The 56,619-nt window shown below is 43.9% G+C and carries 61 protein-coding genes and 1 riboswitch (2 of these 62 running past the window's edge); of the genes, 37 read left to right on the top strand and 24 right to left on the bottom strand.

What is annotated here, in order from left to right:
- Positions 1-279, top strand: partial view of a DUF2061 domain-containing protein gene (locus tag OCW38_RS01920; RefSeq protein WP_010435010.1) — the 3' portion only. Its footprint begins 126 nt before the window's first position; only the last 279 of its 405 coding nucleotides appear in the window; its start codon lies off the left edge, out of view; the stop codon is at positions 277-279.
- Between the two features lie 49 nt (positions 280-328).
- Positions 329-823 (top strand): GNAT family N-acetyltransferase, encoded by a 495-nt coding sequence (locus tag OCW38_RS01915; protein ID WP_010435013.1) that lies wholly within the window; start codon positions 329-331, stop codon positions 821-823.
- Positions 824-848: 25 nt separating this feature from the next.
- Here OCW38_RS01915 and OCW38_RS01910 read toward each other — a convergent pair whose 3' ends face one another.
- Positions 849-1,643 (bottom strand): glycosyl hydrolase 2 galactose-binding domain-containing protein, encoded by a 795-nt coding sequence (locus OCW38_RS01910; protein WP_010435015.1) that lies wholly within the window; start codon positions 1,641-1,643, stop codon positions 849-851.
- Positions 1,644-1,767: 124 nt separating this feature from the next.
- A complete protein-coding gene (rraB, locus tag OCW38_RS01905) occupies positions 1,768-2,184 on the bottom strand; it encodes a ribonuclease E inhibitor RraB (RefSeq protein WP_010435017.1) in 417 nt (138 codons plus the stop codon).
- 577 nt (positions 2,185-2,761) lie between these two features.
- Here rraB and arcA point away from each other — a divergent pair.
- From arcA to OCW38_RS01880, 5 genes are all read left to right on the top strand, one after another.
- Positions 2,762-3,982 carry an arginine deiminase gene (arcA, locus tag OCW38_RS01900; RefSeq protein ID WP_010435019.1) on the top strand — a complete coding sequence of 407 codons (1,221 nt, stop codon included), beginning with the start codon at positions 2,762-2,764 and terminating at the stop codon, positions 3,980-3,982.
- Between the two features lie 155 nt (positions 3,983-4,137).
- Positions 4,138-5,142 (top strand): ornithine carbamoyltransferase, encoded by a 1,005-nt coding sequence (locus OCW38_RS01895; RefSeq protein WP_016768633.1) that lies wholly within the window; start codon positions 4,138-4,140, stop codon positions 5,140-5,142.
- Positions 5,143-5,450: 308 nt separating this feature from the next.
- Positions 5,451-6,380, top strand: coding sequence for an aspartate carbamoyltransferase (pyrB, locus tag OCW38_RS01890; protein ID WP_004735321.1), 930 nt, complete (start codon positions 5,451-5,453; stop codon positions 6,378-6,380).
- A 12-nt stretch (positions 6,381-6,392) separates the two neighbouring features.
- Positions 6,393-6,854: an aspartate carbamoyltransferase regulatory subunit gene (gene pyrI / locus OCW38_RS01885; RefSeq protein ID WP_010435025.1), complete on the top strand. Its 462-nt coding sequence runs from the start codon at positions 6,393-6,395 to the stop codon at positions 6,852-6,854.
- A 136-nt stretch (positions 6,855-6,990) separates the two neighbouring features.
- Positions 6,991-7,380 (top strand): RidA family protein, encoded by a 390-nt coding sequence (locus OCW38_RS01880; protein WP_004735319.1) that lies wholly within the window; start codon positions 6,991-6,993, stop codon positions 7,378-7,380.
- A gap of 126 nt (positions 7,381-7,506) precedes the next feature.
- On the opposite strand, the gene OCW38_RS01875 is transcribed toward OCW38_RS01880, so the two are convergent.
- The 8 genes from OCW38_RS01875 to mlaF form a co-directional block, all read right to left on the bottom strand.
- The gene (locus OCW38_RS01875; protein ID WP_010435026.1) at positions 7,507-8,232 is read right to left on the bottom strand and encodes a 1-acylglycerol-3-phosphate O-acyltransferase; all 726 of its coding nucleotides are present in this window, start codon (positions 8,230-8,232) and stop codon (positions 7,507-7,509) included.
- 149 nt (positions 8,233-8,381) lie between these two features.
- On the bottom strand, positions 8,382-9,647 hold the full coding sequence (gene murA / locus OCW38_RS01870; protein WP_016768634.1) for a UDP-N-acetylglucosamine 1-carboxyvinyltransferase: 1,266 nt from the start codon (positions 9,645-9,647) through the stop codon (positions 8,382-8,384).
- A gap of 8 nt (positions 9,648-9,655) precedes the next feature.
- Positions 9,656-9,910: a BolA family iron metabolism protein IbaG gene (gene ibaG, locus OCW38_RS01865; protein WP_010435028.1), complete on the bottom strand. Its 255-nt coding sequence runs from the start codon at positions 9,908-9,910 to the stop codon at positions 9,656-9,658.
- Between the two features lie 13 nt (positions 9,911-9,923).
- Complete coding sequence (locus OCW38_RS01860; protein WP_261894905.1) at positions 9,924-10,232, bottom strand: STAS domain-containing protein; 309 nt, start codon at positions 10,230-10,232, stop codon at positions 9,924-9,926.
- Entirely contained in the window at positions 10,232-10,855 is a 624-nt protein-coding gene (locus OCW38_RS01855) for an ABC transporter substrate-binding protein (protein WP_391852434.1), read from the bottom strand. The genes OCW38_RS01860 and OCW38_RS01855 overlap by 1 nt, the downstream gene beginning before the upstream one ends.
- Before the next feature lie 58 nt (positions 10,856-10,913).
- Complete coding sequence (gene mlaD, locus OCW38_RS01850) at positions 10,914-11,405, bottom strand: outer membrane lipid asymmetry maintenance protein MlaD (RefSeq protein ID WP_016791197.1); 492 nt, start codon at positions 11,403-11,405, stop codon at positions 10,914-10,916.
- A 2-nt stretch (positions 11,406-11,407) separates the two neighbouring features.
- Entirely contained in the window at positions 11,408-12,187 is a 780-nt protein-coding gene (mlaE, locus tag OCW38_RS01845) for a lipid asymmetry maintenance ABC transporter permease subunit MlaE (RefSeq protein ID WP_010435033.1), read from the bottom strand.
- A 1-nt stretch (position 12,188) separates the two neighbouring features.
- Positions 12,189-12,983, bottom strand: a complete 795-nt coding sequence (mlaF, locus tag OCW38_RS01840; RefSeq protein WP_029189574.1) for a phospholipid ABC transporter ATP-binding protein MlaF — start codon at positions 12,981-12,983, stop codon at positions 12,189-12,191.
- A gap of 264 nt (positions 12,984-13,247) precedes the next feature.
- On the opposite strand from mlaF, the gene OCW38_RS01835 reads away from it, so the two are divergent.
- The 12 genes from OCW38_RS01835 (at position 13,248) to mgtE (ending at position 22,517) form a co-directional block, all read left to right on the top strand.
- Positions 13,248-14,213, top strand: a complete 966-nt coding sequence (locus OCW38_RS01835) for a calcium/sodium antiporter (RefSeq protein WP_010435036.1) — start codon at positions 13,248-13,250, stop codon at positions 14,211-14,213.
- Positions 14,214-14,247: 34 nt separating this feature from the next.
- Positions 14,248-15,219 carry an arabinose-5-phosphate isomerase KdsD gene (gene kdsD / locus OCW38_RS01830; protein ID WP_016795272.1) on the top strand — a complete coding sequence of 324 codons (972 nt, stop codon included), beginning with the start codon at positions 14,248-14,250 and terminating at the stop codon, positions 15,217-15,219.
- A complete protein-coding gene (gene kdsC, locus OCW38_RS01825) occupies positions 15,219-15,776 on the top strand; it encodes a 3-deoxy-manno-octulosonate-8-phosphatase KdsC (RefSeq protein ID WP_016768636.1) in 558 nt (185 codons plus the stop codon). The genes kdsD and kdsC overlap by 1 nt, the downstream gene beginning before the upstream one ends.
- On the top strand, positions 15,773-16,336 hold the full coding sequence (gene lptC, locus OCW38_RS01820) for an LPS export ABC transporter periplasmic protein LptC (protein ID WP_010435041.1): 564 nt from the start codon (positions 15,773-15,775) through the stop codon (positions 16,334-16,336). The genes kdsC and lptC overlap by 4 nt, the downstream gene beginning before the upstream one ends.
- Positions 16,317-16,811, top strand: a complete 495-nt coding sequence (gene lptA / locus OCW38_RS01815; RefSeq protein WP_010435043.1) for a lipopolysaccharide transport periplasmic protein LptA — start codon at positions 16,317-16,319, stop codon at positions 16,809-16,811. Before lptC ends, lptA begins: the two co-directional genes overlap by 20 nt.
- Before the next feature lie 2 nt (positions 16,812-16,813).
- Positions 16,814-17,539 (top strand): LPS export ABC transporter ATP-binding protein, encoded by a 726-nt coding sequence (gene lptB / locus OCW38_RS01810; RefSeq protein ID WP_004735304.1) that lies wholly within the window; start codon positions 16,814-16,816, stop codon positions 17,537-17,539.
- A gap of 54 nt (positions 17,540-17,593) precedes the next feature.
- Positions 17,594-19,054: an RNA polymerase factor sigma-54 gene (locus OCW38_RS01805; RefSeq protein ID WP_010435046.1), complete on the top strand. Its 1,461-nt coding sequence runs from the start codon at positions 17,594-17,596 to the stop codon at positions 19,052-19,054.
- Positions 19,055-19,114: 60 nt separating this feature from the next.
- The gene (hpf, locus tag OCW38_RS01800) at positions 19,115-19,402 is read left to right on the top strand and encodes a ribosome hibernation promoting factor (protein WP_010435048.1); all 288 of its coding nucleotides are present in this window, start codon (positions 19,115-19,117) and stop codon (positions 19,400-19,402) included.
- A 1-nt stretch (position 19,403) separates the two neighbouring features.
- A complete protein-coding gene (gene ptsN, locus OCW38_RS01795; protein WP_004738707.1) occupies positions 19,404-19,865 on the top strand; it encodes a PTS IIA-like nitrogen regulatory protein PtsN in 462 nt (153 codons plus the stop codon).
- Between the two features lies 1 nt (position 19,866).
- A complete protein-coding gene (rapZ, locus tag OCW38_RS01790; RefSeq protein WP_261894899.1) occupies positions 19,867-20,736 on the top strand; it encodes an RNase adapter RapZ in 870 nt (289 codons plus the stop codon).
- Between the two features lie 2 nt (positions 20,737-20,738).
- Positions 20,739-21,014, top strand: a complete 276-nt coding sequence (locus OCW38_RS01785) for an HPr family phosphocarrier protein (RefSeq protein WP_010435056.1) — start codon at positions 20,739-20,741, stop codon at positions 21,012-21,014.
- Positions 21,015-21,161: 147 nt separating this feature from the next.
- Positions 21,162-22,517: a magnesium transporter gene (mgtE, locus tag OCW38_RS01780; RefSeq protein WP_010435057.1), complete on the top strand. Its 1,356-nt coding sequence runs from the start codon at positions 21,162-21,164 to the stop codon at positions 22,515-22,517.
- Between the two features lie 114 nt (positions 22,518-22,631).
- On the opposite strand, the gene pmbA is transcribed toward mgtE, so the two are convergent.
- Positions 22,632-23,975, bottom strand: coding sequence for a metalloprotease PmbA (gene pmbA / locus OCW38_RS01775; protein ID WP_016791417.1), 1,344 nt, complete (start codon positions 23,973-23,975; stop codon positions 22,632-22,634).
- A gap of 118 nt (positions 23,976-24,093) precedes the next feature.
- On the opposite strand from pmbA, the gene yjgA reads away from it, so the two are divergent.
- Complete coding sequence (yjgA, locus tag OCW38_RS01770) at positions 24,094-24,618, top strand: ribosome biogenesis factor YjgA (protein WP_016795276.1); 525 nt, start codon at positions 24,094-24,096, stop codon at positions 24,616-24,618.
- Positions 24,619-24,731: 113 nt separating this feature from the next.
- Here the strand turns inward: yjgA and thiQ are convergent, their stop codons facing one another.
- From thiQ to mpl, 5 genes are all read right to left on the bottom strand, one after another.
- Positions 24,732-25,436: a thiamine ABC transporter ATP-binding protein gene (thiQ, locus tag OCW38_RS01765; RefSeq protein ID WP_010435064.1), complete on the bottom strand. Its 705-nt coding sequence runs from the start codon at positions 25,434-25,436 to the stop codon at positions 24,732-24,734.
- A gap of 10 nt (positions 25,437-25,446) precedes the next feature.
- Positions 25,447-27,042, bottom strand: a complete 1,596-nt coding sequence (gene thiP / locus OCW38_RS01760; protein ID WP_261894894.1) for a thiamine/thiamine pyrophosphate ABC transporter permease ThiP — start codon at positions 27,040-27,042, stop codon at positions 25,447-25,449.
- A gap of 85 nt (positions 27,043-27,127) precedes the next feature.
- Positions 27,128-28,120 (bottom strand): thiamine ABC transporter substrate binding subunit, encoded by a 993-nt coding sequence (gene thiB, locus OCW38_RS01755; RefSeq protein WP_016787845.1) that lies wholly within the window; start codon positions 28,118-28,120, stop codon positions 27,128-27,130.
- Positions 28,121-28,173: 53 nt separating this feature from the next.
- Positions 28,174-28,293, bottom strand: a riboswitch (TPP riboswitch).
- Positions 28,294-28,336: 43 nt separating this feature from the next.
- Positions 28,337-28,960: a flavin prenyltransferase UbiX gene (locus tag OCW38_RS01750; protein WP_016787846.1), complete on the bottom strand. Its 624-nt coding sequence runs from the start codon at positions 28,958-28,960 to the stop codon at positions 28,337-28,339.
- 38 nt (positions 28,961-28,998) lie between these two features.
- Entirely contained in the window at positions 28,999-30,357 is a 1,359-nt protein-coding gene (gene mpl, locus OCW38_RS01745; RefSeq protein WP_261894891.1) for a UDP-N-acetylmuramate:L-alanyl-gamma-D-glutamyl-meso-diaminopimelate ligase, read from the bottom strand.
- A gap of 270 nt (positions 30,358-30,627) precedes the next feature.
- On the opposite strand from mpl, the gene fbp reads away from it, so the two are divergent.
- A complete protein-coding gene (gene fbp / locus OCW38_RS01740) occupies positions 30,628-31,638 on the top strand; it encodes a class 1 fructose-bisphosphatase (RefSeq protein WP_010435070.1) in 1,011 nt (336 codons plus the stop codon).
- 87 nt (positions 31,639-31,725) lie between these two features.
- Here fbp and OCW38_RS01735 read toward each other — a convergent pair whose 3' ends face one another.
- The 3 genes from OCW38_RS01735 to tamA form a co-directional block, all read right to left on the bottom strand.
- Positions 31,726-32,079 (bottom strand): gamma-glutamylcyclotransferase family protein, encoded by a 354-nt coding sequence (locus OCW38_RS01735; RefSeq protein ID WP_261894889.1) that lies wholly within the window; start codon positions 32,077-32,079, stop codon positions 31,726-31,728.
- A 73-nt stretch (positions 32,080-32,152) separates the two neighbouring features.
- Positions 32,153-35,905, bottom strand: a complete 3,753-nt coding sequence (gene tamB, locus OCW38_RS01730; RefSeq protein WP_261894887.1) for an autotransporter assembly complex protein TamB — start codon at positions 35,903-35,905, stop codon at positions 32,153-32,155.
- The gene (gene tamA / locus OCW38_RS01725) at positions 35,902-37,614 is read right to left on the bottom strand and encodes an autotransporter assembly complex protein TamA (RefSeq protein WP_261894885.1); all 1,713 of its coding nucleotides are present in this window, start codon (positions 37,612-37,614) and stop codon (positions 35,902-35,904) included. The genes tamB and tamA overlap by 4 nt, the downstream gene beginning before the upstream one ends.
- 213 nt (positions 37,615-37,827) lie before the next feature.
- Between tamA and msrA the strand changes: the two genes are divergently transcribed.
- Positions 37,828-38,457, top strand: a complete 630-nt coding sequence (gene msrA / locus OCW38_RS01720) for a peptide-methionine (S)-S-oxide reductase MsrA (RefSeq protein ID WP_010435076.1) — start codon at positions 37,828-37,830, stop codon at positions 38,455-38,457.
- Positions 38,458-38,565: 108 nt separating this feature from the next.
- Here msrA and OCW38_RS01715 read toward each other — a convergent pair whose 3' ends face one another.
- Entirely contained in the window at positions 38,566-38,766 is a 201-nt protein-coding gene (locus tag OCW38_RS01715; RefSeq protein WP_010435077.1) for a DUF1107 family protein, read from the bottom strand.
- 252 nt (positions 38,767-39,018) lie between these two features.
- On the opposite strand from OCW38_RS01715, the gene OCW38_RS01710 reads away from it, so the two are divergent.
- From OCW38_RS01710 to OCW38_RS01680, 7 genes are all read left to right on the top strand, one after another.
- A complete protein-coding gene (locus OCW38_RS01710; RefSeq protein WP_010435079.1) occupies positions 39,019-39,570 on the top strand; it encodes a YtfJ family protein in 552 nt (183 codons plus the stop codon).
- 90 nt (positions 39,571-39,660) lie between these two features.
- Positions 39,661-39,951, top strand: a complete 291-nt coding sequence (locus OCW38_RS01705) for a DUF2607 family protein (RefSeq protein ID WP_010435081.1) — start codon at positions 39,661-39,663, stop codon at positions 39,949-39,951.
- A gap of 41 nt (positions 39,952-39,992) precedes the next feature.
- Positions 39,993-40,778 (top strand): zinc uptake protein ZrgA, encoded by a 786-nt coding sequence (gene zrgA / locus OCW38_RS01700; RefSeq protein WP_261894882.1) that lies wholly within the window; start codon positions 39,993-39,995, stop codon positions 40,776-40,778.
- 138 nt (positions 40,779-40,916) lie between these two features.
- The gene (locus OCW38_RS01695) at positions 40,917-41,633 is read left to right on the top strand and encodes an ABC transporter ATP-binding protein (protein WP_016783717.1); all 717 of its coding nucleotides are present in this window, start codon (positions 40,917-40,919) and stop codon (positions 41,631-41,633) included.
- Positions 41,630-42,889, top strand: a complete 1,260-nt coding sequence (locus OCW38_RS01690; protein ID WP_016783716.1) for an ABC transporter permease — start codon at positions 41,630-41,632, stop codon at positions 42,887-42,889. The genes OCW38_RS01695 and OCW38_RS01690 overlap by 4 nt, the downstream gene beginning before the upstream one ends.
- A gap of 14 nt (positions 42,890-42,903) precedes the next feature.
- Positions 42,904-43,419, top strand: a complete 516-nt coding sequence (locus OCW38_RS01685) for a DUF3299 domain-containing protein (protein ID WP_261894879.1) — start codon at positions 42,904-42,906, stop codon at positions 43,417-43,419.
- Positions 43,420-43,770: 351 nt separating this feature from the next.
- Complete coding sequence (locus OCW38_RS01680; protein WP_016793888.1) at positions 43,771-44,679, top strand: TIGR03899 family protein; 909 nt, start codon at positions 43,771-43,773, stop codon at positions 44,677-44,679.
- Positions 44,680-44,843: 164 nt separating this feature from the next.
- Here OCW38_RS01680 and cysC read toward each other — a convergent pair whose 3' ends face one another.
- The 4 genes from cysC to cysD form a co-directional block, all read right to left on the bottom strand.
- On the bottom strand, positions 44,844-45,464 hold the full coding sequence (gene cysC / locus OCW38_RS01675) for an adenylyl-sulfate kinase (RefSeq protein ID WP_010435090.1): 621 nt from the start codon (positions 45,462-45,464) through the stop codon (positions 44,844-44,846).
- Between the two features lie 24 nt (positions 45,465-45,488).
- On the bottom strand, positions 45,489-47,213 hold the full coding sequence (locus OCW38_RS01670) for an SLC13 family permease (protein WP_010435091.1): 1,725 nt from the start codon (positions 47,211-47,213) through the stop codon (positions 45,489-45,491).
- Between the two features lie 73 nt (positions 47,214-47,286).
- On the bottom strand, positions 47,287-48,717 hold the full coding sequence (cysN, locus tag OCW38_RS01665) for a sulfate adenylyltransferase subunit CysN (RefSeq protein ID WP_016768648.1): 1,431 nt from the start codon (positions 48,715-48,717) through the stop codon (positions 47,287-47,289).
- A gap of 18 nt (positions 48,718-48,735) precedes the next feature.
- The gene (cysD, locus tag OCW38_RS01660) at positions 48,736-49,644 is read right to left on the bottom strand and encodes a sulfate adenylyltransferase subunit CysD (protein ID WP_004735271.1); all 909 of its coding nucleotides are present in this window, start codon (positions 49,642-49,644) and stop codon (positions 48,736-48,738) included.
- 447 nt (positions 49,645-50,091) lie between these two features.
- Between cysD and OCW38_RS01655 the strand changes: the two genes are divergently transcribed.
- The 8 genes from OCW38_RS01655 to OCW38_RS01620 form a co-directional block, all read left to right on the top strand.
- Entirely contained in the window at positions 50,092-52,068 is a 1,977-nt protein-coding gene (locus OCW38_RS01655; protein ID WP_010435096.1) for a bifunctional 2',3'-cyclic-nucleotide 2'-phosphodiesterase/3'-nucleotidase, read from the top strand.
- A gap of 327 nt (positions 52,069-52,395) precedes the next feature.
- A complete protein-coding gene (locus OCW38_RS01650) occupies positions 52,396-52,983 on the top strand; it encodes a DedA family protein (RefSeq protein WP_010435098.1) in 588 nt (195 codons plus the stop codon).
- The gene (locus tag OCW38_RS01645; RefSeq protein WP_261894874.1) at positions 52,980-54,113 is read left to right on the top strand and encodes an ATP-grasp domain-containing protein; all 1,134 of its coding nucleotides are present in this window, start codon (positions 52,980-52,982) and stop codon (positions 54,111-54,113) included. Before OCW38_RS01650 ends, OCW38_RS01645 begins: the two co-directional genes overlap by 4 nt.
- Positions 54,114-54,132: 19 nt before the next feature.
- Positions 54,133-54,675, top strand: a complete 543-nt coding sequence (locus OCW38_RS01640; protein ID WP_016768652.1) for a DinB family protein — start codon at positions 54,133-54,135, stop codon at positions 54,673-54,675.
- 1 nt (position 54,676) lies between these two features.
- Positions 54,677-55,426 (top strand): NRDE family protein, encoded by a 750-nt coding sequence (locus tag OCW38_RS01635; RefSeq protein WP_016788484.1) that lies wholly within the window; start codon positions 54,677-54,679, stop codon positions 55,424-55,426.
- Positions 55,427-55,438: 12 nt separating this feature from the next.
- Positions 55,439-55,876: a YHS domain-containing (seleno)protein gene (locus OCW38_RS01630; RefSeq protein ID WP_016768653.1), complete on the top strand. Its 438-nt coding sequence runs from the start codon at positions 55,439-55,441 to the stop codon at positions 55,874-55,876.
- A 10-nt stretch (positions 55,877-55,886) separates the two neighbouring features.
- Positions 55,887-56,330: a hypothetical protein gene (locus tag OCW38_RS01625; protein WP_010435109.1), complete on the top strand. Its 444-nt coding sequence runs from the start codon at positions 55,887-55,889 to the stop codon at positions 56,328-56,330.
- Positions 56,331-56,342: 12 nt separating this feature from the next.
- Positions 56,343-56,619: the 5' end (the start) of a lysophospholipid acyltransferase family protein gene (locus OCW38_RS01620; protein ID WP_016768654.1), read on the top strand. Its footprint extends 1,478 nt past the window's final position; only the first 277 of its 1,755 coding nucleotides appear in the window; the start codon lies at positions 56,343-56,345; its stop codon lies beyond the right edge, outside the window.

The following is a 56,619-nucleotide window of genomic DNA, read 5'->3' as shown; positions in this document are numbered from 1 at the left end:
GCTTTTTATTTTCATGAAAAGGCTTGGGCTCAAATTCCAGCACTTAAAGCTCGCCAATTTATGACTAAACTAAAAACAGCAAGCTTTGCCACTATCCATTTTAGTGTTGCCTTTGCCGTTGTCTATTTATTAACTGGTGATGCCTTTATTGGCGGTGTGATGGCCACGCTAGAGCCAGCTTTAAATACAATCGCTTACTATTTCCACGAAAAAGTTTGGTTACGAAAAACAGAAAGCCAAACAACACAATTACAGTTTTGTTTGCACCAACATGCTTAATCACAATATATTGGGCTTCTGATGAGTAACCCATTTTTATAGGCAGAACATGGAACAGATTGCTAACCTCACTATTCGCTCAATTGAATTAGAAGATAATCCAAGCATTGCTAACGTAATTCGCCAAGTTTCTTATGAGAACGGACTGACAGAAGACAAAGGCTATGGCGTAGCAGATCCAACATTAGAAGACATGTTCAGTGTTTATAACAATGAAAGATCGCAATATTGGGTGATTGAGCTTAATGGAAAGGTCGTCGGTGGCGGTGGATTTGCGCCGTTAGCAGGAATGCCCGAAGTATGCGAACTACAAAAGATGTACTTCTTACCAGTAACTAGAGGTAAAGGCTTAGCTAAGAAGTTGGTCAATATGTCGATGGACCGGGCTAAAGGTTTAGGTTATCAACATATGTACTTAGAAACGACAGAATGCCTTAATGCAGCGGTGAAACTTTATGAAAAGCTAGGCTTTGAACACCTGGATTCAGCATGGGGAGAAACTGGCCATGATGCTTGTGAAGTTGTCATGGCCAGATCGTTGTAAAAAGAGTAACTAAGAAATAACTCTTCTAACGCAGGAAGTTACTCACGCAAGAAGCTGGATTCAAGGCCACAAAAGAGCTTTCTTTTTGCCCATCGAGTTCAACTTCTAACGGATACAAATGCTTAGGATTGGGGTTCTCAAGATCAAAACAGATCGGAGCCTCAACCTGGAACACTACGCCAGTATGTTCGGCTCGCACATCTATCGGCATAACTAATGTCATACCATTAAATTTAATAGAAGCCGACACCAACCCTGCTTTTAGTGTCTGATAAATAACATCCACTTTAAACTCACAGCCGCCACCGTGATGCCAAATTTGCTCGGTGACAACTTGCTCTAGCTTGACGTTACGAACAAATTGCAAGTACGGTGCGTGCCAAACCCCGATACGCGAATCAGATTTAGCGACAATTGCTGAAGAGGCTGACTCATCCATGTCCTCTTCAAGCAACAAGCTCTCCTCTTCCTCTAAGAAAAGAATCTCAAAACGATTTCGACCAAGCTGCATATAAGGGCGAATGTCTTTACGGTATTCAGATTCGCTGCCATCACAGTCAAACACAGCAACGCCATTAAGCCGTACTTCTGCAAAGTAATCGACGCCTGCAACCACTAGCTCAACAAACGGGCATGCCAACATGGCATCATCCACTTCAATGTCGTGCATCAAGTGCCATTCTTGCTTTGCAATATCGTCTTCACTCAAGCTATCAGGGAGCTTTGAACTTAACGGAGCAGGAAAGGCAATGTCATCTTGTGGAATAGAAAGATCCGTCAGTGGCGAAATTTGCCAAAGACCATCGAGAGGTAGCCGCATGTCATTCCTTGAGCTAGATCAATTTTGAACGCATTATAAAGAATGAATGCATATAAAGACATTTATTTTTCTGAGGACAAAAAAATGCCAGCTCGAAGCTGGCATTCTTTAAAACTGGGAGAGATTACTCTTCGCCTTCATCATCTTCATCTGGGTAGATAGCATCTTCACCTTCGTAGTAAGTGCCCCACCCGTCATAGATAATGTCAAACTTCTCTGCAAGATTCACAAGCTTCTCAACTTGCTCATCAATCGCTTCTGCATTCAGAGTACACTGCATCGTCGCATCACAACAAAGTAGCTTATTGCCATCTTCGTCTTCTGTCTCTTCAGCTTCAAGAACTTCAAAGCCCATTTTGAAGGCTTCAACAACCGCTTTCTCAAGTACACCGAAATCTTCAGCAAATAGGTGATGCTCGATATCGTATAGAGCTTCAGGATCGCTACCATCTTCAATTAACGCTGTAATGATGTCGCGAGTCTCTTCCTTTTGAAATTCAATTAATTCCGCTACTGATAGATATTCATCTTCGTGAGACATGTGTCTGCTCCAGAGTGTTGACTATGAAAAGATCAAATTTGATTGCCACGAAATATGTCATGGATCGTCCAGAAAAGCCACCTAGATCAGGCTTATAAAGGTAAGTTTCTCGCCGGATAACAAAGGAAATACCAATAAAAAAGTGAAATCAAAATCACAGAAACAAATTTTCAACATATTATTAACCCATGCGTGTTTTAGCATTTCATTTTTATTGCGCTCTTTGCCGAAAGTGAATAAAAACTGCGTGCTTAGTCACACAAAATGCATACTCCTGACAACTTTAGAGTTGCATAAAATCTCGACCTGAAATCAAAAAATGAATAATAGTGAATAAAAAATCACTATTATCAGACAAAAGTCGACTCCAAACTCACAAGGTTTTGAGCATAGATCGTCAAAAAGGTTGTTGGGGAATTACATCTGTTATTTGGGTTAAAATATAAATAAATAGAATATATATGGGATTTAACACTAAATATTCTAGAAACACCTCGTATTAACACAAGCTTTAAAACTTGCATATTACGATCAAGCTTGTCATAAATAGACGCTGGATTAATAGTAAGGATGCAAAATGAGTAAGCTGTACGTTGGCTCCGAAGTCGGTCAATTAAGACGAGTTCTCCTAAATCGACCTGAAAGGGCACTCACCCACCTCACCCCTTCTAACTGTCATGAGTTACTCTTTGATGATGTACTTGCAGTAGAAGCCGCAGGTGAAGAACACGATGCCTTTGCGACAACACTTCGTAACCAAGACGTTGAAGTGTTATTACTGCATGACCTACTGGTTGAGACACTTGCTGTTGCTCCAGCTCGTGAATGGTTGCTTAATACTCAAATATCTGATTTTCGTTATGGTCCAACATTTGCGCGTGATTTGAGAGAATATCTTGCTCAAATGGACAATGAGCATTTGGCTACCATCCTACTTGGTGGTTTAGCTTACTCTGAGCTTCCTATCAAATCATCTTCAATGCTACCGAAGATGCATCGCCCACTCGATTTCGTTATCGAACCGCTCCCTAACCATCTATTTACACGAGATACCTCATGTTGGGTTTATGGAGGCGTCTCTCTTAACCCGATGATGATGCCTGCTCGTCAACGAGAAACAAATCACTTACGAGCAATATACCGCTGGCATCCTGTCTTCGCTGGCCAAGATTTTATTAAGTATTTCGGTGATGAGGATCTTCACTACGATAACGCAAATATTGAAGGCGGCGATGTCCTAGTTATTGGTAAAGGCGCCGTGCTTATCGGTATCTCAGAGCGAACTAAACCACAGGGTGTCGAAAACCTAGCAGCGAGTTTATTCAAATCGGGTCAAGCAAAAGAAGTCATTGCAATTGATTTACCAAAGCACCGCTCTTGCATGCACCTTGATACGGTTATGACTCATATGGATATCGACACGTTCTCAGTCTACCCAGAAATTGTTCGCAAAGACTTAGACACCTGGCGCTTAACGCCAAAAGAAAATGGCGAGATGCGTGTAGAAAAGGCTGACAACTACCTTTCTGCTATTGAAGGTGCATTAGGACTCGATCAACTGAAGATTATAACCACAGGTGGTGACAACTACGAAGCTGAACGTGAACAGTGGAATGACGCAAACAACGTACTTACCGTGAAACCAGGTACGGTTATCGGTTATGAGCGTAATGTTTACACCAATGAGAAATACGACAAAGCAGGAATCGAAGTACTGACGATTCCGGGCAACGAACTAGGTCGTGGTCGTGGTGGCGCACGCTGTATGAGCTGCCCTATTGAAAGAGACGGGATTTAACTCAAGTCGTTCAGTAAAGCGAACAGATAACTTATCTAGGCCAGTACCACTGTACAGGCCTTTTTTATCAAATTAATAAAATAAATATTCACAAATATAGCATTTTTATGTTTAACTAAGTTCTTCATTGATTCTATATACCCAAGGAGCGAGAGATGGCCTTTAATCTTCGCAATCGTAACTTTCTAAAACTTCTCGACTTTACTCCTAAAGAGATTCAGTTTTTACTCGACTTGTCTGCTGACCTTAAAAAAGCTAAGTATGCAGGTACAGAGCAAAAAAAGCTTAACGGTAAAAACATCGCTTTGATCTTTGAAAAAGCATCAACTCGAACTCGATGTGCCTTTGAGGTAGCTGCTTTTGATCAAGGAGCTCAAGTCTCTTATTTAGGCCCTTCTGGTTCTCAGATTGGTCAAAAAGAATCAATGAAAGATACGGCGCGTGTATTAGGTCGTATGTACGATGGTATTGAATATCGTGGTTTTGGCCAGAGTATTGTCGAAGATCTTGGCGCTTATGCGGGTGTGCCGGTTTGGAACGGTCTAACCGATGAGTTCCATCCAACTCAGATCTTGGCTGATTTCCTCACCATGATCGAACATGGTCGCGGTAAACGTCTGCATCAAATCAGTTTTGCTTACCTAGGAGATGCACGTAACAACATGGGTAATTCTCTGTTAGTAGGTGCAGCTAAAATGGGGATGGATATTCGCCTTATTGCACCTAAAGCGTTCTGGCCAGAAGAACAGCTCGTTGAAGAGTGCCACGCTATCGCGCAAAATACAGGTGCAAAAATCACGCTGACAGAAGACGTTGCCGAAGGCGTGAAAGATTGTGATTTCCTCTACACCGATGTTTGGGTTTCTATGGGTGAAGCGCCCGAAGCTTGGGACGAACGCGTGGCTGTAATGACACCTTACCAAGTGAATATGGATGTCATAAAGCTCACAGGTAACCCTCAAGTAAAGTTCATGCATTGCCTACCCGCTTTCCACAACAATGAAACCGTGATCGGCCAGCAAGTCGCAGACAAATATGGAATGAACGGCTTGGAAGTGACCGATGAAGTGTTTGAATCTGACTACTCTATTGTGTTTGATGAAGCAGAGAATCGCATGCACACCATCAAGGCCGTAATGGTGGCGACCTTAGGTCAATAACTAAGAATGAAAGTAAACAAAAGCTTGATGTAATCGCTTGCGCTCACAATTTGAAAGCGTATAATTCTCGGCAATTTGTCTGAGAGTAGTGAAAATGACGCCAAGCAATGTTGTGATAAAACATAATGATATTGTGAAAACACATAATAATATTGTGAAAACACATAATAATATTGTGAAAACACCAAATATTGCTCGTAAGCTAAGATGCTTACCAGGTCGTCTATTCTGCTTTTCAGCACTTTTTTAAAGCCTCCCATTATGGGGGGCTTTTTTATGGCCAATACATTATTGTGGGGAAGAAGATCATGGCGAATTCGCTTTATCAAAAGCACATCATCTCAATTCCAGAGCTTTCTCGTGAAGAGCTAGAATTAATTGTTCAAACAGCTGGTCAACTCAAAGCTGAACCGAACCCAGAACTCATCAAGAACAAAGTTGTGGCAAGCTGCTTCTTCGAACCTTCAACGCGAACTCGTCTCTCTTTTGAAACTGCGATTCAACGCATCGGTGGTGATGTGATTGGTTTCGACAGTGGTGGTAACACTTCCTTGGCGAAGAAAGGCGAAACGCTAGCGGACTCTGTACAGGTTATTTCTTCTTATGTTGATGCTTACGTAATGCGTCACCCTCAAGAAGGTGCTGCGCGTCTGGCCTCTGAGTTTTCTAACGGTGTACCTGTTATTAACGCAGGTGACGGTGCAAACCAACACCCAACTCAAACACTGTTAGATCTATTCTCTATCGCTGAGACACAGGGCCGCTTAGATAACCTCAATGTTGCATTTGTCGGTGACCTTAAGTACGGACGTACGGTTCACTCGCTGACTCAAGCACTAGCTAAATTCGACAACATCTGTTTTTACTTCGTTGCTCCAGAAGCACTAGCGATGCCTGACTACATTTGTGAAGAGCTTGATGAAGCGGGTATCAAATACCAACTACTGACAGACATGGAAGATGTCATTCCTGAACTTGATGTTCTTTACATGACTCGAGTTCAAAAAGAACGTTTTGATGAATCGGAATACGCGCACATCAAATCGGCGTACATCCTGACCGCTCCGATGTTGGAAAATGCACGTGATAACCTAAAGGTTCTTCACCCTCTTCCTCGTGTTGATGAAATTACTGTCGATGTCGATAAAACACCTTACGCTTACTACTTCCAGCAAGCAGAGAACGGTGTTTACGCACGTGAAGCATTACTAGCCCTTGTTCTTAACGAAACGCTGTAGAGGAGAGATATCATGTCTAAAGAGACTCAATTAAAAGTTGAAGCAATCAAGAACGGAACGGTTATCGACCATATCCCAGCAAACATCGGGATCAAAGTGCTAAAACTGTTCGACATGCATAACTCTCATCAACGTGTGACGATTGGCCTAAATCTACCTTCATCTGCGCTCGGAGGCAAAGACCTACTCAAGATTGAGAATGTGTTTATCACTGAAGAACAAGCAAGCAAACTGGCACTATATGCACCTCACGCTACGGTTAACCAAATCGAAGATTACGAAGTAGTTAAGAAATTAGCATTAGAGCTTCCAGAGCAAATCAACGATGTGTTTGAGTGTCCAAACACCAACTGTATTACTCACAATGAACCAGTTGAAAGCAGCTTTAAGATCTTTGAAAAGAAAGAAGATATTCGATTGAAGTGTAAGTACTGCGAAAAAGTTTTCTCTCGCGAAATCGTGACAGAAAGATAACGCCATACGGCAATATTGACCGAACCTATAAACTATCAAATACCTCGCCTATGCGGGGTATTTTGCTCTTTACCTATCGAAAGTTTGTAGGCACACTGAAAATTGCTTTTTATCTAATAACTGATGGAATAAACCAATGACTAAAGTACTTCACACAGAATCAGCTCCAGCTGCAATCGGCCCATACGTACAAGGTGTTGACCTTGGCAACATGGTACTGACTTCTGGTCAAATCCCAGTAAACCCAGCAACTGGTGAAGTATCTGCAGATATCGCAGAACAAGCTCGCCAATCTCTAGATAACGTTCAAGCCGTAGTTGAAGCTTCAGGCCTGACTGTAAAAGACATCGTAAAACTAACGGTATTCGTTAAAGATCTAAACGACTTCGGTACAGTAAACGAAGTTTACGGTAAATTCTTTGATGAACACGGCGTTGCAAACTACCCAGCACGTTCATGTGTTGAAGTAGCGCGTCTACCAAAAGATGTAGGTATCGAGATCGAAGCGATTGCAGTTCGCAAATAGATTTTAATATCTAGAATAAACGGTTTCTAGTAAACAAGTTGGCATAAAGCTGAATGTTTATCAGAGACAAAAAAGGTTGCCCTATTGGCAACCTTTTTTATTATTCATCGTTTCGCTTAGCTTAAATTACTTCTTATTAAGCTCAACCACTTCTTTGTCTAACTCTTCAAGCTTAGCGGCCATTTGCTCTCGGGCTAGGTTAGCAAGTTGACGAACGTTCGACTTGTCGTAACCTTCAGTGCTGATAGGCGGCAACATTTCAACTATCACGTGACCATTGTTCCAACGGTTTAGCTTCACGCCACCTGTTGAGCTACACACGATAGGGATAATAGGCAAGCCAGCGCCAATTGCGGCATGGAAAGCACCCGTTTTGAATGGCAACAGACCACGACCACGAGAACGAGTCCCTTCAGGGAACATCCATACTGAAACATCGCTCTCTTTTAAGCTCGTCACTACTTGGTCGATCGTACCTACCGCTTTGCTGCGATTGGCACGGTCAATTAGGATATTACCCGTCAGCCAGTAAAGCTGACCAAATAGAGGCATCCACACTAAGCTTTTCTTACCAACCGTCACTACCTTAGGTGTCACTGCTGATGAGATAGTGAATAGATCCCAGCTGTTTTGGTGGTTCGCCACATAAACATGTTGGCCACGAGAGTAAGCATCTTCCGGGATACGAAGTTCTAACTTCATGCCGAATATTTTAGACATACGACCGAAGTAACGACCAAAGGTAAATACGTGTTTCGGGTTACGTGGGCTTAGTAAACAGTAACCACACCCAAATACAAACATAAGAATCGCAAATATCGCCACTGCGAAAATACGTAATATTGCTATCATTTTGTTCCTCTCAACCGTCAAGTTTTTCACCTATTCGCACAAAATTGGCATCAGATTCACTTGCGGTAAATACAACTATAAAAAAGCCGAAACCAAGGTTCCGACTTTTATGCTTTCATGTCACTAATTCAAGAACCCACTAACCGAAGTTAGTTCGAATCACTAAATCGTGTAATGTTTGCGCCTAGGGCTGAAAGCTTATCTTCAATCTTATCGTAGCCACGATCGATGTGATAAATACGATCAACGATAGTTTCGCCTTGAGCGATACAGCCAGCAATAACAAGGCTCGCAGATGCGCGCAGGTCCGTTGCCATTACTTGAGCACCGCTCAATTTTTCCGTTTCACCACAGATAGCCGTGTTACCTTCAATCTCAGCTTTCGCACCCATTCGCTGTAATTCAGGAATGTGCATAAAGCGGTTTTCAAAGATAGTCTCCGTGATAACACCACTGCCCTTCGCCATCATGTTAAGCAAAGTAAATTGTGCTTGCATATCAGTAGGGAAACCAGGGTGAGGTGCTGTTACGATTTTTACCGCTTTCAGCTCACGACCTGTCATATCAAGACTTATCCAGTCTTCGCCCGTTTCAACCTTCGCACCCGCTTCTTCAAGCTTCGCTAATGCAGCTTCAAGAAGATGAGCGTTAGTATTGCGACAAGTCACGGTACCGCCAGACACAGCAGCAGCAACTAGGAAAGTACCGGTTTCAATACGGTCAGCAACCACAGAGTGGTGACCACCACCAAGACGTTCAACGCCTTCGATCGTAATCGTGTCTGTACCTGCGCCAGAAATCTTAGCACCTAGCTTGTTTAGGAAATCAGCTGTATCAACAATCTCAGGCTCGCGGGCCGAGTTATCAAGTACTGTCGTTCCTTCTGCTAGCGTTGCTGCACACATGATAGTAATGGTGGCACCCACACTTACTTTATCCATCACGATGTGCGCGCCTTTCAAGCGGCCATCAACACTTGCTTTCACATAACCATCTTCCAGTTTAATGGTCGCACCTAATTGTTCTAGGCCATGGATATGTAAATCAACAGGTCGAGCACCAATAGCACAACCACCAGGAAGTGACACTTGTCCTTCACCAAAGCGAGCGACTAGCGGACCTAAAGCCCAAATAGAAGCACGCATTGTTTTCACTAAATCATATGGCGCACAGAACTCGTTGATTTCGCTGCCATCAACATGAACGCTACCATTACGCGATACTTTTGCGCCTAAACGCTTAAGCAATTCCATCGTCGTATCGATGTCACGTAGGTGAGGAACATTACTGACTTCTACTGGCTCTTCAGCAAGAATTGAAGCAAATAAAATAGGTAGCGCTGCATTTTTTGCGCCGGAGATCGTCACTTCACCGCTTAGCGGTTTATCCGATCCAATAACTCGAAACTTTTCCATCATAAACCTTAAAGTGACATCAGTTTCTTATCACGTTCCCACTCTTCAGGCGTAAAAGCCTTAATAGAAAGAGCATGGATATCATTGCGTTGAATGTATTCCATTAGTGGGCCGTAGATTAGTTGCTGCTTCTTAACTCGATTCATGCCGTCAAAACATGCATCAACCGCAACAACTTCGTAATGACTGCCTTCTCCCTTCACGAAAATTTCCTGAAGGTTCAGTGCTTCTGCTAATAATTCTTGTACTTTTGTGCTGTCCACAAATAGCTCCTGCCTAATTTTTTATGTGTTCTGTCATCATTGGCTGGATATTGCTCAATTGGAACAACGTTCGTAATTGTTCTGGCACGAAACTGAGCATTATATGACAGTTTTGATTTTTTGCATGCTCTAATAAGTGAATTAGCATCACCATTCCTGCTGAATCGACTCTATTTATATGGCTGAGGTTAATTTCAACACTCGATTCCGTCGTTTGCCACTTTTCTAATATACGCCAGATTGCAGGGACGGTATCTCGGTCAATGTCTCCGAGAAGTTGGAACTCTTTAGAACTTAGCTTTTGCCATTGAGAGTCGCTCATTATTTATTACTCTCAAAACGAATCGGCTGTGCGGACAGTTTCTCCAATTCATCAGCAACTTGTAAAATGCCTTCTTGACGAATTTTAGTATTCCACTCTGATTGCTTGCTCGATAATAGGCTAATACCTTCAGCAACCATATCAAATGCCCTCCACTCACCCGACTTCTTATCTTTACGTAGCTTAAACTCAAGTTTAATGTTTGGTCGAGGTGTATCAATAATATCAACTTTGATACTGGTGATGCGGCTTTCCGGCTTCACTTTTGGCTCTGGACCAAATTCAATTGTCTGATCTGTGTATTGAGTCAACACTTGAGCATAAGAAGAAACGAGGTATTTACGGAATGCATCAATAAATACGCGTACATCTTTTCTGTCCGCACCTTTTAAGTTAGGCCCTAACAACTTAAGTGCCGCATATTGAGCATTCACATAAGGCATCAATTCTTCTTCCACGATGACCTTTAGTAACTCAGGATCATTGTGAATGTTTTCTTGCTCGTTTTTTAAACGTTCAAAAGCGACTTCAGCTACTTGAGTCATCATCTGATAAGGCTGAGTGCGGTCAATCGATTCAGCAGCAAAGGCTTGAGTCGATATCAATAAAGCGACCGCAGTCATAACCAATCTTTTCAAAATGGCATTAGTCTTCAACATATTTTTGAACTGTGACATGAGACTACTCCTTAGCTTCGTTGTTATCAGAACCACCAACGCTATACAGCACTTGGCCAATCAAATCTTCTAGCACTAGTGCTGATTTAGTGTCTTCAATCGAATCACCATCAACCAGCATCTCTTCGTCATCAAAAATGAACCCTGGTACTAGGCTGATATATTGCTCACCGATCAAGCCTGACGTTAAGATTTGAGCACTAGAGGTCTCAGGAAATTGTGAGTACTTCGCATCAATAGACAATTCGACTACAGGAAGGTAACTCTCGGTGTCAAGCTCAATGCTTTTAACTCGACCAACAACAACGCCACCGACCTTCACTGGAGAACGAACCTTTAGACTACCAATATTGTCGAAAGTCGCTTTTAAGTTGTAAGTATGGTTTGAACCTAAGCCTTTTACGTCAGCGACTTGAAAGATCATGATTAAGATTGCGCAAATTCCGGCTATAACAAAGGTGCCGACCCATAATTCTAGTTTTCGAGTTTGTTGCATGATTAATTCCCAAACATCAATGCGGTAAGAATAAAATCTAGCCCTAGTACCGCTAGAGAAGAGTGCACGACTGTGCGCGTGGTTGCCTGACTAATACCTTCAGAAGTCGGTACTGCGTCATAACCGTTGAAAAGTGCGATCCAAGTTACGGTGATAGCGAAAACCATACATTTGATCATGCTATTACCAATATCTCGACCAAGCTCAACTGAAGACTGCATCGCAGACCAGAAACTGCCGTGATCAATGCCTTTCCAATCAACACCAACTAGCTGACCGCCCCAAATCCCGACCGCCATAAAGATCATAGCTAACAACGGCATTGAGATAAGCCCAGCCCAAAGTCGTGGTGCAATAATACGTTTAAGAGGATCAACAGCCATCATCTCAAGGCTGGAAATCTGCTCTGTTGCTTTCATTAAACCAATTTCAGCGGTTAATGCTGAACCTGCGCGGCCTGCAAACAATAACGCAGTCACAACTGGGCCCAACTCACGTAACAGTGAAAGTGCGACCATTTGACCAAGGTTACCTTCAGCGCCGTAGTCGATAAGTACGACATAGCCTTGAAGACTCAGCACCATACCGATGAATAAACCCGAAACTAAAATAATAGCCAATGACTGAACGCCAACGCTATAAAGTTGTTTTACTAATAAGGGGAAATTTTTTAGTCGCGGGATGCCAAACAAAGCCCCAAATAACATTAGGCTTGCTCGACCAAATGACTCACAGATCGCAAGTGTGCGTCTACCGACACCTACAATAGTTTTAACAATCATATTAAAACAGATCCTCTTCTAAGCTCTTTGCAGGGAACCTAAATGGCACGGGACCATCCGCTTCACCTTGCAAAAATTGCTGCACTCGAGGATCGCTATTGTTGTACAACTCCTCAGGCGAGCCCGATGCAATAATCTTCCCATCAGCCATCAAATAAACCCAATCAGCGATACTCATCACCTCTGGGACGTCATGCGACACCACAATCGAGGTTAAGTCTAAAGCTTGGTTGAGGTTTCGGATGAGTTCAACCAAAACGCCCATGGTAATTGGATCCTGGCCAACAAAAGGTTCATCGTACATGATAAGTTCCGGATCCAACGCTATTGCTCGAGCTAACGCCGCACGCCTCGCCATACCACCAGACAGTTCACTTGGCATTAATTCTGCTGCGCCTCGCAAACCCACCGCTTCAAGTTTTAGTAATACGATGGTACGAATGAATTTTTCATTAAGTTCAGTGTGCTCTCGCAGTGGAAACGCCACATTATCAAAGACATTGAGATCCGTAAAAAGTGCACCCGATTGAAAAAGCATGCTCATTTTCTTACGTGCTTGATAGAGCTTTCGACGAGATAATGCAGGGATATTGTCCCCATCAAACCAAACTTCACCGCTATCTGGCGGTAATTGTCCACCGATCAAACGCAACAAGGTCGTTTTACCGATCCCTGAAGGGCCCATAATTGCGGTTATTTTTCCTTGAGGTACTTCTAAACTGATGTCATCAAAGATAACTCGTTCACCTCGAGAGAAACTTAGGTTTTTAACTTTTACAAGCTCAGTATTCAACATGATCTTGTTGTTTCCTTGCTCTAAAAAACGCCAATTGTGGCTGCAATAATAATGAGTCTACTTTAGAATTAAAAGCACTGTTCAATTAATTGTACAAAACAGAAAACAGTGACAGGGATTTGAAAGCATTAAGAAATTCATCATTCAGCGACATTTCTTTACTGCTAACGGGCAATTAATTTGTCGAGTGACTTCCCTTTTATCTAGCAACAAGTCAAAATTAGCGGTTAATTCTCCGTTTTTTATTAATTTTTAGGAATCATCATGCTTGAAGCGATTGCGTTTCTTATTATCGGCCTAGGTTTTTTGGTGTGGAGCGCAGATAAACTGGTCTTCGGCGCCGCCGCTCTTGCTCGCAACTTCGGTATATCACCATTAGTTATCGGTATGACGATTCTAGCAATGGGCTCTTCAGCCCCTGAAATGATGGTTTCAGCAACAGCAGCTCTTGACGGCAAAACAGATACGGCAGTTGGTAACGTTCTCGGTTCTAACATCGCCAACATCGCTCTGATTTTGGGTATTACAGCACTTATCAAACCGCTATCAATTAGCTCAGGCGTAATTCGCCGTGAACTACCATTAATGATTGGTGTCACTCTACTAGCAGGCGCACTGCTTTGGGATAACCATTTAGGTTTCTACGAAGGCGTGTTGTTGTTTGTTCTTTTCGCCGCTTTCTTATTTGCGATGTTACAAATCAGCCGTAGCGAGAAAAAGAACGGCGATGCTTTCCTTGATGAACAAGAGTCAGAGATCCCTGAGGGCGTAAGTAACCTTAAAGCCGCCATGTGGGTAGTAGTTGGTCTAATTATTCTACCTTTAGCGGCCAATATGTTGGTTGATAACGCGGTTGTTATCGCGAAGTTCTTTGGCATGAGCGATCTTGTGATTGGTTTAACCATTATTGCTGTTGGTACCAGTCTTCCCGAACTTGCCGCATCACTTGCCGGTGTAATGAAAGGGGAAGATGACATGGCCGTAGGTAATATCATTGGCTCGAACGTATTCAACATTCTTGCAGTGATGGGGATACCGGGCATCCTCAACCCTTCAATCTTAAGTGAATTTGCTATGGGTAGAGATTTCTGGGTAATGCTAGGCGTATCACTTTTACTCGTGGTAATGGCACTAGGTAAATCTCGCAGTGTGAATCGTATTGAAGGCGGCGTGTTAATCATAACGTTCGTGGCCTACCAAGCTTACTTACTTATGAACATGTCGGCTTAATTGTTGATTTAAATTCCCGTACTTGGAGTATTTGATGTCTCAGCCATTTGATTATCGCAGTGTTGCAAAACAAGTTTTGGAAACCGAAGTTGCAGGTCTTACTCAATTAGACCAATATTTTAATGATGATTTTTGCAAGGCTTGCGATCTTATCCTGAACAACAAAGGTAAAGTCGTTGTGATGGGCATGGGTAAATCAGGCCACATTGGTAACAAAATAGCAGCCACACTGGCAAGTACTGGTACATCAGCTTTCTTTGTACATCCAGGTGAAGCGGCACATGGTGATTTAGGAATGATCGAACCTGGCGATATTGTGATTGCAATATCAAACTCAGGTGAATCAGGAGAGATCCTCAGCCTATTCCCAGTATTAAAGCGTTTGAACATTAAGATTATCAGTATGACAGGTAAGCCAGCGTCGAACATGGCGACCTTATCTGATATCCATTTACAAATTTCAGTACCGGAAGAAGCATGCCCACTGGGCTTAGCGCCAACAACCAGTACCACTGCTACTTTGGTGATGGGGGATGCACTAGCCGTTGCACTTTTACAGGCACGAGGCTTTACCGCTCAAGATTTTGCTCTGTCTCATCCAGGTGGCGCTTTAGGTCGTCAATTACTGTTGAAACTCGATGACATCATGCACACAGGTGATGCTCTGCCTGTTGTGACTCCGGATGCTCTGATAAGAGATGCTCTATTAGAGATATCTCAGAAAGGCTTAGGCATGACGGCAATCGTTGGTAGCGATGGTCAAATGGCCGGTATTTTTACTGATGGTGATTTACGCCGTATCTTAGACAAACGTGTTGATATTCATAACACTCAGATTGGCGACGTAATGACGCTTAATCCTACGGTAGCAGAACCAAACATGCTTGCAGTTGAGGGGCTAAACTTAATGCAGGCTAAAAGTATTAATGGCCTGATGTTATGCCATGAAGGTACATTAGTTGGAGCTTTGAACATGCATGACTTACTGAAAGCAGGAGTAATGTAATGACGCAGACAGTTGAAACGTTATACGGCACGGTCGATTCAGACGTATTTGCCGTAGCAAAAGAGATCAAACTGCTAATTTGTGATGTCGATGGCGTATTCTCGGACGGTCGTATTTACATGGGCAACAACGGTGAAGAGCTGAAAACCTTTCATACTCGTGATGGCTACGGTATCAAATCACTGATGAATGCTGGTATTGAAATCGCAATCATAACTGGTCGTAAATCTCAAATTGTTGAAAACCGCATGACTGCTCTGGGTATTAAGCTTATTTACCAAGGCCAAGATGATAAAGTAAAAGCGTATTACGATATTTGCGATAAACTTTCTGTTGCGCCTGAAAATACAGGCTACATCGGAGACGATCTGATCGACTGGCCTGTCATGGAAAAAGTTGGCTTAAAGGTATGCGTGGCAGATGGTCACCCACTACTTGCGAAGCGAGCGAATTATGTGACCACGATTAACGGCGGCCATGGTGCTGTACGTGAAGTATGTGACCTTATTCTGCAAGCAAGAAATGAACTCGACGTGCATAAAGGTTTAAGCATATGAGTTTTACTCGTATTATCTATTTAATACTCATATTTATTGCTTCTTGGTCGACCTATTATTTGTTCGACAAAGAGCAAGCTTCGACAATACAAGTGGCTCCAAATTTGGAGCTGCCCGCTTTTAGCGGCAAAAGTCTAAACAACATAAGCTATGACCAATCAGGTATCCGTAGCTATCAAGTTGAGTCGACGTATTTAGAACACTATTCAGTAGTTGGTGATACACATTTTCAAAATCCTGTTCTTTCGGTGTTCCGGGAAGGACATACGATTGAATGGCAAGTCACCGCTGATCGCGCGATTATGGATGAGAATCAAGTTGTCACGTTCTATGACAACGTTGTGGCAAAGAATCTATTGCCAGAAGCCAGTTTCGATACTATGACCACAGATAAAATGGTTGTTGAGCTGACTAGCCGAGATTTTTATTCAGAGACTCCGGTCCATATGATCGGTACATTTTTTGAAACTGAGGGTCAAGCAATGAAGGGTAACTTCGGTACCAACAATGCGACTCTCTTTAATTCTGTTCAAGGTAGATATGAAACTCTTACACCTTAGTTTATTCGCTTTGACCCTTGCGGCACCTAATGTCTATGCCCTATCTTCGGATAGTGAGCAGCCTGTCTACATTGACTCAGACAGCCAGCAATTGGATATGAAAAGTAACCAAGTGACCTTCCTTGGTGATGTAAACCTTAAGCAAGGTAGCATCAACATTAATGCCGATAAGGTCATTGTTACTCGAAATGCGGTCAACGGTGAGATAGAGGAAATTCAAGGCTATGGCAAGCCTGCGACTTTCTCTCAACTCACTGATGATGGAAAAACACTTTACGGTGAAGCTGATGATTTACATTATCAACTGATTGCCGATAAATTGATCATGACCAAGAATGCAATGCTCTCTCAAGATGGCAGTATCATCCGTGGCTCTAAGATTACTTATCAAATCGCTTCTCAAAAACTGGTTGCCGATAGTGATAGTAGCGAACGTGTATCAACGGTCTTACAACCTGCGGAAGTGAATAAGTAGCCATGGCTGTTCTTAAAGCAAAAAACCTAGCAAAAACGTACAGCAAGCGTAAAGTTGTAACCGACGTAAGCCTGCAGGTAGAGTCTGGTCAAATCGTTGGACTACTTGGGCCTAACGGGGCAGGCAAAACGACCTCTTTCTATATGATTGTAGGTCTGGTCGCTCGTGATGAAGGCACGATTAGCATTGATGACCGAGACATCAGTATTTTGCCAATGCACAGTCGCTCGCGTCTTGGTATCGGTTACCTACCTCAAGAAGCTTCTATTTTCAGAAAGCTTTCCGTTGAGAACAACATCATGGCCGTTTTACAAACGCGTGACGAGATGACCAACGAGCAGCGTCAAGATAAGTTAGAAGACCTTCTAGAAGAGTTCCACATCCAACATATCCGCACCAGTAATGGTATGGCTCTGTCAGGTGGTGAGCGTCGTCGTGTTGAGATTGCTCGAGCTCTAGCGGCAAACCCTCAGTTCATTCTATTGGATGAACCCTTTGCTGGTGTTGACCCAATCTCGGTTATTGATATCAAAAAAATCATTGTTCACCTACGCGATCGCGGCTTAGGTGTTCTAATTACCGACCACAACGTCCGTGAAACATTAGACGTGTGTGAAAAAGCTTACATCGTAAGCCAAGGGCACCTGATTGCTGAAGGTACTCCTGAAGATGTTCTCAATAACGAGCAAGTTAAACAAGTTTATCTAGGCGAACAATTCCGTCTATGATTAGATAGAGAGTATCGAGAATTCTAAGAATAATAACTAGGTAAGTCACACTGAATGAAACCCTCATTACAACTTAAGCTAGGCCAACAGTTAGCAATGACTCCTCAATTGCAGCAAGCGATTCGTTTGTTGCAGTTGTCTACATTAGATTTGCAGCAAGAGATTCAAGAAGCACTTGAATCTAACCCACTACTCGATGTCGAAGAAGGCAATGAAGAAACGCCTGCATCGGAAGAAAAACCTAGCAGTGACGAGAAAGAAACAGTTGAAGCCACAGAGCAAGACTTACCTGATAGCTCAGACTTAATCGAAAAATCAGAGATTGGTAATGAACTAGAAATCGACACAACTTGGGAGGATGTCTACAGTGCAAACACCGGAAACACTGGTATTGCGATTGATGATGACATGCCAGTTTACCAAGGTGAGACGACTGAAAGCCTACATGATTACTTACTTTGGCAGCTCGACCTAACACCATTCACTGAAACAGATAGAAGCATCGCTTTTGCTTTAATAGATGCCATTGATGACTATGGCTACCTCACCGTATCTTGTGAAGATATTCTTGAAAACTTCGATAGAGAAGAAGTAGAGCTTGATGAGATTGAAGCCGTTCGCAAACGTATTCAGCAGTTTGACCCTTTAGGTGTCGGTTCAATCAACCTGCAAGATTGCTTGTTACTACAACTGGCTACCTTCCCGCAAGATACCCCTTGGCTTAATGAAGCTAAGTTAGTACTTACTAGCCATATCGACCAACTAGGTAACCGTGATTACAAACTGGTTATCAAAGAAACTAAGTTGAAAGAAGCAGAACTGCGTGAGGTTTTGCAACTGATTCAACAACTGGATCCACGACCTGGCAGTAAGATTACACCAGATGAAACCGAATATGTTGTTCCTGATGTTTCAGTATTCAAAGATCTTGGTAAGTGGTTAGTCACCATAAATCCAGACAGCGTGCCTAAACTGAAAGTGAATCAACAATACGCCGACCTTGGAAGCAAAGGTAGCAGCGCCGACAACCAGTACATTCGCTCAAATTTGCAAGAAGCAAAATGGCTAATTAAGAGCTTAGAAAGTCGAAATGAGACGCTACTCAAAGTTGCACGATGTATTGTTGAACATCAACGTGATTTCTTCGAACATGGCGAAGAAGCGATGAAACCTATGGTTCTCAACGATGTTGCGTTAGCCGTTGATATGCATGAATCCACAATCTCTCGTGTGACGACTCAAAAATTCATGCACACACCACGTGGCATCTTCGAACTCAAATATTTTTTCTCGAGCCACGTCAGTACAGACAATGGCGGAGAGTGTTCATCGACAGCAATTCGTGCGCTCATTAAGAAGCTTGTCGCGGCGGAAAATACCGCGAAACCTCTAAGTGATAGTAAGATTGCTGCTTTACTGGCTGACCAAGGAATTCAGGTAGCTAGACGTACCATAGCAAAATACCGTGAGTCTCTGGGCATCGCCCCATCGAGTCAGCGTAAACGCCTGCTGTAGGCTAATTTAGTTAGCTATAGATTTAGTTATAGTCAGGCAACCAACTGAAAAGGAAAGTCTATGCAAATCAATATTCAAGGCCATCACGTTGATCTTACCGATTCAATGCAAGACTATGTTCACACCAAATTCGAAAAACTTGAACGCTTTTTTGATCACATCAATAGCATTCAGGTTGTTTTAAAAGTTGAGAAAATCAATCAAATTGCAGAAGCGACCCTTCATGTAAACCAAGGAGAGATTCATGCAACAGCAACAGATGAAAGTATGTATGCTGCGATTGATTCATTGGTTGATAAACTCGTCCGTCAACTCAACAAGCACAAAGAAAAGCTAAGTAGTCACTAACATGCAATTAAGCGAAGTACTTTCATTGGACTGCACCAAAAGTGCAGTCCAATGCACAAGCAAGAAAAGAGCCCTTGAGCTCATCAGTCAGATCGCAGCAGAAAGCTGCGGTCAAGATTCAACAGAACTGTTTGAGTGCATGTTGAGCCGCGAGAAAATGGGCAGTACAGGTATTGGTAATGGCATTGCTATTCCCCATGCTCGTATGAACGTCAGTGACAAAGCAATTGCTGTATTACTGCAATGCCAAGATCCCATCGAATTTGATGCGATTGATAACCGTCCTGTCGATCTACTATTTGCTCTGCTTGTTCCAAGTGAACAATGTAAGGAGCATCTAAAAACCCTTTCTTGCATGGCAGAACGACTTAACGACAAGCAGACTCTTAAACAGTTGCGTAATGCTCAAAGCGATCAAGAGCTTTACGACATCATGATTCAAGTGCCAACTTGCGAGCAATAACATGCGGTTAATCGTTGTTAGTGGCCAATCAGGAGCAGGTAAAAGTGTCGCGCTACGAGTCCTTGAAGACTTGGGGTATTACTGTGTCGATAACCTTCCCGTAAATCTGCTCAACGACTTCGTCGAGTCAGTTCGTGAAATCAATCAAAACGTCGCCGTTAGCATTGATATTCGTAACTTACCGAAAGAGCCTCAATTAGTCACAGATAAGCTTGAGCAGCTTGAGTCTGCAACCGACATCGATGTGAACGTGTTGTTCTTAGATGCGAGCAAGCAAACGCTACTCAAACGCTACAGTGAAACTCGCCGAATCCACCCTTTGTCGATTGGCCAAGAAAAGCTCTCTCTTGAACAAGCTATCGATTTAGAGAAGACACTCCTAACACCGCTTGCTGAACAAGCCTGTATTGTAATTGATAGCAGCGACTGCAACCTCTACGAATTGAGTGAAAAGGTTCGCTTTAAAGTTGAAGGTAAAGAGAAGCAAGAGCTGATCATTGTTTTTCAGTCTTTCGGCTTTAAATATGGTCTACCAAGCGATGCTGACTATGTGTTTGACGTACGCTTCTTGCCGAACCCTCATTGGGAACCCGCTCTACGACCATTAACAGGTCTTGATGCCCCTATTCACTCTTTTCTAGAAAAGCACCCGGAAGTTCTAGAGCTCAAGCAACAAATCCAAGGCTTTATCGAGCAGTGGTTACCAATGCTAGAAAAGAATAATCGCAGTTACCTAACGGTCGCGATTGGCTGTACTGGCGGCAAACACCGCTCGGTTTATCTGACTCAGAAAATTGGTGAGTATTTCGATCAACTTGGCCATCAAGTTCAGATCAGACACGCCTCCCTAGAGAAGCACCAACAGGGCTAACCATGGAATTAACTCGAACTGTACTGATCCAAAATCGCTTGGGTCTTCACGCTAGAGCAGCCGTCAAGTTGGTTGAGCTAGCGCAAAGCTTTGATGCGACCATTACTATCCATAGCGAAGAAGATAAGATCGCGACTGCAGATAGCGTGATGGGGCTACTTATGCTGGAATCAGCGCAAGGGCAACACATTACCATTCAAGCGGCAGGCTCTGATTCTCAGCAAGCTCTTGATGCTGTCTGTCAGCTAATTGAAGCAAAGTTTGATGAGGGTGAGTAACGAAATACGTCACTCACGCCGCCAAAAACTCAAACAACGAACCAACCAATATTAAATCTTAGTTCTACCTAAGTTAATGATTTAAATAAGCCCCAGAATTAAGTTACTATTCCAAGCATTGTTAAAATAATGAGATAGGAGGAAAATATGGCAGAGCAATTAGAATTCGACCAAGCTCACCAAACCCTCCAAGAAGTCAGCGAAGCCCTAGAAAACGGCCGATTTGTTCATGTACGCCGACAGCTTCAGGACATGGAACCTGAAGATATTGCACACCTTTTAGAAGCCTCCCCTCGCAAAAGTCGTGATGTACTCTGGCAACTCACCGATCCTGAAGACTACGGTGAAATTCTTGATGAGCTAAACGAAGACGTCAAAGATGCTCTTGTGTCGAAAATGGCACCAGAAACCTTGGCAGAAGCAACCGAAGGCATGGAAACCGATGACGTCGCGTACGTACTTCGAAGCCTACCCGACGATGTTTCTCGCGAAGTACTTTCTCAAATGGACTCCGTTGATCGTGCTTTAGTTGAAACCGCACTATCGTACCCCGAAGATTCAGCGGGTGCGTTAATGAACACTGACGTAATCACAATCCGTGGTGATGTCGATGTTGAAGTTGTCTTGCGTTACTTACGTATGCGTGGTGAATTACCTGACGCAACTGATGCTCTCTATGTTATCGACGACGATGAACGTCTCATTGGTAACCTTTCACTCAGTACATTGATCACAACACAACCCGATGTGGCGGTTTCGGAAGTAATGGAAGATGCCGACGAAGCTATCGCTGTGGAAACCAGTGCTTCTGATATCGCCAGCCTCTTCGAACGTCGTAACTGGGTTTCAGCTCCTGTTGTCGATGTAAATCAACACCTTGTTGGCCGTATTACGATCGATGACGTGGTTGATGTCATTCGTGAAGATGCTGAACACTCTATGATGAGTATGGCGGGTATGGACGATGACGAAGACACCTTCGCTCCGGTCGTCAAATCCGCTCGTCGTCGTAGTGTGTGGTTAGGCGCAAATGTTTTGGCGGCACTCGCAGCAGCGTCTGTGTCTAATATGTTTGAGGCGACACTGAATGAGATGGCAGCCATCGCTGTTTTGATGACCATCGTACCGTCCATGGGTGGTGTTGCTGGTAACCAAACCGTTGCTCTGGTCATTCGAGGTTTAGCACTTGGTCACATTGGTGACAGTAACAAACGTGAATTACTACTCAAAGAAGCCTCTATAGGCTTCCTTAACGGCATTCTATGGGCCGTTATCATTGGCGGTATAGTAGTTGCTTGGAAAGGCAATTGGATCTTGGGAGGCATTATCTCTGCAGCGATGATGACAAACTTGATTGTCGCGGGTATTGCAGGCGTAACCATTCCAGTGATGCTGAAGAAGATGAATATCGACCCTGCCCTTGCTGGTGGTATGGCACTCACAACGGTAACCGATGTAATTGGCCTATCGGTGTTCTTAGGCTTAGCCACCATACTTATCTAGCTTGATTACCGACTCGGTAAATACAAAAAGGGAGCCATTGGCTCCCTTTTTTAATACATAAGATTTAAGCTTCAGGTTTAAATCTTATGTTTAAACCTAAGCAAATTAAGCAAATCACTCGCCTGCGACTTTCATCGACTCAAGCAAGATAGAACCGGTTTGAATTTGCGAACGTGTTTCTACGTCGTTACCAACCGCAACAATCTGAGTGAACATGTCTTTTAGATTGCCCGCGATCGTCACTTCAGATACTGGGTACTGGATTTCTCCATTCTCAACCCAGAAACCCGCAGCGCCACGAGAGTAATCGCCAGTAACGGTATTCACACCTTGACCCATCACTTCAGTCACAAGGAAACCTGTGCCTAATTCTTTTAGCATTTGCTCAAAGCTTTGACCTGTCGATTTAACGAACCAGTTATGGATGCCACCGGCATGGCCTGTTGGCGTCATATCCATTTTACGCGCAGCGTAACTCGTCAGTAGGTAAGTGGCTAAAACACCATCGGTGATGATTTCACGGTCTTGAGTGTAAACACCTTCACTATCAAATGGACTCGAAGCCAAACCACGTAAAAGATGTGGGCGCTCTGAGATATTGAACCAATCTGGTAGAATTTTCTGACCGAGGTGATCCAACAAGAAAGATGATTTACGGTAAAGGTTGCCACCACTGATTGCCATCACAAGATGACCAATTAAGCCAGTTGCGACATCGTTAGCGAACATAATCGGGTATTGGCCTGTTGGTAGTTTTTTAGCATCCAAACGACTGATCGTTTTTTCTGCAGCTTCTTGACCTACACGCTCAGGCGTCCAGAGCTCGTCACGGTGACGTGCAACTGTGTAGCTGTAGTCTCGTTCCATTTCACCGTTAGTGCCTTGCCCAATCACACAGCAGCTCGTACTGTGGCGACTGGAAGCGTAGCTCGCAAGTAAGCCATGACTGTTACCATAAACTTTAACGCCATAGTGACTGTCGTAGCTTGCACCATCACTTTGCTTGATCTTGTCGCTATAAGCTAATGCTTGCTTCTCAGCAGCTATCGCAATCTCCGCGGCATAGTCTGGGTTTGGTTCATCAGGGTGAAAAAGATCCAAATCTGGAATTTCTTTCACCATGTATTCTTTTGCGGCAGGGCCAGCAAATGGGTCTTCCGAAGTGTATTGAGCGATGTCTAGTGCCGCTGCGACAGTTTGAGCAATAGCCTTCTCACTTAGATCAGATGTGGATGCGCTGCCTTTCTTCTGGCCACGGTAAACAGTAATACCTAGTGCACCATCACTATTAAATTCAACGTTTTCCACTTCACACATACGTGTTGAAACACTTAAACCCGTTGACTTAGTAATAGCGACCTCAGCTGCGTCTGCACTCACTGATGCCATATCCAACGCTTTAGCTACTGCGGCTTCTAGCTCAACTCTTTGCTGGGCGACTTGCTGTTTTACATCCATATCTATTCTAATTTTGTAGGTCAATATTAGGTAGGATAACAAGAATTTCGCTTTCTCCCCAAGATTCTTGCTAAAATAGGCAATATATTCGTTTGAGATAGTGACATAGGCAGAAAAGATGGCTCGCAAAAACCAAAAAGCCCCATGGGAACCAGAAGAAGAAATCATCTGGGTAAGTAAGACAGAAATGAAAACGGACATGGATGCCCTGCAAAAGCTGGGAGAAGAGCTTGTTGGTTTAAAGCCTTCTGTATTAGACAAGTTTCCTCTGTCTGAAGATTTGGCACAAGCGATTAAAGATGCACAACGCTTTAAAAATGAAGCGAAGCGCCGTCAACTTCAGTACATTGGTAAAGTAATGCGTAGTGTCGATCCTGAGCCAATTCAAGCGGCTTTGGATAAAGTACGTAACAAGCACTCACAAGCAACCGCTGAGCTACATAAGCTTGAGCAACTGCGTGACCGTGTTGTAGCTGAAGGCGATACTGCCATTTCAGACGTTATGGACATGTACCCTGAAGCAGACCGTCAACGTCTTCGTCAGCTCGCTCGCCAAGCTAACAAAGAAAAATCAGCGAACAAGCCAGCCAAAGCTTCTCGTGAAATTTTCCAAATCTTAAAAGAGCTAAAGCTAGGCGACTAATCTTCGTCTTGCTTTACTTGTAAAGATAATCAAAGACCTAGCACATGCTAGGTCTTTTTGTTTTCGACGCTCTCAATATCAAGAAGTATTCAATATCAAGGCTGAATGAGTCTTCACTCACCTGCTCGAACAAAGGAACTCAATTCGACTTGTGGGTGATCGACAGTTAGCGCATCTATCGAGTCTTCGACTAAAACCTTACCCAATGCCACAAACACAAACTTGTTCGCGATACTGCGCGCATCACCTAAATGGTGTGTCACCATCAAAACAGTAATGTTTCGCTCTGCCGCTAATCGCTTCACTAAGCTCAGCATCTCTTCACGAAGCAAAGGATCAAGCGCAGAAAATGGCTCATCAAGCAGCCAAATATTATGCGGCTGTACAAAACAGCGAGCTAGCGCAACACGCTGACGCTGACCACCCGATAAATGCTCTGGCAGCCGATCTAAATACTCAGCAACCCCTACTTGTGTAGCAGCTTGTTCGACTTCTAGCTTTTGGGTTACCGTAAGCTTTAATCCTGGGTGCAAACCCAGGCCAATATTTTCACGCACCGTGAGGTGCGCAAATAGGTTATGTTCTTGGAACAACATCGCCAATGGGCGCTGATGTGCTTCTTTGCCAATCAGCGATTGGCCTGCCACCGAGATCTCGCCCGATGTTGGCTCAATAAAGCCAGCAACCAATGCGAGTAGCGTTGATTTCCCCGCACCACTTGGCCCCATAAGAGCAACAATATCGCCCTGCTCTGCTTGGAAATCAAAACTAAACAACTCTTGGTGATAATGGTAATCCACATTTTTCATCACTAACATCATCGGTTCCTTAACTCTTTAGCTTTGAGCTTCGAGTAAACAAAAATTCAATCAAACTAAAGCTGCCCACACTCAGTAACAATAAACTCACTGACACCACTGCCGCCGCTTCCATTTGATAGCTGCCTAACAATTGAAATAGATACAAAGGCAAAGTTCTAAAGTCTTGGCTACCAAACAAGGCTATCGCACTTAAGTCGCCCATCGCCAGCATAAAGCTGATTGAGAATGCTTGCGCCATCGGTTTGCGCAATGCGCGCCACTCCACGAGCCTAAAGCGAGTGAACCCTGTCATTCCTAAGCTTGCACACACATACTGATACTGCTGAGAAAGATGCAGCATAGGTTGGGCCAAGGTTTTAATCACGTAAGGCAGCGCCATCAAGCTGTTTACAGCAATCACAATAAAGAAAGCCAAACTGAACACATCGGTAAATGAGCGCAGTAATAAGAAGAGGCCCGTACTGATCACTAAGCCCGGCGTCACCAAAATAATAGTGCCAATCAGCTCAATCTTATCCGCTCTATAGTTCTTGTTTTGCAAACGCCATGTGCGACTAGTTAGAAGGATTGCGATACCAATACCAACGGCGATAATGCTTGCGAGGGAAGCAACACGAACCGAGGTCATTAGCGCAGCCCAAAACGGCTCACTGCTCAGTACAGTGAGTGCCTGGGAGTTAATACCACTTAGAACAACCATGGCTAATGGCGGTAATACCAGTATTGAGACTATGATGATCCAAAAGCTATCCCAAGCTTTTGACCACCAGCTGTCCTTAACCAAATATTTATCTTCCGACAGCTGACTAGCCGTCACAGAGATGGGCTTAGACAAACGCTGAATACTCACCGCTAATACGCCACACAACAGCATTTGCCATATCGCGAGTAACGCGCCAGCCTGCAGGTCAAAGTCGAATTTAATTGCTTGGTAGATGGCTAGCTCAATGGTGGTTGATTTCGGACCACCACCCAACGCCATCACGGTAGCAAAGCTGGTGAAGCACAACATGAAGACCAAACCGCACACATGCGGCAGCTGCTGTCTTAACCTCGGCCATTCAACCCATTTAAATTTATTCCAATGGCTCATGCCTAAATGAGCACACAGCTTGTGCTGCTCGGCAGGCACGGTATCCAAAGCTTGCAGAAGTAAACGGCTGGCGTAAGGCAGGTTGAAAAAAACATGCGCTAGTAAAATACCATTCAAGCCATAAATCGAGAATGGTAACTCTATGTCTAAGTTCGCTAAGAACTTAGCTAACCAACCACTGTTGCCGTAAATCGCCAGCAAGCCAAATACGCCGACCAACACAGGTAGAACCAAGGTTGACGCGAACAACCTTAATAACAAGGCTCTTCCAAAGAACTGTCTGCGACACAGAGCATGCGCAATAGGTATAGCAAAGCCAACACTCAGCACAGTTGAGAGTGTCGCCTGATAAAAACTGAATTTCGTTACATGCCAATAGTAAGGATCAGACCATACTAGGCTGATATCAAGAGAAGGGGCATTGCTAAGCAATGCCCCAACTGCTGAAACCACGAAGGCGGTAATGAGTATCGCAACCCAGATCCCGACCTTAGGTGTTTTCTTTATCATAAATTAATTATTTACCGTAAATGGCTCATTCCAAACATCACGAATGAGCCTTTAAGTACAGGGCGCTCATCTTTTTAATAGTAAGTTAAAAAGTAAGTGCACTCTGCCATTCACGAATCCATGGCTTACGCTTAGATGCTATTTCTTCAGGCGTGAAACCTAGCGCTTTTTGAGGAACCGTAAGTTGCTCGAACCCTTTTGGAAGCTCAATATCTGTCACTGGGTACATCCAGTTACCCGTTGGCATCGCTGATTGGAACTCGTCACTCAGGATAAATACCATAAATTCATCAGCCAGCTTTTCGTTCTTGCTGCCTTTGACCTTAGCTGCCACTTCGACTTGAGTATAATGACCTTCTTCAAAGCTTGCTGCTGCGTACTTAGAATCACCTTCTGCAATGATGTGGTAAGCCGGAGAAGTCGTGTAAGACAGGACTAAGTCCGACTCGCCTTTTAGGAACATAGAGTAAGCCTCAGACCAACCTTTAGTCACAGTAACCGTTTTCTGAGCGAGCTTCTTCCACGCGTCTGTCGCTTCATCACCGTAAACAGACTTCATCCATAGCATCATGCCTTGACCTGGTGTTGATGTACGTGGATCCTGGTAGATAACCTTAAGATCATCACGCTGCTCAACCAGTTCTTTAAGGCTCTTAGGTGGATTTACCAACTTCTCTTTGTTGTAAATAAAAGCAAAGTAGCCAAAGTCATATGGAACAAAAGTGCTGTCACTCCAACCATTAGGAAGCGTTACTGCTGACGTATCAACACTGTGCTCAGCCAATAAGCCCGTCGCTTTCGCTTCAGCCATTAGATTGTTATCTAGGCCTAACACGATATCAGCTTTGCTGTTACCACCTTCAAGACGCAAGCGATTTAAAATAGACACGCCATCTTCTAGCGCGACAAAATTCACATCACAACCACACTTTTCTTCGAATGCTTTTTCAACGGCAGGACGAGGGCCCCAATCCGCAGCAAAAGAATCATAGGTATATACAGTTAGAGTATTGTCTGCAGCAACGGCAGAGAAAGAGATAGCTGTAGTAACAGCAAGAGTTGTAAATGTTAATTTCACTGGACGCTCTCCATGGTCTGAGCGGCACAGGTTTGAGGGAGGAGAACGGTAGAAGTTGTTCCTAACTCAATTCCTACGCCAGCATTATCTGGTTCAGGTTTACGGGTCCCAAGCACTTGCTTGATCTCAGCTCGCATTCATTATTTGAATGGTTTGCTCCCCGATGAGTGTTCAGAATTGTAATTCGAATTTTAACAATAAGCTATCAAGTTTGGATCAATTACGTTGATCGTACCCCCAACGTGGCACTAAACCTTGCTCGATACCAAGATGATCGAGAATACGCGCCACCATAAAATCGACCAGATCTTCGATCGACTTAGGTTGGTGATAAAAACCCGGAGCCGCGGGCATGATCGTTACGCCCATGGTCGAGAGTTTGTGCATGTTCTCTAAGTGCAACGTAGAAAATGGCGTCTCACGAACCACTAACAACAGCTGGCCTCGCTCTTTCATAACCACGTCCGCTGCTCGCTCGATCAGGTTATCTGATAGGCCATGAGCAATGGATGCCAAGCTTCCTGCAGAACATGGACACACCACCATCTGCTTCGGTGCTGCTGAACCAGAGGCAACCGGTGAGAACCAATCATCTTTGCCACACACCACCAGCTTTTCTGGGTCGCAACCTAAATGCTTAACTAAAGCTTGTTTCGCAGCATCTGGCCCAGCAGGTAACTTAAGTTCATGCTCGGTCGCCAACACCACTCGAGCTGCCGACGATATCAGCAAATAAACCTGATAATCTGCCGCCAGTAGGCATTCAAGTAAACGCAGTCCGTAAGGCGCACCAGATGCGCCAGTGAAAGCGAGGGTTATCGCTTTATCGTGTTTTGTCATGTTCTCAATTACTTCAAATTATAAGGTCGTGGATGTCGTTAGCCTTTGAGTGCCAATCCATCCAACAGTTTTTGGTGAATGCCACCAAAGCCACCATTACTCATTACCAAGATTTGGTCGCCCACTTGTGCCTCTGAGACAATTTTAGCAACGAATGCATCCATATCATCACTCACATACGCAGGTTGGTGACAAGCGTCTGCGACATCTTGAACCGACCAATCAATATTATCCGGTTGGAATAAGTAGGTAGAATCCGCCTGTTTCAACGAATCAGCCAAAGTTTCTTTGTGCACACCACGTTTCATTGTGGCAGAACGAGGCTCTAAAACGGCAATGATTTTTTTCGTGTCGACCTTATTACGTAATCCGCCCAGAGTAAGTTCAATCGCCGTTGGGTGATGTGCAAAATCATCATAAACAGAAACACCTGCCACCTCGCCTTTAAACTCCAAACGACGCTTAGTATTAATAAAAGTAGCTAACGATTCACAAGCTAGGTCTGGTGTCACGCCCACGTGTCGTGCAGCAGCTATCGCCATCAAAGCATTATTTACGTTGTGGTCGCCCACTAAATCCCAGTTTACCGTTCCAACACATTCATTTTGGAGGTAAACCTCAAATTGAGAGCCATCTTTAACCAGCTTCTTAGCATCCCAGTCGCCTTGCTCACCACTCGATTCTCTTTCACTCCAGCAACCGCGAGCTAGAACATCTTGAATAGCGGTGCCTTGCTTAGGTGAAAAAATACGACCGTTACTTGGTACAGTGCGCACCAAATGATGGAACTGTCGCTTAATCGCTTCAAGATCATCGAAGATGTCAGCATGATCGAACTCTAGATTATTCACTACCAAGGTTCTTGGGTGGTAATGAACAAACTTAGATCGCTTATCGAAAAAAGCACTGTCGTATTCGTCGGCCTCCACCACGAAGAACATACTTTCACCAAGGCGAGCCGATATACCAAAATTACCCAATACGCCACCCACTAAGAAGCCTGGCGCATAACCACAATCTTCTAAGATCCAAGCCAACATACTTGATGTTGTAGTTTTGCCATGCGTACCCGACACCGCCAGAACCCAACGGTCATGCAGTAGGAACTCTTGCAACCATTGCGGGCCAGATGTGTATCTAAGATTATTATCCAATACATACTCAACGCACGGATTACCACGGCTCATCGCATTGCCGATAACCACTAGGTCCGGCCTTGGCTCTAATTGGCTCGGGTCGAACCCTTCAATAATTTCAATCCCTTGAGATTCCAACAGCGTGCTCATTGGAGGATAAACATTCGCGTCACTACCCGTAACCTTGTGACCTAATTGACGAGCCAATACCGCAGCACCACCCATGAAGGTGCCACAAATTCCTAAGATATGAATATGCATATATTGCTTCCAAACGCTTGGCTAAATGAACCATGTTTAAATCAAACTATCAGCCTTCATTATCATGAATTGACGATTAAAAGCGAGTGGCAATGCAAAACAAATTTAGTCGACATAGTAAGTGAGATCTGTGTCGCTTAGTTCATTACCATTAAAAAGATCTAAGCCGTAGAATTTAGGTAAGCGTCTAGATGAATAAAGCCCACACAAGAGGCAGAATCTACAGTGCTCAAATCCCCCCTAATATTGAGAGAAGTTTAAGGAAATAACATGTCTGAGATGCGCACCCTTGGTGAGTTCATTGTTGCAAAACAAAATGACTTTCCCCATGCAAGTGGTGATCTATCATCCCTTTTGTCATCAATTCGTCTTGCTGCAAAAATTGTTAACCGTGAAATCAACAAAGCAGGTCTTGTCGACATTACTGGCGCTGTTGGTACAGACAACGTTCAAGGTGAAGAGCAGCAGAAGCTAGACCTTTACGCTAACGACAAATTTAAAGCAGCTCTAGAAGCTCGCGATCAAGTTTGTGGTGTAGCAAGTGAAGAAGAAGACGAAGCAGTTGCCTTCAATAAAGAGCTAAACAAAAATGCAAAATACGTTGTCTTGATGGATCCACTTGATGGCTCTTCAAACATCGATGTGAATGTATCTGTTGGTACAATTTTCTCTATCTACCGTCGAGTATCACCGATTGGCACTCCGCCAACAGAAGAAGATTTCCTACAACCTGGACACAAGCAAGTAGCCGCAGGTTACGTGATTTACGGTTCTTCAACCATGCTTGTTTACACGACAGGCGCTGGTGTAAATGGCTTCACCTACGACCCATCATTGGGTACTTTCTGTCTGTCTCATGAAAACATGATGGTCCCTGATGAAGGTAAGATTTACTCAATCAACGAAGGTAACTACTTCCGTTTCCCTACGGGTGTTAAAAAGTACATTAAGTACTGCCAAGAAGATGAGCCGAGTGACAACCGTCCTTACACCTCTCGTTACATTGGTTCTCTAGTATCGGATTTCCACCGTAACCTACTGAAAGGTGGCATCTACTTGTATCCAAGTACACAAAGTCACCCTCAAGGAAAACTACGTCTGTTGTACGAGTGCAACCCAATTGCTTTCCTTATGGAGCAAGCTGGTGGCATCGCATCAGATGGTGTTCAACGCATCATGGATATCAAACCAACTGAGTTACATCAACGTGTGCCTTTCTTCGTTGGCTCAACAAGTATGGTACGTAAAGTAGAAGAGTTTCTTGAGCTTAACCGAGACTAGTTTTCTCGATTAATTATCAAAATAACGTCATTAAAAAGCCAGCATTCACATGCTGGCTTTTTGTTTGATACTCAGAGCACCGAGCGGTTACACGTTATTTCGCTTACACCAGTCACCCGAAAGTATTTCTTTATTCTCTGCTAGATCAAGCTGATACAAATATACCCATGCTAATCCAAATATAGTTTCTATTTGCTCGCGACGATACTCAACCGGGACATCCTCTAACCGATCGAGCGATGCCAGAACTTCGTCGTTAATTAAATAGACCTCACCAGCGACACTTTTCTTTCCAAAAACCATCGCTGGATATGCAACTAAATCAAAAATAGCATAATATTCAGGTGTATCAAACCTTCCTAAGTACTCGCACTGCTGCAAATAGTGATGGTTAGATTGACCTTGTCTCAACGTTCCATATACAAAAACAAGATGCTGCATACGCCCTCCATGACCCTTTCTATTTGTGTACCAATCAATGTATGAAACTACAGCAACTCGAATTCAAATGAATTTACTCAAATTCGAATTGATAAAGAAGGTCCACAGCACTATCAAGGCCAGATACTGCTTCCACGTAGAGATCCTGCATCAATCGATAACGAACGGTAAACTCACCCAATGAGTTGAAGATACCCACGCCATATTTGACTTGTAACCCCGGAAGGATATAACCACTCACCGTCACTTGAGAGTCATCTCCAGAGCCTGCGGTATCCAATTGTAGATCCTGTACGCCAAATGCCTCGCCAATTTCGCCAACGACCTTACCGCTCTTCGCTAAGCTCAAACCAATTAATGTGGTCGTCATAGAACCACTCGACTCTCCATCGATATCTTGGCCCCGTAAGATATAGGATAGCGCGTTGGCTTGCGGCATCGCAGGGTCAGAATAAATCTCGATGGTCGGCTCTGTAGCAGGGCCTGTAACTCGAATCCCAGCAGTCACGTCATCCTGAGTATTATCAGGGTTGCGAATCGCATTTATCGCTACATATGGCTGATCCGGTGGCCCATTCATTAGGATCTTGCCCTCTTCAATCAGGAGGTCTTGACCGAATGATTGATAAGTACCATCTACGATATTTACTTCACCGGTGATAAACGGGCCTTGATCTTTTTGAGCCACATTCAACTTACCCACTAAATCACCTTCAAGGCCAAAGGCTGAAAGCTTAAAGTCATCACCAATTGAAATATTAATATTAGTCATCACATTGAATGGAATCGTATCTTCACTTTCTGGTTGAAGGTCTTTATTCAAAATAACTTGATCAGAAGACACACCAACTGCTGACGGAGGTAAATCTTCTACGACAATTCGCCCCCATGGCAATGCAATGTCACCCGTAATTTTTGCAAGCTCCGGCGTAACATCAATGGTCATATCAGGAACTACTTTAACCTTGACCATCGGTGGAATATCAACCATCAACTCATCAGCAAAGATCCGGACATTTGATCGCCATGCTTGAAGATCCTGCCAATCTCCGGAGCCCTCAATATCAAGGTGGCCGTCTGGAGTCTCGACATTCGCATCAAGCTTTGCGCTGTAACCGTTAAAGTCGAGATCAATACGACCGTCTTTAACATCCACAGGCGTCACATCCCCTTTAACTTGAATCCCATTAACCGAGAATTGACCAAAAACTTGGGGGTGCATCAAAGAACCTTGGACCTTTAAGTCAGTCTCAAGATCAGCCTTCAGCATGCTGTATTCACCAAGGATCGGCTGTAAGAAGTCCAAATGGAATGTCGTTAGTTTAATTGCCGCATCGACCATTTTGTCTTCAGCAACAATATCTGGTAACGACACCGTGCCAGATAAGTCACCATTATCAGAAACATCCAACTTAAAGTCGGCATCCAGTTTGTTGTCTTTCAGCCGTGCATTCAATGCAACACTTTCCCACCCCAGTGTGATTGGCTCTCCGACTTGCTGAACAACCTGACCTTTTGGCATATCGACGCTAACCGTTACTTCAGGTTCGCCTTGTTTCGACCATTTGGCATGAGCGGTCGCATTCACTAAGCCCTCTAGTTGCGTCTCTTTAGGCACAAAGGCTTTAATCTGATCGAAGTCGAATTGGTTGATGGCCAACTTGGCCTCACCCGAATTTCCAACACGAACGTCTTCATCCAAACACACACTAGAACCGGCCTGTTTCCAACAATGAGCTTGAATATCGGCAAACTGCTTGTCGGCATCGGCTTTAATTGCGACGGGTTGGTCTAGCACCCAAGGTCCTTGTTCCGTGGCGATTTTGACTCGATCTAACGACCCATTCCAAATAATAGAAGGCTTTTGAATCAGCTCACCCGAAATAGCCAAGCTTGTGGAAATCACGTCGGATACCACGTCGAGCGTCACGGTATGCTGCTTCTCACCACCTTTCACGGTGAGATCAATGCTGTCAACCTTTTGCTCTTGATAGGCTAGGTTATTCGCTTTCAATACCAAATCAGCCTGAGGCGCAGGCAATGGAATCACTGAACCACGAAGAGATAGAGATTCTAATGTAGCTTCATCGTTCCAATCGACACGGTCGACGTTAAGAACAATGTCAACTTCCGGCTCTTTGAAAGGTCCGCTGAGACCAATATCGCCAATCACTGTACCTTTCAGTTCAGGAATACTTTTCGTTAATTGGGGAAGGTTAATAGCAACGCCCATATCCCACTGCTTGTCGAGTTGACCCTGTGCTTTTATAGAATTAACACCGTGAGCTAAGCTCAGGCCGCTGGTTTTTAGTTTAGGCTCACCGCTCGCGCTGCGGTCAGACGCTGATAACTGGCCTTCGATATCCAGAGGATATTCTCGCAAGACCCCCTCGATATCTAACTTAGGCAGCTCAATCGCCCAACCACCCGCTTCGGTCAACTCACCCGAAGTAACGATGCTTCCGCTAATGTTACCTTCGGCTTCTGGCCACTGCAGACCCGGCTGAATATCCTTCAGCGTCACATCGGCTTGCCAGTTAATAAGCTTCTTCCAACTCGCTTTAACCACACCATTGAGTTCACCACCCAGCGTGTTCAGTTTTAAGCGCTCAAGTTCAATCTGCTCGGTGGTGCCCTTACCCTCTAGGTCGATGGTTAAGGCAGGTATCTCCTGACCATCCGCTTCACCTTTAAACTGCACATTAAAACCATCTAATGAGCCATCGGCTTTAAACTTCTCGATAACCGCTTGGTAATCACTTTTACCAGTAAGAGGCCATTGCGCTTTACCTCCCTCTAAAAGAAGGTCAAATGGCAGAGTCGGCTCTAAAGATTGAATATCTCCTGACAGCTTTGCCTCAATCAGTTCAGAAAACTGAGAATCGAAGTGTAGCTTCGCGACACTCCCTTGTGCTTTCAGCGACAGTTTTTGACCTGTAAGATCAGTTTCTTTCACCTGTGCATTTAAAGAAAGGTCTAACGGATAGCCATCTTTAAGCTCAACTTTAGCGGCAAGGTTAGCGCTTGCTTGTGGCATATCAAGTTCAAGAGTAGAAACTTCGACCGTGTTTTTACCCGCTCGAGCTTCAAGCCCAAGGTGGTTTACCACAATCGGTGTTTCTTGTTCTAAGGTGAAACGGTTGAGGTCAAAACGCTCCAGCACAATCTGTAAAGGGACCCAAACTTCAGGCAACTCGATAGCAGCCTTAGTTGCAGTCTCTGGTTCGACGATTTCTGCTTGCGGCTCTTCGGTAGACTCTGCAAGTTTAACCTTAAGATCATTAAATAAGGTTGGCGATACAGTCAGCTTCTCACCCTGCATACTCAAAGCCGTTGAAAACAACCCCCATTCAATCTCATGCCCCAAGATATTCAGTTTAATATCAGACAAAGCAATACGGTTGATCACGATTGGCAGCGGTGTTTTCACCGATGTCACTGGCGGAGTCGGTTCTGTTTCTTCTGTAGAGGCAGGAGGCAATTCAGTAAATGCGAAGTCCAATCCTTGAATCGCTAAACGATCGACACACAACTTAGGATCAAGCAAACAGCGAGGGTTGATAGCCAATGCCATTTTTTGAACCTTGGTATCAATATGAAGACTGTCATCTTTAAATTGAACGTTATGGAGAGTAAAACTCGGAAAAAGTGCCCCATTAGTACTTTCAACTTTAAGCTGTGGCAGCGCTTTTTCAGCCCCCCACAACACCGTGTTAAGTCCTAGGTTAGTAAATAAAACAAAACCTAAAAGTGCTATCAATAACAATAGAATCGACGTCAAAGATATCGATGTCCACTTAATGCACTTACCCATCACTTTGATCATAATTCAGGCCCTAAACTGAAGTGCACTTGAAACTCATCACCTGGGTCAGCATCAAGCCCCCACGCAAAATCTAAACTTACCGGTCCAACGGGCGATGCCCAACGAACGCCAACACCAGTACCGCGCTTCCATTCTGGTTTATCATTGAAGGCATCACCAATATCGTAGAAGGCCGCTCCCCACCAATTTCCAACTAGGCGGTATTGGTATTCAAACGAGCTGGTTGCAATAAATTTTGCACCGGTTAATGCACCACTTTCATCTTTAGGAGATATAGACTCATAGCCATAACCACGGAGACTATTATCACCACCCGCGAAAAATCTTAGTGAAGGTGATAATTTATCAAACTCGTTAGCAAAGTTACCGCCAAACTGAAGCCGAGTTAAACCTCGATGATTATCGCCAATACTTCTGATCCATGCAGTTTGTCCTTGGAAACGAACCACCTTAGTTTCAGACAATATTGTGTCATCGCCCGCTTCAATCATGACGCTCTGTTTATCTCCCCACATCGGCATCGAACCACCTCGAGTTCGAGTTCGGGAAAACGCCACGCCTGGTAACACAAATTGCGCTAAATCGTCTTGTAGACCTTGTTCATAGTTTTCAACTAGGTATCGAATGAACACCGTACGTTGCCAGCCGTTATCTAATCGCCAATATCTTTCCAAAGCGAGGTTTGACTCCAAACTCTTGGTATCACGATTATCCAGATTCTTCATACCGTACTTAATTTGATAGTAATCATTAAGTACATCATCCAAAGGGATTTTATACGTTGCTGTTATCGTCTGCTCTGGTTTAGAGATAGACAAACTGCTATTGAAACTATGACCAAGTGAGTTTACCCAAGGTTTCTTCCATTTGAGGGTACCTTTTACGCCAAGGTCAGTAGATACACCGATACCTGTTTCGATTTGGTTACGCGCTTGAGGAGCAAGGCTCACCTTCATCGGAATTTCTCTGCCATCACCCAACTGACTTAAATCAGGCTCAACAAAAACAGATGAGAACCAATCAGTATTAGAGAGATTTTGGTTATACTCGCCTACTTTTGTGATCGAGTACGGTTCACCATCTTCAAATGGTTTAAGGGATTGCACCTTTTCATCTTCAATTTGGCTACCCGTCACCTGGGTAGCACCAAAGTGATATCGAATGCCACTGTTATAGTGAAGGCGAACATAAGCACGATTTAATTCGGGCGCAACTTCTAACTTACTAAGCTCATACGAGCCATCGAAATAGCCTTTGGCTAATCCAAGATTACGGATAGATGATTTCAAAGAGTCATAATTGCCGTGGTTAAGAATCGAACCTTTCGACAGTTTGCTCTTGGCGATCAGTGCTAGAAAATCAGGATCATCTTCTGCTTCACCACTTAATACGATATCTGAGGTATAAATAACAACGGGTTCACCTGGTTCAACCGTAACGGTCAATTCAGTGTCGTCTTCGGAATGGGAAAAAGAGATACGAGGTTGGTAGTAGCCTAACGCATTCAACGCTTCTTTAATAATAGACTCCAAGCGAGATTGGAACCTCAATGAAGCCGAATACTCTTCTTCGGGGAGCGCACTCAGATAAGCATCAACATTATCCTCAAGCGCTCCATCAAGCCCTTTAATCTCAAGGGAAACATCAGCGAAAGCAAGCGTCGATGACAATAGAGTGCTAATCAGAACTGGTAAAGTTTTTCTTATCATGTTTAATTGGTGCAGAAGTTATAAATACGTTAATAAAGTGAATAGAAATAATACCGCTAAAAAGGCATTGAGTCTGTAATAAATCCTAGAATAACAAGGTCTAATTTAAAGACTGATTCAATATAAACCAACAGTAAATATGAGCCTACAGTTAATATAAACCTAGATCTAATGTTAACTAACGCGGTAAACGTATGCGAAAAGGAATACAACATGCTAAATAAACAACAACTGGTTTCCGCTACAACCGCATTACCGGGGAATGCTGATCCAATCCGTATCACTGAACGCCATTTCATCAATCAAACCGACTTACTCGATGCGCCTACAGGTTCCCAACAAGAAGTATTACTTGGTATGGGGTGCTTCTGGGGAGCAGAGCGACTGTTGTGGCAACTTGATGGTGTAATTTCTACCTCCGTTGGTTACGCTGGCGGATACACAGTTAATCCAACTTATGAGCAAGTATGTACCGGGCAAACAGGCCATACAGAAGTTGTTCGAGTTATTTTTGATAGTGAGCAAACGTCTTTAGCACTAATACTTGAAACATTCTGGGAACGTCACGACCCAACTCAAGGGATGCGCCAAGGTAATGACTTAGGCACTCAATATCGCTCAGCCATATATACTTTCAGTGAAGAGCAACAGGCTATCGCTGAGCACTCTAAACGTGAATACCAGCGAGCAATGACTGAATCTTTAGGCAACGAGATCACAACGGAAGTTCTGCCTGCTGGAAAATATTTTTTCGCCGAAACTTACCATCAGCAGTACCTAGCAAAAAATCCGAATGGTTATTGTGGACTAGGTGGAACAGGTGTTTGTTTCCCACCGCAATAAAGTATAACCGGATATAAAACTAGAACGACTCGCATTAAAAAGGGCTTCATTAACGAAGCCCTTTTTAATTGTTAGCATGTTTTAGGTACGACAATAAACGAAGTTAAGTTACACGGGCAGCGCAGCTATCGTGCCATTAACTTCTTTAAAAATAATCAATTTTTGTTTATCTGAAACTTCAGGGAGAAGCACCTTGCCTTGGTCGAAGCGAAACTCGCCGATACCTTCAATAGCAAACTGGCCTTTGAATAGGACTTTAACGAAACGCGCCACCTGATGTGGACGGTAAGTAGAAAACTCTCTTAACATAATACAACCTCAATTCCATTTGAGTACAACTGCTGCATCTCTGAACAAAGCCTTATTCAAAGCACATCTCATTGCTAAATCCGTTAGCTAACAGCAAGATAATCTATTGTTTACCCTGATACTGTCGCATTATACCTTTTAGTAACAAGCCCGCAACTTGTTTCTACACCGTACGATAAAAAAGTTAAAGAGGCATTTTTCAGATTTCATATTATACTTCCAATGCAAACCAATAAGCGGAACAAAAATATAATGAAAAACAAAACTCTACTGGCTTTTTTAGCCGCAGCCTCTCCACTCCTCGCCAACGCTCACAATCTATCTGTAGGCTCTTCTCTGCCTGCTGTCGATGTTAGCAATTATGGTGAAATTGTCATAAACGACGGTAAAACAGGATATCAAACTTGGGCAACCAATGAGCTCCTAGGAAAAGTTCGCGTCGTTCAAGCTATCGCTGGTCGTAGCAGCTCTAAAGAGCTAAACGCACCACTGATGGCTGCAATTACAGCATCGAAATTCTCAGAAGACAGCTACCAAACCACCACAATCATCAACCAAGATGATGCCATTTGGGGTACTGGGTCTTTTGTTAAATCGTCAGCAGAAAGCAGTAAAGAAGAATTTCCATGGTCTTCGATGGTGCTAGATGAAGACGGAACGGTAGCGTCATCATGGGCTCTAAAAGAAGAGAGCTCAGCGATTATCGTTCAGGACAAGCAAGGTAAAATCTTGTTTGTTAAAGAAGGCGCACTTAACGAAACTGAAGTCACTCAAGTCATTGAGCTGATTAAAGCGAGTCTTTAATCAGATATTCGCGTCTTTTTCGAGACCTAACCAAAGGATATTGTTATATTATAACAGTATCCTTTTTTAATTCTGTGGTAAATCATCTTCATGTGGCAAAACACACCTAACAATGTGAAACGCAAAATAGGCTTTTTGCTCGGGCTGATGCTCTTGCTCAGCGTATTAGCAGCCACACATATGGTAGACTCTGATCCAGGGCATCATACTTCACACCACTGTGAACTGTTTTCGATAAACCAATTCATCACGGCGCACTCACTTCCACAGGTTCCAGAGTTCCCTTCAGAGTTTACTGTCGCTACCACAGAGTCAATAATTTCGTTACAGCGCTTATATTTTGCCTATTTAGCACGCTCACCTCCTGTAAAGATCGCTTAATTACCATTACTTTTTAATTAACCTTTATTCAGGAAAAAAACATGAAACCTACTATTTTAGCCGTTGTTATCGGCATGGCTGTGTCTACGAACGTTTTAGCAAACGAAGAATTCCGCTCTCACGAAGCACATGTGCACGGTAAAGTTGAAGTGAACATAGCTCAAGATGGGCAAGAACTGCTTGTTGAAGTGACGGCTCCAGGCGCTGATGTGGTTGGCTTTGAACATGCTCCAAAAACTGCAGAGCAGAAAGCTTTGTTTGAGCAAGCTATCGCACAATTAAACAAGCCAGAAGAGCTATTTGGTTTCAATAACACTAGCTGTACGCTGAAGTTCAAGTCAGTGACTAACACACTGGAAGGCGATCATGATGACCATGAAGGCCATGACCACGCGGAACACGATCATGATGACCACGAAGGCCATGACCATGCAGAACATGATCATGATGACCACGAAGGCCATGACCATGCAGAACACGATCATGATGACCACGAAGGCCATGACCATGCAGAACATGATCATGATGACCACGAAGGCCATGACCATGCAGAACACGATCATGATGACCACGAAGGCCATGACCATGCAGAACACGATCATGATGACCATGAAGGCCATGAAGGCCATGACCACTCAGAAGGCGGCCACGGTGAATTTACAGCCGAGTACCACTACCAATGTTCAGATATTGCTAATCTGAATACTGTTAATACCCAATGGTTCTCGAAATTCAGTAATACAAAGTCAATGACCGTGAACTTACTGACAGATAGTGTTCAAACGCAAGAAGTTCTTAATGCAGAACGTGTTAGCTTCCGATTCTAATAAGAATTCGATAGATTTTGCGTAGATAAACAACCAAGTAAGTATTCACTTACTTGGTTGTTAAAACCGGTGTACTTGGGGAATTAATTGTCTTTTAGACTGTCCAGAAGAGACACCGCTTTAAATATTGGAGCTAGTATGTCTTTTGACAGTTCATCACTTGTGGTCAAACTAGAAAATATCAGTTTTCGTTGGAAACCTGAATTACCCCCAACGTTAGAAATACCTTCATTACATATTCAACCTAAAGAGCACCTTTTTATTAAGGGGCCAAGTGGTTGTGGTAAATCAACACTGTTAGGGTTACTTACGGGGATAAACCAAGCGCAACAAGGCGAAGTGTCTATCTTAGGCCAAGACCTTACCCAATTGACACCACGTCAGAGGGATAAGTTTAGAGCCGATCATATCGGTTATATATTCCAACAATTTAATCTACTGCCTTACTTATCAGTAATCGACAATGTGACACTTCCTTGCCAATTTTCAAAAATTCGTAGACAGCAAGTCATTGAAAGTCAGAACAGCCTACAAGCAACCGCTCAAGAATTGTTGATCAGACTAAAGCTGCCTCAAGCCTTGATGGATAAACCCGTTACTGAGTTGAGTATAGGCCAACAGCAACGTGTCGCTGCAGCTCGAGCCTTGATAGGCCAACCTAAAATCATCATTGCCGACGAACCGACATCGGCTCTGGATCATAACAACCGAGAAGCCTTTATCGAGTTGTTACTAGAACAAGCGAACCAAGCAGGTTCCACTCTCATCTTTGTTAGTCACGATCCGACATTAGAGAAACTGTTCACTCGAACCATAGATTTAAAAACCGTTAATCAAGCTAAGGTTGTCGTATGAAAGTAATTACTCACTTAGCCCTAAAAAGCGTACTCAACCGTAAAGCCACAGCCATTCTGACGATTCTTACCGTAGCGGTGTCAGTCATTCTATTACTCGGTGTGGAACGTGTAAGAACCGAAGCTAAGAGCAGCTTTGCTAATACGATTTCAGGCACTGATCTTATTGTCGGAGGTCGATCCGGTCAGGTCAACCTACTGCTTTATTCGGTATTTAGAATCGGCAATGCCACCAACAACATCGACTGGAAAAGCTATGAAGAATTTAGCCAGCACAACGCTGTAAAGTGGGCCATACCAATCTCATTGGGTGATTCACATAAAGGCTTCCGCGTAATGGGCACCAACCATAGCTACTTCGTGAATTATCGCTATGGAAGTAAGCAGCCACTTACTTTTCAAAAAGGCAAAGAGTTCGAAGAGCTATTTGATGTTGTGATTGGTGCTGATGTCGCGAAAAAATTAGATTACAAGATCGGTGATAATATCATTCTTGCTCATGGCATCAGCGACGTCGCCTTCAGCCGACACGATAACCTGCCTTTCACTATCGTAGGAATACTTTCTCCAACTGGAACGCCAGTAGACAAAACCGTGCACGTTTCATTAGAAGCCATTGAAGCAATTCATGTCGGCTGGGAATCTGGAGCAAATCTAGGGCATACACCGAACGCTGAAGTATTGAAGCAACGTGACTTCCAGCCTAAACAAATTACCGCAATGATGCTGGGGCTAAACTCGAAGATTCAAACCTTTGCACTGCAACGAGAAATCAATAACTACCGTCAAGAACCTTTGAGCGCAATTATGCCGGGCATTGCATTGCATGAATTGTGGGGCATGATGGCCGTTGCTGAACAAGCACTGCTGATTGTGTCAGGGTTTGTTGTCGTTGCTGGATTATTGGGTATGCTGAGTAGCCTACTCACTAGCTTACAAGAGCGACGTAGAGAAATGGCCATCCTCCGAGCAATGGGAGCAAGGCCTCGACATGTTTTTGGTTTGCTGATTAGTGAAGCTAGTGCCCTAACCTTCCTTGGCATAACCTTAGGTGTCGCACTCTTGTTTGCACTGATCGCAGTAGTTGCTCCAATTGTGCAACAAAGTTATGGTATCAACATATCGATATCCGCAATCACACCTCATGAATGGAAACTACTTATGTTGGTTCAAATTGCAGGTATTATTATCGGCTTTATTCCCGCTTTCCGGGCTTACCGTCAGTCATTGTCTGATGGCATGACTATTCGAATCTAAATTAGGAACCTACAATGCAACGCAAATTCCTACTGATACTTGGACTGCTTTTGTTTCCATTTATCAGCACAGCTCACGCTGACACAACTCAGACTGACGAATCGGTATTAACACTCGATTGGATTGACTTAATTCCAGAATCAGAGCGAGCACAACTAGACTCATTTGGCATGCCGATAGTTAACCACGACAGTATGGACAAACCTCAACAATCGACAATTGGTACTGTTCGCCCCGAGTTGAATGGCAGCACAGTGAAGATTCCTGGTTTTGTCATTCCATTGGAGGGTGATGAGAACATGATCACAGAATTTCTACTGGTACCGTACTTTGGCGCATGTATCCACGTACCACCACCGCCACCAAACCAAATCATCTACGTGAAATTCCCACAAGGAGCACCAATACAGCAATTATGGGATGTGATCTATTTAGTAGGCACGCTGAAAACAGAGTCGATCAGCCACGAATTAGCGCAAACAGGTTATCTTATTGAAGGTACAGCGATTGAAGAATACGACGACATGTAGTCATTAGAAGGGTGGCTCATGGATGAGCTACCGTCACTGAACAAATGATCTTATTCAATAACAGTTTAATAACGATGTTGTTTATCTAACTTACGCGATGTAATCAGATAAATAAGCTAGCACAGCGACATATGTAACGAGTAATAGCCCTATGCCAAGCTGTTTCTTCAGCTTGTTATCATTGACTTGATTCATAACTCCTCCTTGAGAATTACAACAAATTTAACATTTTATTATCATTAGCAAAAGTAAAATTTTGTTGAAGTCTTCAACTCTGCACGCAAAATCTAGCCACCATTAAGATAAAGAGTTACATTTTAGACAGTTAAGTCGTCTCGTAACGGTACTCTTATGTCAGAAACCAAACAGCCAGTAATCATCGAACATGCTAGCAATACCCAGCATAAGCATGAAAAAAAGCCTCACATTGCCGACAGTGCCAGCAGAATGTTGCACATCGCACAAAGCTTCGGTTTAGATTCCTTAATCAGCCATAGTGCAAAACCAACTGATAAAAGTGAAAGTACACTTATCGAGCGGGCACTGTTACGAGAAAAAAAACGTAGAGAGCAGCGTCAAAAGAACCTAGAGCAGATTCTAAAGTTGGCACACTCTTCATGTAAGGATGAAGCGGCTGGAGACCCTGATCAGGACTGGCTATACCGTTTCTTCGATATGGCACAAGAGATCCACAATACATCGATGCAGAGGCTATGGGCTCAAGTACTGAAACGAGAAGTCACCAACCCAGGATCGACGTCGATGAAGGCGCTTCAGATCTTAAAAGACATGACACCAAAAGAAGCGCTCACCCTGCAACGAGCAGCGTCACTGGGTTGTAGTTTTGGTAGTGATAACAGCAGGAAGCTATTACTCGGTTTCAAAAACCATGCAGGGATATTCAGCTTTGGCAAAAGAGACACCACCAATACCATTAACCTTGGTGGGCATAACCTACCCTATTCAAGCCTATTACATCTGATTGAACTCGGGATTATTCTGGGGACTGAGCTAGAGTCTGGGGAGATTGATTTCGATCCAGCCTTGCACCTAACCTATCAAGGGAAAGGTATGTCACTGGCACCGTTGTCAAAAGGGGTGAAGCTGATTTACTACCGATTCAGTCCTACTGGAAATGAGCTGTGCGCCTTGCTTGGGAATAAACCCAATGGGCAGTACTACGACCAACTTATTGCTTTATTAAGCCAAAAATTTACGGTACAAACAGAAGTTAAAAGCACCGTAAACTACACCGTCTAGACAATAGACGGTGTAAGCAATAGACAATATAAAAAGTGACGATTATTGAGAGGAATAGAAATCTAGTAGATAGGTTTCGTGTCTCGATAAACCCAAGCTGGATTACTTATGAAAGCGTAAATATGCAGATAAGTAAATGGGTAGCCTTAGTCATACCAACCCTATTAATTGGCTAAAATATTACGCTTCTCTAACGCATCAATACACAATTCGACCAGTTCATCGAGTGTCTTCTCACCTGCCGGTAGATCGATTTCTGGGTTCTGAGGGGCTTCATAAGCAGAGCTAATGCCCGTGAAATTCGGGATTTCTCCAGCACGTGCTTTTTTATACAAGCCTTTAGGGTCGCGCTGCTCGCACACCTCGAGCGGCGTGTTAACAAACACCTCTAAAAACTCGCCTTCCGGTAGCAGGTCTCGCACTAACTGTCTCTCCGCTTGATGAGGAGAAATAAAAGCAGACAGTACAATTAAACCTGCATCCGCCATCAATTTAGCCAGCTCACCAATACGTCGGATATTCTCTCTACGATCTTGCTCAGAGAACCCCAAATCACTACACAATCCGTGACGAACATTATCACCATCCAATAAGTAGGTATGATAACCAAGCTGTGCTAGGCGATTTTCTAATGCTCCAGCGACTGTCGACTTCCCAGAACCAGATAACCCCGTGAACCAGAGCACAGCTGGCTTTTGTGATTTAAGATCAGAGCGAAATGCTTTATCAATCGAATGTTGATGCCACACAACATTCTCATCTTTTGGTTTGAGTACTGCGGTCATAAATAGTCCTTTAAATAAACAGCATTAAAATGGAAAAAAATAAGGAATTAGGGTCAATACCAAGCCCGAATAAACAATCGAGATTGGGATACCGATACGTAGATAATCCGTGAGACGGTAATTACCTACGCTATAAACAAGTAAATTGGTTTGGTAGCCGTATGGCGAAATAAAGCTGGCGCTGGCACCAAACAGAACCGCCATAATAAACGGCATAGGATCAACTCCATAACCTACTGCCATACTGTAACCAATCGGAAACGAGAGTGCTGCTGCCGCATTATTGGTCACCAGCTCTGTAAGAACCAACGTCATAAAGTAGGTCGCGACTAACGCACCAAACACGCCCCACCCATTGAAGGCTTCTATGAACATCAGCCCCATACGCTCAGATAGCCCAGATGAAATCATCAGTTGAGCAATAGAAAGAGCAGAGCCCACTATCACCACAATATCAACCGGAAAACGACGACGAAGCTCACCCAGCTGCACCACACCAAATGCCACCAGCAATAGTAAGAAACCTGCTAGTCCTTTGATAATCGGCACCACGTCAGCAAGGGCTAAACCAATCACACTGGCAAAACCGAGCAACACGAACGTCGATTTATCTGCATCAAGCTTGGCACTTGAGTCCAAGTCATTCATCAGCACAAACTCTTTGTTATGCTGCTGACGCTGCTCTTCAAAGCGTTTTCCGGGAACCAAAATCAAGGTATCACCTGCGGTTAATGTGATATTCCCTAACCCACCTTCAAGGCGTTCATGCCCACGGCGAATGGCAACCACAACTGCATCGAAGCGGTCTCTAAATTGACTAGTTTTCAGTGTTTTATTACAGAAGCTTGCCGATGAGCTCACCACTACTTCAACAAAGCTTTGTCCGTTAAGGTGGTGTTGACCAAACAAGGTTAGCCCTTGAATCTCTTGTAATGTCGCTACGCTCTCAACATCACCACAAAACAGCAGTCGATCACGAGCTTGGAGAATAAAATCAGGGTCAATAGACGCCGTAGTTTTCCCGTCTCTAATAACTTCGGCTAAGAACAGTTTTCTCAGCGCTCTAAGGTTGTTTTCACTGACACTGCGACCAACTAACGGTGAGCCGGGCTCAACCCTTGCTTCAAGAAAATACGGAAGGTCGTCCTGCGATCCATCATCGTAGCTAGGTAAAAAGTAACTCAGAGGAATAAGGATCAATACCCCACCGACCAAAACAGCTAAACCGATCAAAGTTGGCGTGAAAAAGTTTAAACTCGGCAGTCCTGCATCTTCAACAAAGCTATTAATGATCAAGTTGGTTGAGGTGCCGATCAATGTCAGGGTTCCACCTAAAATGGCAGCGTATGACAGAGGGATAAGCAGTTTAGATGGCGCGTGTTGTTGATTGCGTTTGATTGCGCCGATCAAAGAGACAACCACCGCCGTATTATTAGTAAAAGAAGAAAGTAACGCTGTGGAAATACCCAACTTCGCGACCACGGTGCCTAGCCGGCCTTCAGAAATATTGCGGCTAACCCAGCTGATCAAGCGAGTTTTCTCCAACGCACTTGATGCGAGGATAAGAAGAATTAAAGTCAGTAGCGAAGAATTCGTGAAATTACTCGCTAAGCTCGACAGATCTATCATGCCTGCCATAAAAGCAATAAACGCTGCACCAGCAAAGATAAAACTAGGCTTAATTCGGGTAACGAGCAGGCAAGTAACAATGCCGAGCAAAATCGCTAATACAAATCCTTGTTGCCACATATACACGTCCTTTATGGCGGAAACGATGAGTTTCCGCCTTACACCATTGATTCAATGAGCAATTACTTGTCGTTTATGACTTCAGTAACTGGCTTAAATCCTTGGCATCCCAATGAGGGAAGTGTTTACGAACCAATGCGTTGAACTCAAGTTCAAATGCAGAGAAGCTACCTACTTGCTGTTCAACAGAGTCCAAACGATCTCGAATCAAACCTGCACCAACCGTTACGTTGGTAAGACGGTCAATAACAATAAAACCACCGGTATCGGCACTTTCACGATATTTATCCAGCGCAACAGTTTCGTTCAATGACCATTCACATAAACCAATACCATTCAGTGGCAGCTCATCCACTTCATAGGTCGACAAATTATTGATGTCATACTGATGACGAACTACTTCAACCTGACCAACCGTTTTCTTGCCCGCGATTTTGATGTCGTAAGCTTTACCTGGTTTCAGGGGTTGTTCAGTCATCCACACGATATCTGCCAATACATGGTTAGTGGATTCAATTTGCGCGTTTTCCAACACAATCAAATCACCACGACTGATATCGATCTCATCTTCAAGGGTCAACGTTACCGCCAATCCCGCTTGTGCAGATTCCAAATCGCCATCAAAAGTCACAATGCGTGCAACTTTAGAGGTCTTGCCAGATGGAAGCGCCTTGATCTCGTCACCCACACTCACACGTCCAGAAGCAACGGTGCCAGCAAATCCGCGGAAGTCTAAATTAGGACGGTTCACATACTGCACAGGGAATCGGAATTCACCTGCAGAGCGTTTTTGGTCAATGTCTACATTCTCTAGCACTTCTAATAGAGACGGGCCTTCGAACCATGCAAGCTCTTTGCTTGGCGCTGCAACGTTAATGCCTTCAAGCGCAGAAACAGGCAGGATTTGAATATTGGTTTCGCCTTCTAGGTTTTCAGCAAATTCTAGGTACTCATCGCGAATCTCTTCAAAACGATCTTGTGCATAATCCACTAGATCCATCTTGTTGACTGCTACAATGAAATGCTTCAGACCAAGTAGATTGGAGATAAACGAATGACGACGCGTTTGATCCAATACGCCCTTACGAGCATCAATCAAGATCACAGCCAGATCACACGTTGAAGCGCCTGTTGCCATGTTGCGCGTGTACTGCTCATGCCCTGGAGTATCAGCAATAATGAACTTACGTTTTTGCGTCGAGAAGTAGCGGTACGCTACATCGATCGTAATGCCTTGCTCACGCTCAGCCTGCAGACCATCAACAAGCAGTGCTAAATCAGGCTTCTCACCCGTAGTACCTACTCGCTGACTATCAGAGTGAACAGCTGCTAGCTGATCTTCATAAATCTGTTTTGTATCATGGAGCAAACGGCCAATTAACGTACTTTTGCCATCATCTACCGAGCCACAAGTTAAAAATCTAAGCATAGATTTATGCTGATGCTGACTTAGATAACCTTCAATCCCTAGTTCAGCCAATTCGGCTTCTACTGCACTATTCATTTTTCTTTCCTTAGATTCTTAGAAATAACCTTGGCGCTTTTTCAGCTCCATCGAGCCCGACTGATCATGGTCAATCGCTCGACCTTGACGCTCACTAGAAGTAGCCACCAGCATCTCTTCAATAATGCCTGTTAACGTATTGGCTTCAGATTCAACCGCTCCAGTTAGTGGGTAGCAACCTAAAGTTCGGAAACGAACACTTTTCTCTTCAATCACTTCACCTTCTTGCAGCTCCATACGGTCATCATCAACCATGATCAGCATGCCATCACGCTCAACCACAGGGCGTTTGTCTGAAAGGTAAAGTGGAACAATATCAATGCTCTCTAAATAGATGTATTGCCAAATATCGAGCTCAGTCCAGTTTGATAGAGGGAATACACGAATGCTCTCGCCTTTATTTACTTGGCCGTTATAGGTATGCCAAAGCTCTGGGCGTTGGTTTTTTGGATCCCATGTGTGATTCTTGTCGCGGAAAGAGTAAACACGCTCTTTTGCTCGAGATTTTTCTTCATCACGACGTGCACCACCAAAAGCAGCATCGAATCCATACTTATTTAACGCCTGCTTAAGGCCTTGAGTTTTCATGATGTCAGTGTGTTTCGAAGAACCATGCACAAATGGGCTACATCCCATTTCAATACCTTCTGGGTTCTTATGGACTAAAAGGTCAAAGCCGTACTTTTTAGCCGTACGATCACGAAATTCAATCATCTCGCGAAATTTCCAATCGGTATCTACGTGTAACAGCGGGAATGGAATCTTACCTGGGTAAAACGCTTTGCGAGCTAAATGAAGCATCACAGAAGAATCTTTACCTATGGAGTACATCATCACTGGGTTATCAAACTCAGCCGCTACTTCACGGATAATATGAATACTTTCCGCTTCTAGCTGTTTTAAGTGGGTTAAACGTTCTTGGTCCATTTCAGTGCTTCCTTTAAGGCTCGCGTTACGAGCAATTCATTACTTGGCATACCAAGTAAGGGATTTAACTCATCCACTGGTGTGAATGGGAGTATTGGCACTAGAAGAAAACAGAAGCTTCGTATGAGCTATCCTTGCTATTCATCTGCCTGATACGTCCTTGATATAGGCATTATGACGAGCCTCTCATATTACTGGAAATTCTAAAATTTCATTTTTTATTCGAAAAGCTGATAAGGGATTGGATTTATCGATAAACAGATGAAATGAATGGACTAATATTATCGATATCATTTGTACATTGATGGGCAGCTTTGAGAGGTATATTGCAGAACACCATAAAGTAATCGATCAAAGTCACGATTTAACATTCGTTGTAATCATTGTTTCATTCGATTTTGTTACATTACGCAACAAATTTTCTACTATCCACTTTGGAGCTACACAATGAAAGTTGCAATAAAACCTTTGTCATTGGCTGTACTTGCGGGTCTTGGTTTGACTCTAGCAGGCTGCACAACAACACCAGATACCGATGAAGTGATTAAACTACGTGTCGTAGAAACGACGGATATCCATACCAACCTAATGGATTACGACTACTACAAAGACAAGCCATCGAAGAAAATCGGCTTAGCACGTACTGCAACTCTAGTAAAAGAAGCTCAAAACGAAGTAACCAATAGCGTATTAGTTGATAACGGTGATTTACTGCAAGGTAGCCCAATGGGTGACTACATGGCAGACAAAGGCATCGTTGCTGGTGAGGTTCACCCTGCATATAAGGCAATGAACCAACTAAGCTACGACGCTGCAAACCTAGGTAACCACGAGTTCAACTACGGTCTTGAGTTCCTAGAAGAGTCTATCAACGACGCTGATTTCCCATACATCAGTGCTAACGTTTACGACGCAGAAACCAAAGAACACTACTTCACGCCTTACATCATCAAGACTCACACGTTTGAAGATACAGCAGGCGTAAAGCATGAAGTAAAAGTCGGCTACATCGGTTTTGTTCCACCACAAATCATGACGTGGGATAAGAAGAACCTAGAAGGCAAAGTGATCGCTCGCGATATCATTGAGACAGCTAACGAGTTAGTACCTCAAATGAAAGCGGAAGGCGCTGAAGTTATCGTTGCTATCCCTCACTCAGGCGTATCAACTGACCCGTACAAAAATGGTGAAGAAAACTCAACGTTCTACCTATCTGAAGTAGACGGCATTGATGCAATCGCATTCGGCCACTCTCACGCAGTATTCCCAGGTAAAGGTTTTGATGACATTCAAGGCATCGACAACGAAACGGGCACAATGAACGGCGTTGCGGCAGTAATGCCTGGTCGTTGGGGTAGCCACGTTGGTGTTATGGATCTAACACTTGCACAAAAAGACGGTAAGTGGGAAGTCGTTAAAGGCCAATCAGAAGCACGCCCTATCTACGACAAGATAGAAAAGAAATCACTTGCTGCTGCTGATGAAGGCATCGTAACAGCACTAGAAAAAGACCACGCAGGTACTCGTGAGTTTGTTAACCAACCGATTGGTAAAGCAGACGATGTGATGTACAGCTTCCTGTCTCTAGTACAAGACGATCCAACAGTTCAAATCGTTAACCTTGCACAGAAAGATTACGTTGAACAGTTCATCCAAGGTGACCCAGACCTAGATGGTACGCCAGTACTTTCAGCCGCTGCACCATTCAAAGCCGGTGGCCGTAAGAATGATCCAGCGAACTTCACTGAAGTTGAATCTGGTCAACTGACATTCCGTAACGCAGCTGACTTGTACCTCTACCCGAACACACTAGTTGCGATGAAGGTTACAGGTCACGAAGTAAAAGAGTGGCTTGAGTGTTCTGCTGGTCAGTTCAACCAAGTGGATGTTAACTCAACTGCACCACAACAGTTGATCGAGTGGGATAACTTCCGTACTTACAACTTCGATGTAATCGACGGTGTTGATTACCAAATCGACGTAACTCAACCTGCGAAATACGATGCAAACTGTAAAGTGGTTAACCCTGACTCACAGCGTATTGTTGGCCTAACTTACCAAGGTAAGCCAATCGACATGAAGCAAGACTTCCTGATCGCAACCAACAACTACCGTGCATACAGCGCTAAGTTCCCAGGCACAGGTGAAGACTTCATCGCATTTGATGCACCAGATGAGAACCGTACTGTTCTTGCAAACTACATATCTCGCGTAAGCAAAGAGCAAGGTCAAGTGAGCCCAAGCGCGGATAACAATTGGTCATTTGCGCCAATCAAAACGGATAACAAACTAGATATCCGCTTTGAAACATCTCCAAGCGACAAAGCAGCAGAGTTCATCAAAGAGAAGGGTCAATACCCGATGAAACGTGTTGCGACTGACGATGTTGGTTTTGCTGTTTACCAGATTGACCTAACTAAATAGATTGCTTAAGTAATCCATAGTTAACATTCTGAAAGGCTGAGTTTAACGACTCAGCCTTTTTCTTTTTCACATGGGATCCCCATATCCAACGCCCGGCTTTCAAATCCAAACTCTCGATACATCTACTTTAAAAACAACACATTATTCGCTTTCATTTCGCTTTAAGATCGACTTAAACAACGCATTTCAAACCACGGATGGAATCAAGCTCGCACAAAAAATCCTCAATCATCTGTAAGTTTTTCTCAGCTCCTCGTGTCTATTTAATTTACTACACTCAATGAATGACCAATAAGCCATTCATTTATAGGATAGATAGGACATTTGATGAGCACCGTCGAGAGTATCCAAGCATGGTTAAATACAGGAGAGGAATCGCTGCTATGGCTGATGCTTGGCATTATCGCGCTTTCTTATCTGCTTGAAGATCTGGCGATTGTTACGGCGGCAGGTATAGCGACTCAAGGTCTAATACTTCCTCAATATGCGCTGCTTGCCATTTTCATCGGCATTGCCACGGGTGATCTCGGTCTTTATTACTTAGGAAAGTCAGGACGTTACTTCCGAGGTGTGCGATATAAAGCTCTCACGAATAAGTACTTTCGTTTGCTTCGTACCAAACTACGTCAGAACGCATTCAGCAGCCTTTTTGTCATCCGCTTTATTCCCGGGCTTCGTACCGTCGGCTTTACCTTAAGTGGCTTTTTCGCAATCCCACTCCCTACTTTCTTATTTGCCGTTATTAGTGCCACTGCGATCTGGACTGGCATTGTCTTCTCTGCCATCTACTATTTAGGGACATCAGCGTGGCTGCAAGCCTCTGAATATCAATGGGTCGTCATCCCATGTGCCATCGCTTTGCTGTTTATCTGCAATCGATTAATGAATAGAACCTACTCTAGAGGATTATCATGAGTTCACCGCAAGATATTCGCATCATTCCATCACATCAAATCAATGCTGGCATGCCCCTACTTGAAAAAGATACCGTGCGCAGTGTCTCTCCTTATGAGTTTCTTCCGGCTTGGTTTTTCTACACGCCAGTGGTGATTCAAAGCCTGATGCAAGGGTTATGGCACTTTGACTGGACACTGCCGCTCATCGCTAACCCGAGCATCAAGTTAAGCGGAATGGTCGGCGAATCAAAACACGAGATACTGAGCCTTGCCGGATCATCGAGTCAGCGTTGGATCTCTCCGTTTATCACCTTAACCAAAACGGATCTTAGCAGTAAGAAACAAGCTGAAGATGCGCGCAGCGCACTCATACAGTCGGATCTCGATTTCCCGATTGTGGCTAAACCGGATCTTGGTTGTCGAGGTGTTGGTGTTAAGCTGATCAACACACAAGATCAACTAGAACAGTATGTTGAATCTTTCCCAAATAATGCTCGCTTTCTATTGCAAGAAAAGGCGCCTTATCAAGCCGAAGCGGGTGTATTCTACGTTCGTTACCCAAACAAAAAGCAAGGCGAGATCATCTCGATCACACTCAAGTATGCGCCAATGGTGGTGGGTGATGGCAGCTCGACACTCAAACAGTTAATTGAAAATAGCCCGCGTGCAGGACAGCTCAGTCACCTCTATCTGCCAAGACATCAAGGTAAATTGGATCAAGTGCTCGCAGAGGGCGAAGAGTTTCAACTCGCGTTCGCAGGCAGCCATAGTCGTGGTTGTATCTTTCGAGACGGTAATCAATACATCACTCAGGCTCTAACAGAACGTTTAGACGAGATATTCGATGATTTCGATGGCTTTCATTTTGGCAGACTCGACGTCAAATTTAAGGACATGCATAGCCTAATGAACGGCGAGGATTTCACTATCCTCGAGGTCAATGGTGCGAGTAGCGAAGCCGGACATATCTGGGATCGCAACACACCACTACGAGAGATATTTTCTACACTACTTCTGCAATACCGCATTCTTTTTGATATAGGTGCTCAACAGAAGCACCGAGGCCATAAGACTCCCTCTTTCAAGAGCTTATTTGCTGCGTGGCAAGAAGAGCGACGTCTTGTTCAACAATATCCGACCACCGATTAACTTTGTACGAGGACCATGAATGAACCCCATAGCCCAACCAAGCGCCCTCACTTCTTTCTCTCCAAGTATCACAGGAGCGGTAGAAATATTGAACCAGGGGCTAGAGTTTTTGTTAGCGATATCCGACAGCGACTACCTGACACGAGCAAAGCCGCACGTTACAAGCTCTATTGGTGAACATACTCGTCATACGCTCGATCTTTTTCACGCCTTGATCTTAAAAGAGAATGCAACCGTTGATTACAACACTCGCCGTCGTGGTCATCCCGTCGAGTACGAGCGCTCAATTGCAGTAAAAGAGATCCATTATGTGATCAACTGGCTTGAGCGATTAGACCGTCGGGATCTCGAAGCGCCTATCATGATCCAAACCGAAGTTTCAATGGATGCTCAAGTATTCGCAAGCCTACCTTCTACGCTAGAAAGAGAAGTCACCTTCGCCGCGCTGCATGCCAATCATCATTACGCGATGATCAAAGTGATCACCACCTTCCTAGACATTGACACCTGCAATACCTTTGGTTACGCCCCAACGACTAGCAGCTATCTGAGGGAACAATAATATGTGCTCAGTCTCTTGGCTACTTGAAGAAAATGGTTATCAGGTCTTTTTCAATCGTGATGAACAGAAAGCACGAGCACTGGCGATGCCGCCTAAACAATATCGAGTCAACGGTGTCGATATCATAATGCCACTCGACCCTACTGGCGGTGGTAGTTGGATAAGCATTAATGAGTTCGGGCTTTCTTTATGCCTACTCAATAACTATCAAGGCATAGTACCTGCTGGTCCTTTGGTCAGCCGCGGTTTATTACTTAAAAACCTATCATCGAGTCGTAACATCAGTAAGCTCTCTGAAGCATTTCATCAGCTAGACCTACACTCTTTTGCTCCTTTTACCTTGTTGGCTTTCGCCCCGAATTTAACTCAGAACAGTGGTTTGGTTATCGCCTACATGTGGGATGGTATTCAACAAAAAATCGTCGACACTGATTCTCCACTCTTCTCATCCGGTGTCGATTTAGAACGCGTGCAAGCTTATCGTAAAGCGAAATATGATCAGCTGATGGAAACCGGTAAGAATCAACAGAACTTACTGATGTTCCACTCTCATCATCACAGCGAACAACCTCATTTAGCAACCTGTATGCATCGTGAAGACGCACACACGGTGAGCTTTACTCATTTACGCAACCTACACGGCCAAGCTTCGATGTTTTATGCACCTGGCTCGCCTTGCGAACCCATTAAGCCATGTCGGATAAATCAACAGCGCTTTACCTTCGATTTATCACCCGCAATCAATCTATAGATGGAGTCTATCATGAGAAAACTATTAACCATGGTTCTGCTACTTGTTAGCCCGTACGTATTTGCCGCCGATGAAATCTACACCGGATTCTTTAGCAGCAAGGCACTCGATGGCTACGATACTGTCGCGTATTTCACTTCCGGTAAGCCCGTCGAAGGCAGTCAAAAATTCAGCACCGAGTACAAGGGTGCAGACTGGTATTTCTCTTCTGAAAAGAATTTGACTTTATTTGTTAATAATCCTGAAAAATATGCCCCTCAATATGGAGGCTATTGCGCTTGGGCTGTATCAGCCAAGAGCGACTTTGCACCTGGAGACCCTCATCAATGGACGATTGTTGATAACAAGCTTTACCTCAACTACGACCAGGAGATTAAGCAACGCTGGGAGCAAGACCAAGCACAACATATTCAGCAAGCCGATAAAGTTTGGCCGAAACTGATCAAGTAAGGGAATAACGATGACATTCACTCCAACCAAGCATATCCCTGCGGCATTTATCGCGTTTGTGTTTATTCAGTCACTGTTTTTTAAGTTCACTGGCTCATACGAGACTGAACATATCTTTGGCACTCTCGCGACATGGTCTGGACTAAGTTGGTTCGGCTCGCTTGGCGGCTATTTAATTGGATTCGCGGAATTGATTGCTGCTATTTTGCTATTCACACGCTGGCATGGCCTTGGAGCCATCATGACAGTGGGAATTATGAGTGGCGCGATTTTCTTCCACCTGTTTACGCCACTCGGCATTCAAATGCCTGAGTTCAATACAGCGGGTGACATTGTCGGTTATGACGGCGGGTTATTGTTTGGTATGGCATGCCTAGTCTGGTTATGCGGTGCATTTTTAAGTGTGAAAGATTTCAAGAATCAAGACGGTTTCCTAAACAACTTTAGTCAATAAGGTAGCTTCATTATGATTGATAGTCCTTTTCGTTTACCACGTTACACACCTTTTGGTTTAGGTGAGTCTGTTGTCGAGTGGGCAACTGGGCTATCTAAGCTAGACAAACTCTATCAAGATAGACCGAACGAGTTATCTAGCTTTGAGTTTATGCATCACACTCTATCGGCACTCAATATCGACTATTCGGTTTCATCTGGAACCACAGAGAATATTCCAGAAGATGGGCCTGTGGTGATTGTGGCCAATCATCCTCTTGGCGCGATTGAAGGCGTGATCCTTGCTGATC

This window comes from Vibrio cyclitrophicus (assembly GCF_024347435.1).
Taxonomy (GTDB): domain Bacteria; phylum Pseudomonadota; class Gammaproteobacteria; order Enterobacterales; family Vibrionaceae; genus Vibrio; species Vibrio cyclitrophicus.
Note: the sequence above shows the minus strand (reverse complement) of the source record. Positions and strands in the feature narration are given on the sequence as shown.

Excerpts from the sequence above, each read along its gene's own strand:
- OCW38_RS01915 (WP_010435013.1), top strand. The coding sequence starts at position 329 with ATGGAACAGATTGCTAACCTCACTATTCGCTCAATTGAATTAGAAGAT.
- OCW38_RS01910 (WP_010435015.1), bottom strand. The coding sequence starts at position 1,643 with ATGCGGCTACCTCTCGATGGTCTTTGGCAAATTTCGCCACTGACGGAT.
- rraB (WP_010435017.1), bottom strand. The coding sequence starts at position 2,184 with ATGTCTCACGAAGATGAATATCTATCAGTAGCGGAATTAATTGAATTT.
- arcA (WP_010435019.1), top strand. The coding sequence starts at position 2,762 with ATGAGTAAGCTGTACGTTGGCTCCGAAGTCGGTCAATTAAGACGAGTT.
- OCW38_RS01895 (WP_016768633.1), top strand. The coding sequence starts at position 4,138 with ATGGCCTTTAATCTTCGCAATCGTAACTTTCTAAAACTTCTCGACTTT.
- pyrB (WP_004735321.1), top strand. The coding sequence starts at position 5,451 with ATGGCGAATTCGCTTTATCAAAAGCACATCATCTCAATTCCAGAGCTT.
- pyrI (WP_010435025.1), top strand. The coding sequence starts at position 6,393 with ATGTCTAAAGAGACTCAATTAAAAGTTGAAGCAATCAAGAACGGAACG.
- OCW38_RS01880 (WP_004735319.1), top strand. The coding sequence starts at position 6,991 with ATGACTAAAGTACTTCACACAGAATCAGCTCCAGCTGCAATCGGCCCA.
- OCW38_RS01875 (WP_010435026.1), bottom strand. The coding sequence starts at position 8,232 with ATGATAGCAATATTACGTATTTTCGCAGTGGCGATATTTGCGATTCTT.
- murA (WP_016768634.1), bottom strand. The coding sequence starts at position 9,647 with ATGGAAAAGTTTCGAGTTATTGGATCGGATAAACCGCTAAGCGGTGAA.
- OCW38_RS01860 (WP_261894905.1), bottom strand. The coding sequence starts at position 10,232 with ATGAGCGACTCTCAATGGCAAAAGCTAAGTTCTAAAGAGTTCCAACTT.
- OCW38_RS01855 (WP_391852434.1), bottom strand. The coding sequence starts at position 10,855 with ATGACTGCGGTCGCTTTATTGATATCGACTCAAGCCTTTGCTGCTGAA.
- mlaD (WP_016791197.1), bottom strand. The coding sequence starts at position 11,405 with ATGCAACAAACTCGAAAACTAGAATTATGGGTCGGCACCTTTGTTATA.
- mlaE (WP_010435033.1), bottom strand. The coding sequence starts at position 12,187 with ATGATTGTTAAAACTATTGTAGGTGTCGGTAGACGCACACTTGCGATC.
- mlaF (WP_029189574.1), bottom strand. The coding sequence starts at position 12,983 with ATGTTGAATACTGAGCTTGTAAAAGTTAAAAACCTAAGTTTCTCTCGA.
- OCW38_RS01835 (WP_010435036.1), top strand. The coding sequence starts at position 13,248 with ATGCTTGAAGCGATTGCGTTTCTTATTATCGGCCTAGGTTTTTTGGTG.
- kdsD (WP_016795272.1), top strand. The coding sequence starts at position 14,248 with ATGTCTCAGCCATTTGATTATCGCAGTGTTGCAAAACAAGTTTTGGAA.
- kdsC (WP_016768636.1), top strand. The coding sequence starts at position 15,219 with ATGACGCAGACAGTTGAAACGTTATACGGCACGGTCGATTCAGACGTA.
- lptC (WP_010435041.1), top strand. The coding sequence starts at position 15,773 with ATGAGTTTTACTCGTATTATCTATTTAATACTCATATTTATTGCTTCT.
- lptA (WP_010435043.1), top strand. The coding sequence starts at position 16,317 with ATGAAACTCTTACACCTTAGTTTATTCGCTTTGACCCTTGCGGCACCT.
- lptB (WP_004735304.1), top strand. The coding sequence starts at position 16,814 with ATGGCTGTTCTTAAAGCAAAAAACCTAGCAAAAACGTACAGCAAGCGT.
- OCW38_RS01805 (WP_010435046.1), top strand. The coding sequence starts at position 17,594 with ATGAAACCCTCATTACAACTTAAGCTAGGCCAACAGTTAGCAATGACT.
- hpf (WP_010435048.1), top strand. The coding sequence starts at position 19,115 with ATGCAAATCAATATTCAAGGCCATCACGTTGATCTTACCGATTCAATG.
- ptsN (WP_004738707.1), top strand. The coding sequence starts at position 19,404 with ATGCAATTAAGCGAAGTACTTTCATTGGACTGCACCAAAAGTGCAGTC.
- rapZ (WP_261894899.1), top strand. The coding sequence starts at position 19,867 with ATGCGGTTAATCGTTGTTAGTGGCCAATCAGGAGCAGGTAAAAGTGTC.
- OCW38_RS01785 (WP_010435056.1), top strand. The coding sequence starts at position 20,739 with ATGGAATTAACTCGAACTGTACTGATCCAAAATCGCTTGGGTCTTCAC.
- mgtE (WP_010435057.1), top strand. The coding sequence starts at position 21,162 with ATGGCAGAGCAATTAGAATTCGACCAAGCTCACCAAACCCTCCAAGAA.
- pmbA (WP_016791417.1), bottom strand. The coding sequence starts at position 23,975 with ATGGATGTAAAACAGCAAGTCGCCCAGCAAAGAGTTGAGCTAGAAGCC.
- yjgA (WP_016795276.1), top strand. The coding sequence starts at position 24,094 with ATGGCTCGCAAAAACCAAAAAGCCCCATGGGAACCAGAAGAAGAAATC.
- thiQ (WP_010435064.1), bottom strand. The coding sequence starts at position 25,436 with ATGTTAGTGATGAAAAATGTGGATTACCATTATCACCAAGAGTTGTTT.
- thiP (WP_261894894.1), bottom strand. The coding sequence starts at position 27,042 with ATGATAAAGAAAACACCTAAGGTCGGGATCTGGGTTGCGATACTCATT.
- OCW38_RS01750 (WP_016787846.1), bottom strand. The coding sequence starts at position 28,960 with ATGACAAAACACGATAAAGCGATAACCCTCGCTTTCACTGGCGCATCT.
- mpl (WP_261894891.1), bottom strand. The coding sequence starts at position 30,357 with ATGCATATTCATATCTTAGGAATTTGTGGCACCTTCATGGGTGGTGCT.
- fbp (WP_010435070.1), top strand. The coding sequence starts at position 30,628 with ATGTCTGAGATGCGCACCCTTGGTGAGTTCATTGTTGCAAAACAAAAT.
- OCW38_RS01735 (WP_261894889.1), bottom strand. The coding sequence starts at position 32,079 with ATGCAGCATCTTGTTTTTGTATATGGAACGTTGAGACAAGGTCAATCT.
- tamB (WP_261894887.1), bottom strand. The coding sequence starts at position 35,905 with ATGATCAAAGTGATGGGTAAGTGCATTAAGTGGACATCGATATCTTTG.
- tamA (WP_261894885.1), bottom strand. The coding sequence starts at position 37,614 with ATGATAAGAAAAACTTTACCAGTTCTGATTAGCACTCTATTGTCATCG.
- msrA (WP_010435076.1), top strand. The coding sequence starts at position 37,828 with ATGCTAAATAAACAACAACTGGTTTCCGCTACAACCGCATTACCGGGG.
- OCW38_RS01715 (WP_010435077.1), bottom strand. The coding sequence starts at position 38,766 with ATGTTAAGAGAGTTTTCTACTTACCGTCCACATCAGGTGGCGCGTTTC.
- OCW38_RS01710 (WP_010435079.1), top strand. The coding sequence starts at position 39,019 with ATGAAAAACAAAACTCTACTGGCTTTTTTAGCCGCAGCCTCTCCACTC.
- OCW38_RS01705 (WP_010435081.1), top strand. The coding sequence starts at position 39,661 with ATGTGGCAAAACACACCTAACAATGTGAAACGCAAAATAGGCTTTTTG.
- zrgA (WP_261894882.1), top strand. The coding sequence starts at position 39,993 with ATGAAACCTACTATTTTAGCCGTTGTTATCGGCATGGCTGTGTCTACG.
- OCW38_RS01695 (WP_016783717.1), top strand. The coding sequence starts at position 40,917 with ATGTCTTTTGACAGTTCATCACTTGTGGTCAAACTAGAAAATATCAGT.
- OCW38_RS01690 (WP_016783716.1), top strand. The coding sequence starts at position 41,630 with ATGAAAGTAATTACTCACTTAGCCCTAAAAAGCGTACTCAACCGTAAA.
- OCW38_RS01685 (WP_261894879.1), top strand. The coding sequence starts at position 42,904 with ATGCAACGCAAATTCCTACTGATACTTGGACTGCTTTTGTTTCCATTT.
- OCW38_RS01680 (WP_016793888.1), top strand. The coding sequence starts at position 43,771 with ATGTCAGAAACCAAACAGCCAGTAATCATCGAACATGCTAGCAATACC.
- cysC (WP_010435090.1), bottom strand. The coding sequence starts at position 45,464 with ATGACCGCAGTACTCAAACCAAAAGATGAGAATGTTGTGTGGCATCAA.
- OCW38_RS01670 (WP_010435091.1), bottom strand. The coding sequence starts at position 47,213 with ATGTGGCAACAAGGATTTGTATTAGCGATTTTGCTCGGCATTGTTACT.
- cysN (WP_016768648.1), bottom strand. The coding sequence starts at position 48,717 with ATGAATAGTGCAGTAGAAGCCGAATTGGCTGAACTAGGGATTGAAGGT.
- cysD (WP_004735271.1), bottom strand. The coding sequence starts at position 49,644 with ATGGACCAAGAACGTTTAACCCACTTAAAACAGCTAGAAGCGGAAAGT.
- OCW38_RS01655 (WP_010435096.1), top strand. The coding sequence starts at position 50,092 with ATGAAAGTTGCAATAAAACCTTTGTCATTGGCTGTACTTGCGGGTCTT.
- OCW38_RS01650 (WP_010435098.1), top strand. The coding sequence starts at position 52,396 with ATGAGCACCGTCGAGAGTATCCAAGCATGGTTAAATACAGGAGAGGAA.
- OCW38_RS01645 (WP_261894874.1), top strand. The coding sequence starts at position 52,980 with ATGAGTTCACCGCAAGATATTCGCATCATTCCATCACATCAAATCAAT.
- OCW38_RS01640 (WP_016768652.1), top strand. The coding sequence starts at position 54,133 with ATGAACCCCATAGCCCAACCAAGCGCCCTCACTTCTTTCTCTCCAAGT.
- OCW38_RS01635 (WP_016788484.1), top strand. The coding sequence starts at position 54,677 with ATGTGCTCAGTCTCTTGGCTACTTGAAGAAAATGGTTATCAGGTCTTT.
- OCW38_RS01630 (WP_016768653.1), top strand. The coding sequence starts at position 55,439 with ATGAGAAAACTATTAACCATGGTTCTGCTACTTGTTAGCCCGTACGTA.
- OCW38_RS01625 (WP_010435109.1), top strand. The coding sequence starts at position 55,887 with ATGACATTCACTCCAACCAAGCATATCCCTGCGGCATTTATCGCGTTT.